Source organism: Gilliamella sp. (assembly GCF_024104075.1).
GTDB classification, from domain to species: domain Bacteria; phylum Pseudomonadota; class Gammaproteobacteria; order Enterobacterales; family Orbaceae; genus Gilliamella; species Gilliamella bombi.
In genome coordinates this window covers 1-55,415 of record NZ_JAGGHR010000015.1, presented here as the reverse complement: position 1 = coordinate 55,415, position 55,415 = coordinate 1, and the positions used below count along the sequence as shown (strand labels likewise).

At 32.8% G+C, this 55,415-nt stretch carries 64 protein-coding genes, 1 tRNA gene, 1 pseudogene and 1 CRISPR repeat array; of the genes and pseudogenes, 34 read left to right on the top strand and 32 right to left on the bottom strand.

Translation table 11 applies throughout. The features are described from left to right. Positions 1-440 precede the first annotated feature (440 nt). On the bottom strand, positions 441-1,652 hold the full coding sequence (gene fabB, locus J6569_RS06245) for a beta-ketoacyl-ACP synthase I (RefSeq protein WP_034910913.1): 1,212 nt from the start codon (positions 1,650-1,652) through the stop codon (positions 441-443). 261 nt (positions 1,653-1,913) lie between these two features. Between fabB and J6569_RS06240 the strand changes: the two genes are divergently transcribed. Next, positions 1,914-3,179: a putative DNA modification/repair radical SAM protein gene (locus J6569_RS06240; protein ID WP_174798126.1), complete on the top strand. Its 1,266-nt coding sequence runs from the start codon at positions 1,914-1,916 to the stop codon at positions 3,177-3,179. A gap of 2 nt (positions 3,180-3,181) precedes the next feature. Continuing rightward, on the top strand, positions 3,182-3,997 hold the full coding sequence (locus tag J6569_RS06235; RefSeq protein ID WP_296318053.1) for a TIGR03915 family putative DNA repair protein: 816 nt from the start codon (positions 3,182-3,184) through the stop codon (positions 3,995-3,997). 116 nt (positions 3,998-4,113) lie between these two features. On the opposite strand, the gene J6569_RS06230 is transcribed toward J6569_RS06235, so the two are convergent. Then, positions 4,114-4,872 carry an MlaA family lipoprotein gene (locus J6569_RS06230; protein ID WP_065589588.1) on the bottom strand — a complete coding sequence of 253 codons (759 nt, stop codon included), beginning with the start codon at positions 4,870-4,872 and terminating at the stop codon, positions 4,114-4,116. 125 nt (positions 4,873-4,997) lie between these two features. On the opposite strand from J6569_RS06230, the gene J6569_RS06225 reads away from it, so the two are divergent. Further along, positions 4,998-5,069: transfer RNA gene (locus tag J6569_RS06225), tRNA-Arg, on the top strand. 29 nt (positions 5,070-5,098) lie between these two features. On the opposite strand, the gene J6569_RS06220 is transcribed toward J6569_RS06225, so the two are convergent. Both J6569_RS06220 and J6569_RS06215 read right to left on the bottom strand, forming a co-directional pair. Continuing rightward, positions 5,099-5,566: an STY0301 family protein gene (locus J6569_RS06220; protein WP_065610104.1), complete on the bottom strand. Its 468-nt coding sequence runs from the start codon at positions 5,564-5,566 to the stop codon at positions 5,099-5,101. Between the two features lie 632 nt (positions 5,567-6,198). Beyond that, complete coding sequence (locus J6569_RS06215; RefSeq protein ID WP_296318052.1) at positions 6,199-6,372, bottom strand: hypothetical protein; 174 nt, start codon at positions 6,370-6,372, stop codon at positions 6,199-6,201. 374 nt (positions 6,373-6,746) lie between these two features. Between J6569_RS06215 and J6569_RS06210 the strand changes: the two genes are divergently transcribed. Continuing rightward, complete coding sequence (locus J6569_RS06210) at positions 6,747-7,289, top strand: hypothetical protein (protein ID WP_296302564.1); 543 nt, start codon at positions 6,747-6,749, stop codon at positions 7,287-7,289. 200 nt (positions 7,290-7,489) lie between these two features. Here J6569_RS06210 and J6569_RS06205 read toward each other — a convergent pair whose 3' ends face one another. After that, positions 7,490-7,705: a hypothetical protein gene (locus tag J6569_RS06205; protein WP_143422060.1), complete on the bottom strand. Its 216-nt coding sequence runs from the start codon at positions 7,703-7,705 to the stop codon at positions 7,490-7,492. A 561-nt stretch (positions 7,706-8,266) separates the two neighbouring features. On the opposite strand from J6569_RS06205, the gene J6569_RS06200 reads away from it, so the two are divergent. Both J6569_RS06200 and J6569_RS06195 read left to right on the top strand, forming a co-directional pair. After that, a complete protein-coding gene (locus J6569_RS06200) occupies positions 8,267-9,190 on the top strand; it encodes a hypothetical protein (protein WP_296318051.1) in 924 nt (307 codons plus the stop codon). Between the two features lie 325 nt (positions 9,191-9,515). After that, on the top strand, positions 9,516-9,842 hold the full coding sequence (locus J6569_RS06195; protein ID WP_034914241.1) for a Grx4 family monothiol glutaredoxin: 327 nt from the start codon (positions 9,516-9,518) through the stop codon (positions 9,840-9,842). 84 nt (positions 9,843-9,926) lie between these two features. On the opposite strand, the gene rnt is transcribed toward J6569_RS06195, so the two are convergent. Next, entirely contained in the window at positions 9,927-10,613 is a 687-nt protein-coding gene (gene rnt / locus J6569_RS06190; RefSeq protein ID WP_296318050.1) for a ribonuclease T, read from the bottom strand. Between the two features lie 221 nt (positions 10,614-10,834). Here rnt and J6569_RS06185 point away from each other — a divergent pair, with 221 nt between their 5' ends. The 7 genes from J6569_RS06185 (at position 10,835) to cysZ (ending at position 17,669) form a co-directional block, all read left to right on the top strand. After that, the gene (locus tag J6569_RS06185) at positions 10,835-11,593 is read left to right on the top strand and encodes a Nif3-like dinuclear metal center hexameric protein (RefSeq protein ID WP_296318049.1); all 759 of its coding nucleotides are present in this window, start codon (positions 10,835-10,837) and stop codon (positions 11,591-11,593) included. A 95-nt stretch (positions 11,594-11,688) separates the two neighbouring features. Continuing rightward, entirely contained in the window at positions 11,689-12,567 is an 879-nt protein-coding gene (gene dapA, locus J6569_RS06180) for a 4-hydroxy-tetrahydrodipicolinate synthase (RefSeq protein WP_296318048.1), read from the top strand. A 30-nt stretch (positions 12,568-12,597) separates the two neighbouring features. Then, complete coding sequence (bamC, locus tag J6569_RS06175; protein ID WP_174798142.1) at positions 12,598-13,365, top strand: outer membrane protein assembly factor BamC; 768 nt, start codon at positions 12,598-12,600, stop codon at positions 13,363-13,365. A gap of 65 nt (positions 13,366-13,430) precedes the next feature. Continuing rightward, entirely contained in the window at positions 13,431-14,141 is a 711-nt protein-coding gene (purC, locus tag J6569_RS06170; RefSeq protein WP_034914211.1) for a phosphoribosylaminoimidazolesuccinocarboxamide synthase, read from the top strand. Next, positions 14,141-14,596, top strand: coding sequence for a DUF441 domain-containing protein (locus J6569_RS06165; RefSeq protein WP_065560553.1), 456 nt, complete (start codon positions 14,141-14,143; stop codon positions 14,594-14,596). The genes purC and J6569_RS06165 overlap by 1 nt, the downstream gene beginning before the upstream one ends. A gap of 4 nt (positions 14,597-14,600) precedes the next feature. Continuing rightward, positions 14,601-16,634, top strand: coding sequence for a GNAT family N-acetyltransferase (locus tag J6569_RS06160; RefSeq protein ID WP_296318047.1), 2,034 nt, complete (start codon positions 14,601-14,603; stop codon positions 16,632-16,634). A gap of 204 nt (positions 16,635-16,838) precedes the next feature. Further along, positions 16,839-17,669, top strand: a complete 831-nt coding sequence (gene cysZ / locus J6569_RS06155) for a sulfate transporter CysZ (protein WP_174798144.1) — start codon at positions 16,839-16,841, stop codon at positions 17,667-17,669. A gap of 8 nt (positions 17,670-17,677) precedes the next feature. Here cysZ and J6569_RS06150 read toward each other — a convergent pair whose 3' ends face one another. The 5 genes from J6569_RS06150 to pdxS all read right to left on the bottom strand — a co-directional run bounded on the left by J6569_RS06150 (position 17,678) and on the right by pdxS (position 22,321). Continuing rightward, entirely contained in the window at positions 17,678-17,866 is a 189-nt protein-coding gene (locus tag J6569_RS06150) for a hypothetical protein (protein ID WP_296318046.1), read from the bottom strand. Positions 17,867-17,938: 72 nt separating this feature from the next. Beyond that, positions 17,939-19,078, bottom strand: coding sequence for a succinyl-diaminopimelate desuccinylase (dapE, locus tag J6569_RS06145; RefSeq protein ID WP_174798145.1), 1,140 nt, complete (start codon positions 19,076-19,078; stop codon positions 17,939-17,941). A 14-nt stretch (positions 19,079-19,092) separates the two neighbouring features. After that, the gene (locus J6569_RS06140) at positions 19,093-19,449 is read right to left on the bottom strand and encodes an ArsC family reductase (RefSeq protein WP_296318045.1); all 357 of its coding nucleotides are present in this window, start codon (positions 19,447-19,449) and stop codon (positions 19,093-19,095) included. Between the two features lie 369 nt (positions 19,450-19,818). Then, a CRISPR array of direct repeats spans positions 19,819-20,689; the repeat unit is 28 nt; unit sequence GTTTACCGCCGAGTAGGCGGTTTAGAAA. A 145-nt stretch (positions 20,690-20,834) separates the two neighbouring features. Then, on the bottom strand, positions 20,835-21,434 hold the full coding sequence (pdxT, locus tag J6569_RS06135; RefSeq protein ID WP_296318044.1) for a pyridoxal 5'-phosphate synthase glutaminase subunit PdxT: 600 nt from the start codon (positions 21,432-21,434) through the stop codon (positions 20,835-20,837). Further along, positions 21,434-22,321: a pyridoxal 5'-phosphate synthase lyase subunit PdxS gene (pdxS, locus tag J6569_RS06130; protein ID WP_065589983.1), complete on the bottom strand. Its 888-nt coding sequence runs from the start codon at positions 22,319-22,321 to the stop codon at positions 21,434-21,436. Before pdxS ends, pdxT begins: the two co-directional genes overlap by 1 nt. 201 nt (positions 22,322-22,522) lie before the next feature. Here pdxS and J6569_RS06125 point away from each other — a divergent pair, with 201 nt between their 5' ends. The 3 genes from J6569_RS06125 (at position 22,523) to J6569_RS06115 (ending at position 25,459) form a co-directional block, all read left to right on the top strand. Further along, positions 22,523-23,932, top strand: coding sequence for a PLP-dependent aminotransferase family protein (locus tag J6569_RS06125; RefSeq protein WP_296318043.1), 1,410 nt, complete (start codon positions 22,523-22,525; stop codon positions 23,930-23,932). Positions 23,933-24,423: 491 nt separating this feature from the next. Then, complete coding sequence (locus tag J6569_RS06120) at positions 24,424-24,687, top strand: SemiSWEET family transporter (protein ID WP_034914233.1); 264 nt, start codon at positions 24,424-24,426, stop codon at positions 24,685-24,687. Positions 24,688-25,105: 418 nt separating this feature from the next. Next, a complete protein-coding gene (locus J6569_RS06115; RefSeq protein ID WP_085164780.1) occupies positions 25,106-25,459 on the top strand; it encodes a DUF1161 domain-containing protein in 354 nt (117 codons plus the stop codon). A 71-nt stretch (positions 25,460-25,530) separates the two neighbouring features. Here the strand turns inward: J6569_RS06115 and asnA are convergent, their stop codons facing one another. After that, a complete protein-coding gene (gene asnA / locus J6569_RS06110) occupies positions 25,531-26,523 on the bottom strand; it encodes an aspartate--ammonia ligase (RefSeq protein ID WP_085164779.1) in 993 nt (330 codons plus the stop codon). Between the two features lie 585 nt (positions 26,524-27,108). Between asnA and J6569_RS06105 the strand changes: the two genes are divergently transcribed. Next, positions 27,109-28,599: a hypothetical protein gene (locus tag J6569_RS06105; RefSeq protein WP_296318042.1), complete on the top strand. Its 1,491-nt coding sequence runs from the start codon at positions 27,109-27,111 to the stop codon at positions 28,597-28,599. Between the two features lie 750 nt (positions 28,600-29,349). Here J6569_RS06105 and J6569_RS06100 read toward each other — a convergent pair. Both J6569_RS06100 and crcB read right to left on the bottom strand, forming a co-directional pair. Next, the gene (locus tag J6569_RS06100; protein WP_065589978.1) at positions 29,350-29,748 is read right to left on the bottom strand and encodes a SulA-like leucine-rich domain-containing protein; all 399 of its coding nucleotides are present in this window, start codon (positions 29,746-29,748) and stop codon (positions 29,350-29,352) included. Between the two features lie 106 nt (positions 29,749-29,854). Further along, positions 29,855-30,232: a fluoride efflux transporter CrcB gene (gene crcB, locus J6569_RS06095; protein WP_296318041.1), complete on the bottom strand. Its 378-nt coding sequence runs from the start codon at positions 30,230-30,232 to the stop codon at positions 29,855-29,857. A 165-nt stretch (positions 30,233-30,397) separates the two neighbouring features. Here crcB and J6569_RS06090 point away from each other — a divergent pair, with 165 nt between their 5' ends. After that, entirely contained in the window at positions 30,398-31,006 is a 609-nt protein-coding gene (locus J6569_RS06090; RefSeq protein ID WP_296302550.1) for a riboflavin synthase subunit alpha, read from the top strand. Positions 31,007-31,389: 383 nt separating this feature from the next. On the opposite strand, the gene comJ is transcribed toward J6569_RS06090, so the two are convergent. The 3 genes from comJ to J6569_RS06075 all read right to left on the bottom strand — a co-directional run bounded on the left by comJ (position 31,390) and on the right by J6569_RS06075 (position 32,955). Continuing rightward, positions 31,390-31,872: a competence protein ComJ gene (comJ, locus tag J6569_RS06085; protein ID WP_034915108.1), complete on the bottom strand. Its 483-nt coding sequence runs from the start codon at positions 31,870-31,872 to the stop codon at positions 31,390-31,392. A gap of 36 nt (positions 31,873-31,908) precedes the next feature. After that, positions 31,909-32,376: a hypothetical protein gene (locus J6569_RS06080; RefSeq protein ID WP_296318040.1), complete on the bottom strand. Its 468-nt coding sequence runs from the start codon at positions 32,374-32,376 to the stop codon at positions 31,909-31,911. Between the two features lie 78 nt (positions 32,377-32,454). Then, positions 32,455-32,955, bottom strand: a complete 501-nt coding sequence (locus tag J6569_RS06075) for a CPCC family cysteine-rich protein (RefSeq protein ID WP_065589974.1) — start codon at positions 32,953-32,955, stop codon at positions 32,455-32,457. 131 nt (positions 32,956-33,086) lie between these two features. On the opposite strand from J6569_RS06075, the gene J6569_RS06070 reads away from it, so the two are divergent. The 12 genes from J6569_RS06070 (at position 33,087) to J6569_RS06015 (ending at position 41,032) form a co-directional block, all read left to right on the top strand. Further along, complete coding sequence (locus tag J6569_RS06070; protein ID WP_296318039.1) at positions 33,087-33,539, top strand: hypothetical protein; 453 nt, start codon at positions 33,087-33,089, stop codon at positions 33,537-33,539. Positions 33,540-33,723: 184 nt separating this feature from the next. Further along, a complete protein-coding gene (locus tag J6569_RS06065) occupies positions 33,724-34,317 on the top strand; it encodes a hypothetical protein (RefSeq protein WP_296318038.1) in 594 nt (197 codons plus the stop codon). Positions 34,318-34,403: 86 nt separating this feature from the next. Next, a complete protein-coding gene (locus J6569_RS06060; protein WP_296318037.1) occupies positions 34,404-34,781 on the top strand; it encodes an Imm8 family immunity protein in 378 nt (125 codons plus the stop codon). A 199-nt stretch (positions 34,782-34,980) separates the two neighbouring features. Further along, positions 34,981-35,445 (top strand): hypothetical protein, encoded by a 465-nt coding sequence (locus tag J6569_RS06055; RefSeq protein ID WP_296301321.1) that lies wholly within the window; start codon positions 34,981-34,983, stop codon positions 35,443-35,445. Positions 35,446-35,505: 60 nt separating this feature from the next. Continuing rightward, on the top strand, positions 35,506-35,865 hold the full coding sequence (locus J6569_RS06050) for a hypothetical protein (RefSeq protein ID WP_296301320.1): 360 nt from the start codon (positions 35,506-35,508) through the stop codon (positions 35,863-35,865). Between the two features lie 147 nt (positions 35,866-36,012). Next, positions 36,013-36,498 carry a hypothetical protein gene (locus J6569_RS06045; RefSeq protein ID WP_174798159.1) on the top strand — a complete coding sequence of 162 codons (486 nt, stop codon included), beginning with the start codon at positions 36,013-36,015 and terminating at the stop codon, positions 36,496-36,498. 40 nt (positions 36,499-36,538) lie between these two features. Next, a complete protein-coding gene (locus J6569_RS06040; protein ID WP_296302544.1) occupies positions 36,539-36,850 on the top strand; it encodes a hypothetical protein in 312 nt (103 codons plus the stop codon). A gap of 126 nt (positions 36,851-36,976) precedes the next feature. Beyond that, the gene (locus J6569_RS06035) at positions 36,977-37,858 is read left to right on the top strand and encodes a hypothetical protein (protein WP_296318036.1); all 882 of its coding nucleotides are present in this window, start codon (positions 36,977-36,979) and stop codon (positions 37,856-37,858) included. 272 nt (positions 37,859-38,130) lie between these two features. After that, positions 38,131-38,523, top strand: coding sequence for a DUF2750 domain-containing protein (locus tag J6569_RS06030; protein WP_296318035.1), 393 nt, complete (start codon positions 38,131-38,133; stop codon positions 38,521-38,523). Between the two features lie 63 nt (positions 38,524-38,586). Beyond that, entirely contained in the window at positions 38,587-39,708 is a 1,122-nt protein-coding gene (locus J6569_RS06025) for a hypothetical protein (RefSeq protein WP_296318034.1), read from the top strand. A 172-nt stretch (positions 39,709-39,880) separates the two neighbouring features. Then, complete coding sequence (locus J6569_RS06020; RefSeq protein ID WP_296318033.1) at positions 39,881-40,240, top strand: hypothetical protein; 360 nt, start codon at positions 39,881-39,883, stop codon at positions 40,238-40,240. A 174-nt stretch (positions 40,241-40,414) separates the two neighbouring features. Next, positions 40,415-41,032, top strand: a complete 618-nt coding sequence (locus tag J6569_RS06015) for a hypothetical protein (protein ID WP_174795983.1) — start codon at positions 40,415-40,417, stop codon at positions 41,030-41,032. Between the two features lie 18 nt (positions 41,033-41,050). On the opposite strand, the gene J6569_RS06010 is transcribed toward J6569_RS06015, so the two are convergent. The 5 genes and pseudogenes from J6569_RS06010 to J6569_RS11265 all read right to left on the bottom strand — a co-directional run bounded on the left by J6569_RS06010 (position 41,051) and on the right by J6569_RS11265 (position 43,171). Beyond that, positions 41,051-41,383 carry a hypothetical protein gene (locus tag J6569_RS06010; RefSeq protein WP_085164743.1) on the bottom strand — a complete coding sequence of 111 codons (333 nt, stop codon included), beginning with the start codon at positions 41,381-41,383 and terminating at the stop codon, positions 41,051-41,053. 222 nt (positions 41,384-41,605) lie between these two features. Beyond that, positions 41,606-41,833 (bottom strand): hypothetical protein, encoded by a 228-nt coding sequence (locus J6569_RS06005; RefSeq protein ID WP_065589828.1) that lies wholly within the window; start codon positions 41,831-41,833, stop codon positions 41,606-41,608. Between the two features lie 15 nt (positions 41,834-41,848). Further along, entirely contained in the window at positions 41,849-42,205 is a 357-nt protein-coding gene (locus J6569_RS06000; RefSeq protein WP_065589780.1) for a hypothetical protein, read from the bottom strand. Between the two features lie 215 nt (positions 42,206-42,420). Beyond that, positions 42,421-42,588 carry a hypothetical protein gene (locus J6569_RS05995; RefSeq protein ID WP_296318032.1) on the bottom strand — a complete coding sequence of 56 codons (168 nt, stop codon included), beginning with the start codon at positions 42,586-42,588 and terminating at the stop codon, positions 42,421-42,423. 202 nt (positions 42,589-42,790) lie between these two features. Then, positions 42,791-43,171, bottom strand: a pseudogene (locus tag J6569_RS11265) (DoxX family protein). Positions 43,172-43,349: 178 nt separating this feature from the next. Between J6569_RS11265 and J6569_RS05990 the strand changes: the two are divergent. Both J6569_RS05990 and J6569_RS05985 read left to right on the top strand, forming a co-directional pair. Then, positions 43,350-44,231, top strand: coding sequence for a DUF4261 domain-containing protein (locus tag J6569_RS05990; protein ID WP_296301383.1), 882 nt, complete (start codon positions 43,350-43,352; stop codon positions 44,229-44,231). A 92-nt stretch (positions 44,232-44,323) separates the two neighbouring features. Continuing rightward, a complete protein-coding gene (locus tag J6569_RS05985) occupies positions 44,324-45,214 on the top strand; it encodes a DUF4261 domain-containing protein (RefSeq protein ID WP_085164739.1) in 891 nt (296 codons plus the stop codon). A gap of 139 nt (positions 45,215-45,353) precedes the next feature. Here J6569_RS05985 and J6569_RS05980 read toward each other — a convergent pair whose 3' ends face one another. The 6 genes from J6569_RS05980 to J6569_RS05955 all read right to left on the bottom strand — a co-directional run bounded on the left by J6569_RS05980 (position 45,354) and on the right by J6569_RS05955 (position 50,264). Continuing rightward, positions 45,354-45,638, bottom strand: coding sequence for a hypothetical protein (locus J6569_RS05980; RefSeq protein WP_065589784.1), 285 nt, complete (start codon positions 45,636-45,638; stop codon positions 45,354-45,356). 9 nt (positions 45,639-45,647) lie between these two features. Next, complete coding sequence (locus tag J6569_RS05975) at positions 45,648-46,049, bottom strand: hypothetical protein (RefSeq protein ID WP_296318031.1); 402 nt, start codon at positions 46,047-46,049, stop codon at positions 45,648-45,650. A 63-nt stretch (positions 46,050-46,112) separates the two neighbouring features. Next, entirely contained in the window at positions 46,113-46,622 is a 510-nt protein-coding gene (locus J6569_RS05970; RefSeq protein WP_296302540.1) for a hypothetical protein, read from the bottom strand. Between the two features lie 445 nt (positions 46,623-47,067). After that, positions 47,068-47,805 (bottom strand): hypothetical protein, encoded by a 738-nt coding sequence (locus J6569_RS05965; protein ID WP_296318030.1) that lies wholly within the window; start codon positions 47,803-47,805, stop codon positions 47,068-47,070. A gap of 403 nt (positions 47,806-48,208) precedes the next feature. Further along, the gene (locus J6569_RS05960; protein WP_085164731.1) at positions 48,209-49,039 is read right to left on the bottom strand and encodes a phosphoenolpyruvate hydrolase family protein; all 831 of its coding nucleotides are present in this window, start codon (positions 49,037-49,039) and stop codon (positions 48,209-48,211) included. Positions 49,040-49,055: 16 nt separating this feature from the next. Beyond that, entirely contained in the window at positions 49,056-50,264 is a 1,209-nt protein-coding gene (locus J6569_RS05955; protein WP_085164729.1) for a Tm-1-like ATP-binding domain-containing protein, read from the bottom strand. Positions 50,265-50,442: 178 nt separating this feature from the next. On the opposite strand from J6569_RS05955, the gene J6569_RS05950 reads away from it, so the two are divergent. Together J6569_RS05950 and J6569_RS05945 are read left to right on the top strand one after the other, a co-directional pair. Continuing rightward, complete coding sequence (locus J6569_RS05950) at positions 50,443-51,072, top strand: TetR/AcrR family transcriptional regulator (protein WP_065589788.1); 630 nt, start codon at positions 50,443-50,445, stop codon at positions 51,070-51,072. 129 nt (positions 51,073-51,201) lie between these two features. After that, positions 51,202-51,783, top strand: a complete 582-nt coding sequence (locus J6569_RS05945; RefSeq protein ID WP_296318029.1) for a hypothetical protein — start codon at positions 51,202-51,204, stop codon at positions 51,781-51,783. A 241-nt stretch (positions 51,784-52,024) separates the two neighbouring features. Here J6569_RS05945 and J6569_RS05940 read toward each other — a convergent pair whose 3' ends face one another. From J6569_RS05940 to J6569_RS05925, 4 genes are all read right to left on the bottom strand, one after another. Continuing rightward, complete coding sequence (locus J6569_RS05940; RefSeq protein WP_296318028.1) at positions 52,025-52,462, bottom strand: hypothetical protein; 438 nt, start codon at positions 52,460-52,462, stop codon at positions 52,025-52,027. A gap of 559 nt (positions 52,463-53,021) precedes the next feature. Beyond that, positions 53,022-53,402, bottom strand: a complete 381-nt coding sequence (locus J6569_RS05935; RefSeq protein WP_051634362.1) for a DUF805 domain-containing protein — start codon at positions 53,400-53,402, stop codon at positions 53,022-53,024. Positions 53,403-53,616: 214 nt separating this feature from the next. Beyond that, the gene (locus J6569_RS05930) at positions 53,617-54,030 is read right to left on the bottom strand and encodes a hypothetical protein (RefSeq protein WP_034915862.1); all 414 of its coding nucleotides are present in this window, start codon (positions 54,028-54,030) and stop codon (positions 53,617-53,619) included. A 580-nt stretch (positions 54,031-54,610) separates the two neighbouring features. Continuing rightward, positions 54,611-54,931, bottom strand: coding sequence for a hypothetical protein (locus J6569_RS05925; protein WP_034915866.1), 321 nt, complete (start codon positions 54,929-54,931; stop codon positions 54,611-54,613). Between the last annotated feature and the right edge of the window lie 484 nt (positions 54,932-55,415).

The following is a 55,415-nucleotide window of genomic DNA, read 5'->3' as shown; positions in this document are numbered from 1 at the left end:
ATAACGCCAGACCGAGACAATTTTAAAGTTTGCGCTTTTGTTATTAACTAGCTGTTATTAACAAGTTGTTATTAAATAGCTATTATCAAATAACAAAAGCGCCTTTCTTAAAAAGCCAAATTCAACGTAATAAACAACTAACCTATAAGTATATGATTTTATTTAAAAATAAAAAATTCAATAAAATCAATGGTCTACCTGAACAGTTTTAAAGTAAGAAAGACGTTTATAGCACCATAATTTTGATAAGTTTGCCTCATCATGGCATCAAAGCCGAAGCTTTGCTTATTGCTATTGCCGTTGTTGATTAAGATTGCTGCTGAATAAACACGGCTATTTTTAAGTAACGTATTATAAATATTTAATTTTTATTATCAACCTTACAAAAAACCGTTCAATCTAGAACGGTTTTTTTGATTGATATTAATTAAATTTACTTATCAAGCTTTATATTTTTTCATTACAATTGAGGCATTAGTACCACCAAAACCAAAGCTATTTGACATGACTGTTGTTAGTTCACGCTCGGTTGGTTCAGTAATAATGTTCATGCCGATTGCTGCTTCATCAAGTTCATCAATATTGATACTTGGTGTAATAAAGCCATGTTCTAACATTAATAATGAATAGATAAGCTCTTGCGCACCTGTTGCACTTAATGAATGACCAGTCATTGATTTGGTTGATGAAATAGCAGGGATGTTATCGCCAAATACTTGTTTGATTGCCCATAATTCTTTGACATCACCAACTGGGGTTGATGTGCCGTGGGTGTTGATGTAATCAACTGGTACATCTAAATCTTGAATAGCAAGTTGCATACAGCGCATTGCGCCTTCACCTGATGGGGCAACCATGTCATGACCGTCCGACGTTGCGCCATATCCAACCAGTTCGCCATAAATATGAGCACCACGAGCAAGCGCATGTTCTAATTCTTCAACTACAACCATACCTGCACCGCCAGCAATAACAAAACCATCACGGTTTTTATCATAAGCACGTGATGCTTTTTCTGGGTTGTCGTTATATTTGGTTGATAAAGCGCCCATGGCATCAAATTCGCAAGACATTTCCCAGCAAAGTTCTTCACCACCACCCGCAAAGACGATGTCTTGTTTGCCAAGTTGAATAAGTTCAGCAGCATGACCAATACAGTGAACTGATGTCGCACAAGCAGATGTCATTGAGTAGCTAATTCCTTTAATTTTAAATGGAGTTGCTAAGCAAGCCGAAATCGCCGATGACATTGATTTGGTTACAGCATAAGGACCTACACCTCGTAATCCCTTTTCTTTCATTCCGGCTACTACATTGTATTGTGTTTTAGTTGAGCCACCATAACCAGCAATTAAGCCAGTACGAGGGTTAGAGACTTGTTCAGGGGTTAATTTTGCGTCTTCAATAGCCTGTTGTAAAGCAAGATAACCGTAAATAGAAGCATCATTCATAAAACGAACAACTTTGCGATCAATGAGTCCAGTAGTGTCAAGTTTTACATTTCCGCATACATGGCTACGCATCCCGCTATCTTTCATTTCTTGAGAAAAGGTAATACCACTACGACCTACTTTTAGTGATTCTAAGACTTCTTTAGTATTATTCCCAATACTTGAAAGAATTCCTAACCCTGTAATTACAACTCGTTTCATTTACTATTTAGCTCCTAAGTTATCTGGCTTCATATAAAAAAGTTTGTTGATTATAGCGTACAGTTGTAAGCTGAACAATACCTTGCCATGTTTTTATTTATATCTTTTGATATTGTCTTAATTATTTATATAAAAGTAATCAAATCAATAGAATTGCCTAAGTAGCGTAGGTAACAGTGATTTTGTCGACAATATTTACTTGCTAAGCTTAATATAATTACTGTATACTGTATAAATAAACAGTTATTTTAATGGCACAATATGAACGAAAAAATGATAACTAAACTTGAGATATTAGCTGAATCGGCAAAGTATGATATTTCTTGCTCATCAAGTGGCACTTCAAGAGGTAATAAAGGTAAAGGCATTGGTAGTGCACATAAGTCTGGTATTTGTCATACATTTACTGCCGATGGGCGATGCGTTTCGTTACTTAAAATTATGCTCACTAATTATTGTATGTTTGATTGTGCTTATTGTATTAATCGTCAAAGTAATGATATTCCAAGAGCGGGTTTTACACCACGTGAGTTGGCTGATGTGACCATTGAATTTTATCGCCGTAATTATATTGAAGGTTTATTTATTAGTTCAGGCATTGTAAGAAGCCCAGATCATACTATGGAAAGAATGATTAAAGTGGTAAAGATTTTGCGAAATGAATATGGTTTTAATGGCTATATTCATATGAAAGCGATTCCTGGTGCTAGTAATGAGTTAATTAATCAAGCAGGTTTATTGGTTGATAGAATGAGTGTTAATTTAGAAATTCCAACTGAAGAAAATCTTAAATTATTAGCACCTGATAAAGATCATCAAAGTATCTATCAGCCTATGCGTCAAATACATCAAAATGTGTTAGAAAATATCGAAGATCGTAAAAAATTTCGCACTACACCCAAATTTGTACCTGCTGGGCAAAGTACTCAAGTTATTATTGGCGCAACCGATGAATCAGATAAACAGATTTTGCAATTAACCGCCAAGCTTTACAAACGCCCAAGTATGAAACGAGTTTATTACTCGGGATTTATTCCTGTTAATGGTTACGATAAGCGGTTGCCTGTTGTACAAGACGTACCAAGAGTACGAGAAAATCGTTTATATCAAGCCGATTGGTTATTGCGTTTTTATGATTTTAATGTTGATGAAATTGTTAACGATCAATATCCTGATCTTGATTTAAGCGTTGATCCTAAACTGGCTTGGGCTATCCGTAATCCGCAGTTTTTTCCCGTTGATGTTAACCGTGATAGCTATCAAAAAATTTTGCGAGTACCAGGCATTGGTGTTAAATCGGCCAAGTTAATTGTGATGGCAAGACGTCATCGTAAGCTTACTTTTGATGCGCTTAAACGTATTGGTGTTGTTTTAAAGCGAGCAAAATTTTTTGTTGTTTGTCATGAAATGAGAAAATTTAAATTGCTTGATTCTTCGGCCGAATATATCCGACTATCGTTGCAAGATCCGCCTTTGTTAGAAGATAAACAAGATAATATTTCACAGCAATTAGTCATGGAGTGGTAGACATGTTGGCGTTTTATTATGATAAAAGCTTTGAAGGATTGCTATGTGCGGTATTTGATGCTTTTAAACTCAAAAAGATGCCTGAATGCCTGTTGGCTATTGGGCAGGTTGAACCGCTATTAGTGTCTAATAGGCATAATGTTGAATTTTGTGATCTTAAATATGAGCGTGTACGTTTGGCGTTAATTAATAAGATTAGTAAAGCGGCGCTTCGTCATTTAATGTATGTTTGGTTATCAGAATTGCCTGAAAGTGATTTAATTGTTTTTCGTTATATTTGCAAGGTATTTAAATCATCTAAATCAATCGAAACGGATTTTGCCGATAAAGATGTGTTATTTGTACATGATATTGCCAAAAAAGTTAGTCGGGAGCGACATCGTATAATGCAATTTGTACGTTTTAGTGCAATTGACAATCCTATTAAAGATACGACGGTGCTTAATGAAAGGGAAGATAAGATCTATTTTTCGAATATTGCTCCTATTTATAACGTATTGCCTTTGGTTCTTAAATTTTTTAAAGATCGTTTTGCCGATCAAAAGTGGGTTATATATGATGAAAAGCGCAAATATGGTTATATCTATAATTTACACAGTATTGAACCGATCTCGCTCGTTGATAAAGATGATCTGATTATTAATAGTCAGGTGAATCAAAATTATCTATCTAAGGACGAAGTACTATTTCAGAATATGTGGTTACGCTATTGTAATGCATTAACTATAAAAGAACGAATCAATCCTAAATTACAACGCCAGCAAATGCCAAGCCGATTTTGGCAATATTTACCAGAAATGAAATCAATATCAAAATAAATATGTAAATAAAAAATGACTAAATTAGTATCATCATAAATAAAAGAACATAAAAAAACCGCCAAATAACGGCGGTTTTTAACATGATTTAATAAAAGTACATAATTTAACAAAAGTTATTGCGAATCGATATCATTAATAACATCATTAATCGATTCTTCACGTTGTTTTTGTTTATTTTCATCTACTTTACCACCCGATGCGATAAAGTCATTACGCTGGAAGTAAGCATTACGCATAAAGTTATAAGGATCATCGCTATTTTTAATCAGATCTTCATACTCGATTGCCATTGCACGTGCTTCAACGCCATCAATTACACCACGTGCCAACATCCATTGCCAATCTATCCAAACAAGTGGAGGATAAAGGGTGTCAACAATACCACCACCTTCTTCTCTCAATGTTGCTGAACCATAAAATGGCAGTACAACATAAGGACCATAAGGTACATCGTAATGACCAAGAACATCACCAAAAGTTCGTTTGCCGCCTTTTTGTAATTGTGGATCAGACATGCTAGCAACATCCATCAAACCAGCAAAACCGAAAACGGTATTTAAAAAGAATCGTGCTAAATGTGTTCCAGCTTTATGAACGTCACCTTGTAATAAGTTGTTCACCATTGAAGCGGGTTCAGAAAGGTTAGATGAAAAGTTAACTACACCTGTACGAACAGGAGACGGAACATAATCTTTCCAAGCTACTGCGGCAGGACGCAAAACATAGGGATCAAGCGCATAGTAGTTAACATCAAACATGGTTTTGTTAAAACCTGATAACGGATCACTATAGGAATTAGTTTCGGCTTGATAAGTAGCACAACTTGTGAGTGCCATTACAGAAAACATCATACCAACAATTCGTTTTTTCATAGTATCTTCGATTAAAAGTAATGAGGTTAATTATGATGCGATTGTATCATGATTACTTAAAATAGAAAATTTTTCGTTATTTAAATGGCATTATCTAATAAAATTTATTAAAATGTACAACCTATGACCTCATAGTTAAATGGATATAACAAGCCCCTCCTAAGGGCTAGTTGCAGGTTCGATTCCTGCTGGGGTCGAAATTATACCGTTCAATAAAATTCAAAACCTATTTAACTTCTTGCAATTCACTAGTACTACACTTAAGCGTGATGTGTAATCGATCGAATTGATCCATCGAATCAATTTCCCAGCAACTTTTCATGGTTGTAGCGATTTTTTTTATTAGATTTACTTCACCATAATTGTAATCACAACTGACCCAACTACCTCCTTGGTCGTAAGTGGTGTTTACGCTCCAGGTTGTTTGATGTTCTTTGCCATCAATGATACCAGCATCTGGTTTTTGCTGGATTTTTTTAGCGGGGTTGTCAGAATAGACGCCAAAGCCATCAAGCAATAATAACGCATCTTTCTTTTCAGAAACCATCCAATCGTCAGGTAGATTATCTATATCTAAATGAGCAGATTTAATTGTTATTGAGCTTGGGCAAATTATTTCGTTGGCTTGAGCCGAGGGTAAAGCACTAATCGAAGCTAAAAAGAAAATACTAAGGTTGATTATTTTATATTTCATGGATAGATCCAGATAAAGTGTTGATTGTGCAATTATGCCAATGTTATCAATTACGTCAAGTGTAAAAAAGAAGATATTACTCAGTTTTTTAAAGATATTTAGTATGTTATGGTAGATTTATAGGTGGCTCGTTTTTTAAACTAATAGTGATAAAAATCAGACAGAAAACTTATTGATTTTGTTGATTTCTTTGTTTGGCTATTTTTAGTAAATTAAGGGTTTATATAGCGAATATACCATCAATCCCTTAAGCTTAAGTGATTATTGGCATGATACTGGTTTACACTTGTTAACAATTAAACTTAGCTTGCCTAGTAATCAATTTTTGTCCGTATAAATCGATAATCACCAACAAATATAACCAACCTTCACTTATTTTAATATAAGCGATATCAGTTATTTATATTGCATTAGGCTTATAAGGTTAAATTGTCAATCTAACGTATTGGGAACGATATTATTATGGATGCTGGTATTTATGTCATGGTTGACTTCGTAATCTAAATTGTTGCAAAACATGGCTAATATGAAACTTGATAGTCTATATCTCTGGCATCATGAGGCGACTCTGCTTACTCAAACTAGCCTTATGGTGCCAATACTGCTTTTTGATATACTAGAATTTTACTGATTTAATGCGGTATTTTAGCCAGACATAATAACCTGATGTACTGACGCCAAGTAATTGACACACCTTGGTTATGAAATAGGTTATTAAATGATTTTTCATTTAGGTGAGCTTCAGCGACTTGGATTTTGGTTTTAGGGTGTTTCCAAAAAACAGGAAACTTATGTTGTTGTGACATATTTGTGCCGTAAATAATGTAAAGTAAACTAAAAAATAGTGAATAAGTATACAGTAATCGATTTAGCTAACATCTTCTTTTATTAATTTATAATAAATTAAAATAATACGTGTCACTCTTAACCAATTGGTCGTTGGTCTAAGTTCAGCAAGGACCATAATTCTAAATCAATATATCAATTAACATCTAAAATTTGTTTCCAAATTAGTAAATTTGTCAAAATAACAATAAAAAATTTATATTAAATAATAATTGAAATTAAATAGAACATAATGCATTATTCTTCAGCTTATTAAATTTAAAATAAAATTATTATTAGCATTAGTTCTGCTTAGGTTGATATAGGTTTATTTAATTAAAAGATGGTGTAGGGAATGATTGAAACAATTAAAGATTATGTAAAAGATAGGAAATTGATTAAAGAGTTATTAATTAGTTATGGGGTATTTTTGTTATTTTGCATATTTTATATGCGAGCTGATAATTGTGAACAAGCTGGTAGTGCTGGTATGGTGATGATATTGGCATTAATTTGCTATCTATTTTTTTTAATTACTATGTTTATTAAATCAGCGAAAATGATCCTATTTGGTCCTAAAGATAATAAATCAACTTCATTTAAATCGTTAACTATCAAATTGTTTTTATTTGTATTTGCCAATATATCGATTATAGGACTGAGCATATTTTTACTCCGTATCAATTATTTGACTATGGAAGATTTTGATAATGCTGCCTATTTATTTATTGATACAGATTATTTTCAAGTTGATTTCTTTGTTTTTGTTATTCTGTGGGGCTATATATTTGTACACCTTTTCGTCATTTATTTTTTTATTCTTCTTGTTTTAAAAGTGATGAAATTTTTTACTACATTCATAACACAAAAAATTAATAATAAGTCCATAAATCACTAGTGGTAATTGGTTGCGGTTATTCACTTTATATAATTAGTTGTTGGAATAATCGCATTATTACATTAAGTTAAAGAAAATAAAGTAGGTGCTTCTTTCAATTGAAAGGCATAAAATTTTGTATAATATAATTTTGCTAAAAACATAACATATGTGATAACTAGTTTGACTAGTCATTACTGTTTGTCTATATAAATCGATAATTATGGGCAAATATAACCATCTTTATCTGTTTTAATATAAGTTGTATCAGTTACCCATGTACTATTGAGTATTATTATGTCCTTTGCATTATGATGCAGACTCAATGTCTCTAAGTCTTTTGTTAATTTACCCTGCCTAGGTGTTAGTAAGTTTGCTGATAGAAAGATGAGCATCAGATAACGAATAATTTGCTGTTTGTTGTTTGAATTTGACACTCAAATTTCTGACTTTAGTATTTTCTCTTATGATTTTTATTTATATTTTTGAGGCAACTTCTGTCCAATTTGGGACGAGGAGAATATTATGGATAAAATGATTAAAGTGGAAGAAAGCATAAAAATTTACTAACTCAAACGTTATTACCAATATTAATAATCCCACAAAATCTAAATTATCATAAATATAACTTTATATTTTTATTGAAAATTTATTCCTATCTAAAGCTGAATTGTTTTCATCTTTACATTTCTTTACAAAAAATTCGCTAAAAAACTAGCCAACTATTTTTTAAATGGTTATACTTCTATTGTTATAGGAAAACATGCTTATTAAATAAGCTAATGATTATAAAAATATAAATAAAACAAATAATTACTTGACAGGTAAAATAAAATGCATTATTATTTTAGGCACAAGGCACAAGGCACAAGGACTGGCAAACCTATGCCTTAAATTTATCAAATAATTTTATCCGACGAGTTTTTGCACGAAACTCATTTATATTTTCCAAATTATCTCTCAACTCATCATCGAAGTTGTTCCGAAAAATTTTGTTGGTGTTGGGGCTGTTATTATTGCCCTATTTATGGAGTTTAGAGGCATTGGCTAGCACAAGTGGTCGAGCGAATAATTATCGTAGTGATGCCATAATATTACCATCAGAACCATTACCAGATGAACCTTTTATACCAGCTATTAGTTATGTAAGGCCAAATAAGGATTGGGGTACAGATCAATATGCAGGTCCTATTGACGCATGGAATACAAAAGAGGGATTTCCCATTCAATCAGATCCAAAATCTAATTTTCCAACCACAGGGGCTGATGGATTATTTTTTGATTTAGCGATAAAGGGAGTTGATCCAGATCAATTGACATGGACACCAGTCACGCATGATGGAATAACCGTCACCGTAAAAAGGACAATGACAAACGATAGATGGACTAAAGAAATGGTAACACGTGTTACTCTAAAGGGGCCAGAGGCTAGATTTCAATGGTATAATCCTTATCCAAGTCGAATTACTGTACCAAGGTTACCGTGGGAATTCGTATTAGTGGGGAGAGATAGAAGCGGTAATGAGATAGTAAGATATGCATTTGTATTACAAAAGTGGTTTGTTCACAGAGGAGATCAAGGAGCGTATTCTTTTCAGCAAGCTGATTGGTGTAGGGGGTTAGGATATCGTATACCACAGGTAAAGGATCTGACTAATGCTGTGTGTTTTGGTTTGAATACAGATAGGCGATGTAATGGAGCTGTCGGTGCTACGCCATCATCAACAGGTAATCATTATCAGCGCCGAATAGGGGCAGGATTTTTTACGGAATGGGGGCTGTTGGCCGGTTACCCTGGTACAAACTTCAACCGCTTCGGAGAGTACTGGACAGGTGATGATTCATTCGTTGTAAATGGAAATGGTAGCGTGATGGGTCTTTTTCCAAGTTTCTCCTCGTATGTGATTTGTACAACTCCTTAGCATTTAATTCTTAATCCTTGAGTGATAGGCTAATTAAAGAAAGCGCCTTCTGCTTAAGCAGAAGGCCACGAGTCGACAAAGAGGCTCCTTGTGCAAAGGTAAATCCAGTAAAACCCACTTATCCCAGCTAAAAAACGTCAGGGATTAGGTTGGTTTTATTATTTTCTATTTTAATTGTTTTAAAAAATAACGCCTCCATAATTTGCTCTAAAAATCCCCATTAAGTAGCTTGGTTATAAGATACCAGTAGGAACAAGCAAAATTGTACGTTAAAATAGCTCGCATTATTACAATAAATTACCAAGGAAATCGCATGACGACTGAAATGACAACACTCGACAAAATCAAAAAACAAATTGCCGATAACCCGATTATTTTATATATGAAAGGTTCGCCAAAATTGCCAAGCTGTGGCTTTTCGGCTCAGGCGGTGCAGGTTTTGTCGCAATGTGGTGAAGCGTTTGCTTACGTTGATATTTTACAAAACCCTGATATTCGTGCCGAATTACCTAAATTCGCTAATTGGCCAACGTTTCCACAATTATGGGTTGAAGGCGAATTAGTAGGTGGTTGTGATATTATGCTAGAGATGTTTCAAACAGGCGAACTGCAAACGCTTATTAAGCAAACTGCGGAAAAGTATAAATCCTAATTTAATGCAGTATGGTAAATTAAGCGCGCAAAATAGGCGCGCTTTTTTATTTTTGTAAATTAATACTGTTTACTCTTGAAATTGTTACTGTTCATATTGTTGTTTATTATCTAAATCTTTTTCGATTTTTGTATCTACATCGGAATCTGTAACAGCCAAAGGCCATCCTCCAAGTGATTTAAGTCGATTAACAATTTTACAAAAAAGTATTGCCGTTTTTTGTGTATCATATAGCGCACTGTGAGCTTGCTTATGATCGAATGTGATTTGCGCTGCTTGACAGGCTTTGGCGAGCACTGTTTGGCCAAAAACCAAACCACTGAGTGACGCAGTGTCAAAGGTAGCAAATGGGTGGAATGGGTTGCGTTTTATGCCTGTGCGTTCAGCAGCCGCCATTAAAAAACTATGATCAAAGTGTGCGTTATGAGCAACAATCACTGCTCGAGTACATTCACTAGCTTTTATGCCAGATCTAACCATTTTAAAAATTTCGTCTAAGGCGAGCTTTTCGTCAACACCGCTACGAAGTGGATTATCAGGATCAATGCCATTAAAAGCAAGGGCTGCTGGTTCTAAAATTGCACCACTAAATGGATTGACATTAAATTGTAAGGATTGATCTGGCTCTAGCCAACCATCTGGGGTCATTTTTAAGGTGATAGCGGCGATTTCTAAAATAGCGTTGAGTTTTGGATCGAATCCAGACGTTTCAATATCAATTACAACAGGATAAAACCCACGAAAGCGTTCACATAATTTGGCGTTTGGCACGTTAATTTTTCTTATCTATCAAAAAAGGTGTTATTATGCCATCTTTTAACCAGTTCGCCTAGCATTGGCTACAAGAGTTTGTATTCAATTTGTTAATCTTTGTAAAAAGCCAATACAGTAGTTTTATTCAAATTACATTAAACCAATGAGTAGGTGCGATTATTGGTTAAAGTGATTATAATCATCAATTATTATTAAATAATATTAAAATTGAGCGAATAATGCACAACTTTGAATTAGAACAGATTATTAATAACGAACTACAAATTAGTCGTTATCGTGACTATGCACCAAATGGATTGCAAGTGCAGGGGCGCAAGCAAGTGAATAAAATTGTCACAGGCGTGACCGCTTGCCAGTTATTGTTAGATAAGGCGGTTGAATTAAAAGCTGACGCAGTTCTGGTTCATCATGGTTATTTTTGGAAGAGTGAACCACAAACCATTACAGGTATTAAATATCAAAGGATTAAAACACTGTTAACTAACGATATTAATTTATATGGTTATCACTTGCCATTAGATGGTCATGCTGTTTTGGGCAACAATATTGAACTGGCTAATTTATTGGGTATTTCAGTCGATAAACGCAATGACATTACCGATCTGCTTTTTACTGGTACATTAAACAAGCCACTTACTGCTTTACAATTTAAACAACAACTTGAGCAAGTATTACACAATAACCAACAACGTGTACTATTTTGTGGAGATAATGCTCCACAAGTTATTAATCGTATTGCATGGTGTAGTGGTGGAGGGCAAGATTATATTGAACAAGCAGCATTAATGAGAGTGGATGCTTTTTTTACTGGCGAAGTGTCTGAACGCACTATCCATATTGCACGTGAATATGGTATTAATTTTTATGCCGCTGGACACCATGCTACCGAACGTTACGGTATTAAAAAATTGGGTGAATGGTTAGCGAGCTGTTACGGTGTTGAGGTTATTTTTGTCGATATTGATAATCCTGTATAACAAAAGTTGAATTTAGTCTAGAAATATCGCATACTTATCCGCAGATTTTTATTCTTTACGTTGTGTTATAAACCAATTATATGAGAGGTCATTTTATGTTTACAGGAAGTCTGGTCGCACTTGTTACTCCCATGGATACAAAAGGAAACGTTGACCACGTAAGCTTAAAAAAATTGGTCGAATATCATATTGCAAATGGAACATCGGGTATTGTTTCGGTTGGTACAACAGGCGAATCAGCAACACTTGATCACCATGAGCATATTGATGTAATTAAAAGAACAATTGACTATGCTGATGGGCGCATTGCCATTATTGCTGGCACAGGCGCAAACGCAACGAAGGAGGCTATAGAATTAACCAGTAAGGTCGAAAATATTGGCGTCGTAGGCTGTTTAACGGTTGCACCTTATTATAATAAACCGACACAAGAAGGTATGTATCAGCACTTTAAAGCTATTGCCGAAAGTACGGAGTTGCCACAGATTTTATATAATGTACCAGGCCGTACGAGTAGTGATATCAAGCCTGAAACTGTTGGACGGTTAGCTAAAATTAAAAATATTGTTGCATTAAAAGATGCAACAGGCGATCTTTCGAGAGTTTATCCTACTCGAAAATTGGTTGGGCCTGATTTTAAATTATTGAGTGGTGATGATTCAACCTTTTTAGATTTTATGATTTTAGGTGGCGATGGCGTTATTTCTGTTACAGCTAATGTTGCAGCTAAGGCGGTTGCTACAGTTTGTCAGCTTGCGGCTAATAATCAAATTAAAGAAGCCCGCAATTTAAACGATACTTTAATGGCTTTACATCACAATTTGTTCATTGAACCCAATCCAACACCAGCTAAGTGGGCTTGTGCAAGATTAGGTTTAATGCAAAATGCAACAATTAGATTACCAATGGTCTCATTGAGCAGATCGTCAATTCCTGCGGTTGAACAAGCGTTAAAAGACGCGAATTTATTGTAATATAACCTTTAATTTTAAAAGCAGATATTTATGTTAAATAGCACATTAAACAGAACATTAAACTTAACCTTATTTAAAGGTAACGTCATTAAAAAAACAGCTGTTTTAACCGTTGTGACTTCTTTATTTCTTGTTGGCTGTGGTAGTGATCAAAATTATAAGCGTGAAGTTGAAGGTAATGAAGATTACCTTAAATCACCTACGTTAAAGCCGTTAATTATTCCTGAAGGTGTTTCGGTGCCTGCGGAAAGTGGCGATTTTTATGTTGTTAAAACTGAGGTTAAAGGCGAATTAGGTAAAAAGCTTGATATCAGACCGCCAATTTTACCGATCCCAACTATTCAAGATGCATTTGCGATTTATAATAACGGTTCGGTCACTTTTAATGTGCCATTAAGCAATAATGTCTGGGATCGTATTCCTAACAGCCTAAATAAGAAAAATATCTTTATCGCTAGCCGTGATAATAACAGCATTAAAACCAATAAAGCCTTTATGGTGCGTGCAGACGAAAATCGAGCCGTTGAAGCCAGTTATTCAATGACACGAAACTTGGTAGGCGATACTGAAACAATCACCATTTCAATCACCTCATTAACCCGTGGTACTGAAGATTTAATTTCGCAACCAATTGAAGTGCAACGCTATGTTGTAAGTTTATTTAATGACATAATGGATGATGTTGCACCTGATTCAGTTCGGGCTGTACCACGAAAAGCACAAGATAAAGAGGCTGAAAAAGAAAATGCCGAAGGCAAAAAACCAGCAACAGCAGTAAGCGGTGCAAATCAAGAGTAAGTTTGGAATTTAAGGAGCGAATAGCTCCTTAATTATTTATTGGCAATTGATATAAGGTTATAAACATGAAAAAGTTGGCTGAGCTTTATCGTGGTAAAGCTAAAACAGTATATACCACCGAAAACTCCGATTTATTAATTCTTGAGTTTCGTAATGATACATCGGCATTTGATGGCTTGCGTATTGAACAGTTAGATCGTAAAGGCATGGTTAATAATAAATTTAACTATTTTATTATGAGCAAATTGCGTGAAGCTGGCATTCCAACTCAAGTTGAAGCCTTATTATCTGACAATGAAGTGCTGGTTAAAAAGTTGCAAATGGTACCTGTTGAATGTGTGGTACGTAATAGAGCAGCGGGCTCTTTAGTTAAACGTTTAGGAGTTGAAGAAGGTAAAGTTTTAAATCCTCCTACGTTTGAATTATTCCTAAAAAACGATGCATTGCATGATCCAATGGTTAATGAATCACACTGCAAGGCTTTCGGTTGGGCTAGCGATGATCAACTTGCTAGAATGAAAGAACTTAGCTTTAAAATTAACACCATCTTGACTGATTTGTTTGATAAAGCAGGACTAATATTGGTTGATTACAAACTCGAATTTGGATTATTTAAAGGCGAAATCACTTTGGGTGATGAGTTTTCTCCTGATGGTTGTCGTTTGTGGGAAAAAGAGACAATGAAAAAAATGGACAAAGATCGCTTTCGCCAAGGTTTAGGGGGTGTGATTGAAGCCTATGAAGAAGTAGCAAAACGAATTGGTGTTCCTTTGTAATGTTCGCACAGTTTGATATCTCTTTTTTTCTACTTTTGGGGTTAGCGGCGCTTTGTTATTTAACACACAATAATACCGTGACATTTGCAGTGCTATTATTGTTACTGTTTAAATTAACGCCGCTTGCCACTTATTTTCCGTTTTTAAATCAATATGGCTTAACAATTGGTATTGTTATTTTAACTGCCGCAATGATGGTGCCTTTAGCTGATGGCTCGTTAAAAATAGGCGATATTGCTAAATCATTTACCACTTGGCAATCTATATTAGCTATTTTTGTTGGAATTTTAGTATCGTGGCTAGGTACGCGAGGTATATCCCTCATTGGTGCGCACCCTACAATTATTAATGGTTTAATTATTGGTACGCTAATTGGTGTGGCTTTTTTCAAAGGTATTCCTGTTGGTCCTCTGATTGCTGCAGGTATTTTGTCGTTGTTAATTGGAAAAAGTTAACCTTATGCACAAGTATCCCAACAGCACAAGAACGCTATGGGTGTTACAGGGTGAAGCCACACAGTTATTCGAGCAACTTAGCCAGGCTATTTGTCATTACTCAGGTGATTGGTTAACGGTTACATCTCACTTTGAACTTTCTAGTTATTTACCCAACACATTAATTTCTGATGTAATACCGCCCAATCAAACTAAACAGTTATTGGGACGACAGTATCGACATGCTATTTTTGATGCAACGGTAGGATTTAATCTTGATGCCTTTGCTATGCTTGTTGGTACGTTAGTTAAAGGTAGTATATTGGTTTTATTCTTGCCTAAGAATCTGTCTACTTGGCATGATCAAGATAGCTTACGCTGGAACGAAAGCCAAATGCCCATTAATGTGCCTAATTTCGTTGCACATTTAATACAGACTTTAACTGAATTTGGTTTATCAATTTATCCTAAAATTTCATCAAAACAGGTTATATCCTCCAAGATATCCCTGCCTGAAGTTATTATTGATGACGCTTGTGATTTAGCCGAGCAACAAGCAACTTTAAAACAATTATTAAATAGCACTAAGCCTATTAACGTATTAGTCGCTAAACGTGGACGCGGTAAATCGGCACTAGCTGGATTATTTAGCCATTACCAACGTTGTATTGTGACAGCACCAAATAAATCAGCACTGACCACCTTTTTTGCTTTTGCTAAGCCCGATACCCCATTTTTTGCCCCAGATGAATTAATTGCTCAATCATGTATTACCGTTGCCGATTATTTAATTATTGATGAAGCTGCCATGATCCCACTTCCCATGCTGGAAAAATTGTTAAAACTAGCTAAAACAAATAACACTCGAGTATTATTAACAACGACTGCTGATGGGTATGAGGGCACAGGACAGGGCTTTTTGTTGAAATTGTTATCAAATAAAGCATATCAATATTTTCAGCTATTTAGCCCTATCCGCTGGCAGGCAGGCGATATGCTAGAGCAATTTAGCGATCGATTGTTACTTAATGGTTTATTAACACAGGGCGATAAGTTTGATGCATGCCCATCATTAATCCAATATTCAAAAGTTGAACGTAATAATGTTGATACATTAAGGTCAATATTTTATTTATTGAAAGTAGCTCATTACCAAACTACGTTAGTTGATTTAAGACGTCTGTTTGATGCGCAAAATTTGACAATTTGGCAAGCAACAGCTAACAATAACCAAATAGCTGCTGCACTCACTGTTGTTGAAGGTAACTTACCTGATAGTTTAATCACCGAAGTGTGGCAAGGTACGCGTCGACCAAAAGGTAATTTAGTAGCACAGTCGTTAGTCGCCCACGCAGGTGAGCCGCAGGCGGCTAAATTGCGCTCAGTTCGGATTAATCGTATTGCGGTTATTAGTGCCTATCGGCGACAAAATATAGCAAGGCAACTTGTGCAAACTATCTTTGAAGATGCCAAAGCTCAGAATATCGACTTTTTATCGGTTAGCTTTGCTTATACCCCGCCTAATTACCAATTTTGGATTGCTTGTGGGTTTGTTTTGGTGCACGTCAGTAGTCATAAACAGGCAAATAGTGGTAGTTATTCAGTTATGGCGCTAAAGCCATTAACCGGTTCAGGGCGAAATCTAACCATTAAATTAAAACAAAAATTACATCGTAATGTTTATTGGCTCAAAGATATTATTGATTTACCATTTACTGAGATGATTGAAAGTAAGGATAAGTCACAACTAACACAAGATTTAGACGCCTACGATTTTGATGAACTAAATGGATTTGCTTACTATCATCGACCGTTTGAAGCCACTTATGCCACACTGTGTCGATTAGTTCGCTATAATCAAACGCATCAACAATGGCAAAAACCACAATCACAACCACAGCAACAACTAACATTGCCTGTGTTATCAGCACTGATAAAAAGCAAAAACAATCAATCTTTGCTCATTAGTTCATATCAACTTGCAGGAAAAAATGCATTAATGCAAACCATCAAGCAAGAGATCAAAACATGGTTAGCAATTCAAATTAGTAATTCATAGTTAGCGATTCATAGTTAGTAAATAATGGCAATAATGTGCTTTTTGACGAAAAAACCAATAATAAAGATAGCTGATTATCATTGCAGGTTACCAAGGGCTATGTTTACAATAGTTACCATGTTTAAGTTCAACTTAATTTTTACCCAACTAGTTTAAACTTAACTAGTTTCAACATAATTCGTTTTAATTAAAAAGGAATCGAATGTGACGCAAAATAAATTAGAAAACCAAGCACAACATCGCCATTCAAAAAAACAAACTCAAAATCCAAACAATCAACCCACAACAGGTATTGAGTATTTTTTTAAAGGTTGGTCATTAGCGTTTAGTCCAGGCATTAAGCGATTTGTTTTTTTACCATTAATTGCCAATGTTGTGATTATGTCAGCATTATTTTATTGGTTCTTTACGGCTATCTCGGGCATGGTTGATTGGGGAGTGTCGTATATGCCAAGTTGGTTGCATTGGCTTGGTTATATTATTGTTTTTATGGTTATTTTAGCTTTAGTTATTTTGTTTTGTTATTTCTTTAGTACGGTAACCAATATTATAGCGGCTCCGTTTAATGGCTTGTTAGCTGAACAAGTTGAAGCACAATTAACGGGGATTCCCGCAGCAGATATGTCGTGGATGAGTCTTATTAAGGATCTTCCTCGTATTTTTAAACGTGAACTACAAAAACTAGTTAACTATTTATTATGGGCAATTCCGATACTGCTAACTTACTTTATTCCTGTTATTGGGCAATCAGTAACGCCAGTGGTTTGGTTTTTATTTACCGCTTGGCAAATTAATATCCAATACGCTGATTATGCCTTTGATAACCACAAAATTACTTTTCATCGTATGCGTGAATTACTCAAGCAAGATCGGGTAGATAATTTAACTTTTGGTATGATAGTCAGCTTTTTTACCATGGTGCCATTGCTTAATTTAATTGTTATGCCTATTGCGGTATGTGGCGCAACGGCAATGTGGGTTGATCGCTACCGTCATCAAGCCTTATTTGATAGTAGTAGCCAAGACTTTCGTTAAGCAGGGCGTTATTTTTTCTTCGTCGAATTTGTTGATGGCCAATCATCGTCATCATCTTGATAAGGGATAGGTTTTATCCCTTTCTTTTTTTCAAGATACGCTTTATAACTTAGTCGATTCAGCGCCTTAATAGTATTAATAAAAATCCCAATTAAAATCACCACAATTATCCACCAGTAATCTTTAAGCCATCCCATCGTACTTCCTCTTAGATAAAAATCGCTATCTCCAAGTTATAATAGCTAGGCACAATAACAATTGTGCCACAATTATGCCAACAGTAATTTTTCTAATATGCGGTTATAAATTGCAGTTAAGGTAATTATATCTTTGCAGTTGGCGTTTTCGTTGATTTTGTGAATAGTCTTATTTAATACACCTAGTTCGATCACTTGACAGCCCATTTTAGCAATAAAGCGTCCATCCGACGTACCGCCGCTGGTCGATAGCTTGGTATCAATGTTGGTAAATTCCTTAATAGCACTTGCAGCAGCATTAGTTAAATCGCCTTGTGGCGTCAAAAAAGGATGTCCTGATAATCGCCAAGATAACGTATAGTTCAAATTATGTTTTTGTAAAATTTGCTCAACGCGCGCTTTAATTATCGTATCGGTCAATTCACTACTATAGCGAAAGTTAAATTGCACACTTAGATCACCCGGCACAACGTTTTCGGCACCTGTACCACCATTAATATTGGCAATTTGCATAGTTGTTTGAGGAAAATACTGATTGCCTTCATCCCAAACAGTGCTAACTAGTTCATTTAATGCAGGAGCAAAGCGATGGACAGGGTTATCGGCAAGGTGAGGATAGGCCACATGACCTTGAATACCATGCACAACTAAATTAGCTGTTAGTGAACCACGGCGACCGTTTTTAATTTGATCGCCAAGTACAGCATCGCTTGACGGTTCGCCCACGATACAATAATCAACACGTTCTTGACGTTTCATTAGCAAATCGACAACCTTAACAGTGCCATCGGTTGCATCGGCTTCTTCGTCCGATGTAATTAAAAAAGCTACTCGCCCAGCGTGATTTGGATGTTGCTTAACAAAATCTTCAGCCGCACAAACCATGGCAGCAACGCCACTTTTCATGTCAGATGCACCACGTCCATAAAGCACGCCTTGTTCATCAATGGTTGGCGAAAATGGCGGATAAAGCCATTTGCTTTCATCACCTGCAGGTACGACATCGGTATGTCCTGCAAACATTAAGGTTTTGCTGTTAGCTTCGCCATGATAAGCCCATAAGTTTTTGGTCTTTCCAATATTAACTTCTTCAATAGTAAAACCGAGCGGTTTTAGCCGTTCAATAATCATTTTTTGACAATTTTTATCGTCAGGACTTATTGATTTTTCGGCGATGAGTGCTTGAGTCAGTGCAATAACAGGTTCAGTCATAGTGGTCTCGATTTTTATTTAGATTGCGAAATAAATTGTGAATAAAGCTCCTCTGAAAAGCCCAACAATGCACGTTTCCCATCGATAAGCAAAGGGCGTTTTAAAATAGATGGATTGGCTAACATAATCTTTTTAGCCGTTTGAGCATTATTGACCTCAGCACGAATAGATTCATCCAACTTACGCCAAGTAGTACCTCGTGTATTGAGCAAGCTTTGCCAATTAACTAATTGTAAAAAATCATCCAACAGCTCCTCTGAAAGCCCGTTGGTTTTATAATTATGAAATTGATAGCTTACATGATGATCATCAAGCCAAGTAAAAGCTTTTTTCATCGTGTTGCAGTTTTTGATACCGTAGATGATGTACATAGTAGGTGATCCAACATTGAAAATAATAATAAAGATTATACCAGTTATCGGCCTGATGCGGCAAACTAAAGGGATTTATTTGTTTTAATTCATATTAATACTCATATCTAATGTTAGTTGTTAATGCCAAATAGTCGCTAGTGAAAGCTTGAAATTTTAAATATTTTGGATGGTGAGTTAAGAAATGAATTTTTGAACAGATAATTTCACTCATTTTAAAAAGATCAAACTATTGCTAACCCTTTTTTTTAACAATAAATAAAATCAAATAAAAACAACACACTAAAAAAGCTCTAAAAAAAAGGGTTTTCAAAAGCAAAAATCCTATTTGTCTTTTGCGAAACAAGGTTTATATTATATCGGTTTCTAGTTTACCGCCGAGTAGGCGGTTTAGAAAGTACCCGGAACAATACGCCGATCGCTTTCAACGTTTACCGCCGAGTAGGCGGTTTAGAAAATTTAGATTGCGGTTAATCAAATTAGCTAACTGTTTACCGCCGAGTAGGCGGTTTAGAAAATGACCAAATCAAAATCAATATTATTTTCTTTGTTTACCGCCGAGTAGGCGGTTTAGAAAGATAACATTTACATTGACGATACACCTGCGATGTTTACCGCCGAGTAGGCGGTTTAGAAAAAAAATTATCCGCATCAAGGTACTTAGCCATTGTCGTTTACCGCCGAGTAGGCGGTTTAGAAATACCGTTAAATTTACGCAAAGCCTTTTCCGATGTTTACCGCCGAGTAGGCGGTTTAGAAAATTCGTTAACTTGACGGTAAACAGTGATCTTAGTTTACCGCCGAGTAGGCGGTTTAGAAACAAATCTATTTTAAAGTCGCCATCTTGCCCTTGTTTACCGCCGAGTAGGCGGTTTAGAAAACGCTTTCTCACTCACAACTAGCGCACTGCTTGTTTACCGCCGAGTAGGCGGTTTAGAAACTGCATGTGCCATTGCAATTGCATCAATTAATGTTTACCGCCGAGTAGGCGGTTTAGAAAAACATCCGATCAAATTGCAATTAGTAAGCAAAGTTTACCGCCGAGTAGGCGGTTTAGAAATTGCGGCAATTCGTGCATATCAGCATCTAAAAGTTTACCGCCGAGTAGGCGGTTTAGAAAATATTGCATTCGGACTGGTTTCGCATATTGTTGTTTACCGCCGAGTAGGCGGTTTAGAAAATTCCCCAATCAACGCACAAACGCTTTTTATTGTTTACCGCCGAGTAGGTGGCATATAAATCAAAAAAGCCCTCAGACGAGGGCAGTGGATGTCTACCGACAGAATAGCTGGCTATGGTTATTAGCTGTGTTCAAAAATTTTATTGAACGCTTAAGCTAGTCATTAATAATCCATTATCAACAATATAAAATAAATATTAATCAATTAATTACAACATTTCTCAACAAAGTAACTCATAATTCGATTATCGACGGTTAGTTCGGGATGAAATGAGCAAGTCAAAATGTTATCTTGCTGCGCCATTACACAATGATTATCAATAAAAGCTAGCTGATTGACTTGCTCACCAGCTTTTGCAATATATGGAGCACGAATAAATACTGCTGGAATTTGCTCACCAATAGTTGGTATATCTAACGTTGTCTCAAAGCTGTTAATTTGCCGACCAAAACCATTGCGTTCAACGCAAATATCCATCAAATCTAATAATTCGACTTCGTTATGAGTTGTCGTTTTGCCACAAAGCACTAGCCCAGCACAAGTACCTAAAATTCCTTTGCCTTGTTTAGCAAATTGTTGAATGGGCGCTAAAAGCCCATTTTGTTTAATTAATCGACTAATTGTGGTCGACTCTCCGCCGGGAATGATTAAACCATCTAAATTAGCTAATTGTTCGGGTTTCTGAACTAGTGTTGCTTGTACATTATCAATACTATTTAGCATCAAAATATGCTCACTAACTGCTCCTTGTAAGTTGAGCACACCAATGTACTTAACATTGCTTAGTTTGGATGATTTTGCCATTACCAACCTCGATCTTGCATTCTTTCTGATTGAGCAAGTGTGCTGATTTCAATGCCTTTCATGGCCTCGCCTAATCCTTTTGATAATTCGGCTAATCGTGGATAATCATCAAAATAAGTAGTTGCTTGTACAATGGCTTTGGCAAATTTTTCTGGATTTTGAGATTTAAAAATGCCCGATCCAACAAAAACACCATCAGCACCTAGTTGCATCATAAGTGCTGCATCGGCAGGGGTCGCAACGCCACCAGCGGCAAAATTCACAACTGGTAACTTACCTAGTTGTTTTACTTGTAATACAAGTTCATAAGGTGCGCCAATTTCTTTAGCAAAAGTCATTAGCTCATCTTTTGATTTTCCTGTTACCAAACGGATTTGCTCATTGACTTTACGTATATGGCGAACAGCTTCAACAATATTCCCTGTTCCTGGTTCGCCTTTGGTACGTAACATTGATGCTCCTTCACCAATTCGACGCAGTGCTTCACCCAAATCACGACAACCACAAACAAAAGGCACGGTAAATTCATCTTTAAGAAGATGGTACTGTTCATCGGCTGGGGTTAGTACTTCGCTTTCGTCAATATAATCAACCCCCATTGATTCTAAAATACGTGCTTCAACAATGTGGCCAATACGTGCTTTAGCCATAACAGGTATGCTAACAGCATTCATGACTTGTTCAACAATAGTAGGATCTGCCATTCGAGCGACACCGCCAGCTGCTCGAATATCTGATGGTACTCGCTCTAAAGCCATTACCGCAACTGCACCAGCTTGTTCGGCAATTTTAGCTTGTTCAGCATTAACAACATCCATAATTACGCCGCCTTTTTGCATTTGTGCCATACCGCGTTTAACAGTCTGTGTTCCTGTAATTTGATTCATTTTTTACTCCTAGTTGAAAATTGGCCTTGTTTGAAAAGTATTATTCAAAAAGAAACAGTTAGACGAAACAGCCAATTGGACTATAATAAAGCCATCCAATTTTAGGTTTGTTGGTGTTACTATAAAAATTGCTCAGATAGAATATTGATTTTATTTGATTTTTAATGCATTTTCTAAGAAAACAAGTGTCTAAAATAAAATATGTGGCAAAAACAAAAACTAACCCAATTTGAAGGATCACTTTTTCAACAATTGACTCACTTAATTGAACATTATATTGAGCAAGGAATTTTGATTGCTGGCGAAAAGTTACCTTCAGAAAGGGAGCTAGCTAAAATGTTACAGATTAACCGCTCAACTGTAGTACATGCACTGGAGCTGTTGACTGAACGAAGCATATTACTTCGACGTCGAGGCAGTGGCACTTATGTCAATAATAAAAAATGGGGCGTGCAAACCTATTCATCGATCAATTGGCGTTTACCAGCCCATTTTTATCGAGATAAAAAATCATTTTATCAACAAAAAGTGGCACAAGTGCGTGCGCAACAAGTGCATATTTGCGATCTGGCTAATGGTGATTTGCCAACTAATTTAATTCCCAAACTCCAGCTACCTGATACCTCGTTAAATGAATTGATTATGCATGAAAAAAACAGCGATGCATTACAATTAGGTTTACCATCGCTTAAAGCTCAAATTGCAACTTACATGCAAACTCAGTTTTCTATGCAAGTTGATATTAACGAAATTTTAATTACATCGGGCACGCAACAGTCGTTATTTCTTATTACACAGGGTTTACTTAAGCCAGGAGATGCAGTTGGAATTGAATCTCCTTCCTATTTTTACTCTTTACCTTTGTTTCAGGCTGCTGGATTACGTTTATATGGTATTGAATGTGATAATGAAGGTATTACCCTTGAAAGCCTATCAAATTGCGTACAACAACATCAAATAAAGTGGTTATTTTTGAATCCTATATTTCAAAACCCAATGGGCTTTGTTATGAGTAATAGACGAAAACAGGCAATTGTTGCATTTTGTCGTTCGCAATGTATAGGTATTGTTGAGGATGACGCCTATAGCAGTTTAGCGTTTAAACCAAATTTGCCAGTATTGCCCATAAAAAAATGGGATCAGCATAATCAAGTTATCTATTTAGGATCGCTATCGAAATATATAGGAGGAAATATTCGTATTGGGTGGATGGTGGCACCGCGTAATATTATCAAAAATCTGTCCAATATTCGGCAACACATTGATTCGGGGTTAAGTATATTGCCACAATTATTAGCTCAAGAATATCTACAACATCATCACACTGTCCATCAACAACAGCTACGGCAAACGTTACAAATCAAAGCAGAGCAGTTAATGCATTGGTTGGATTGCTATTTCGGTGGTGAGATTACTTATCAACCTCCACTAGGTGGCTTTCATTTATATGCGCATTTACCTGTAAAAACGGTAGCGCAAGAATTAGCTGTGCTTAATAAACTGTTATCAAAAGGAGTGACGGTATCGCAAGGGGCTGACTTTGGCGATAACTTAGGGACAATTAGATTAAGTTATGGGCATTTTGAACAGCAAATAATCTCAAAAATATGATAAAAACACTTGCTTTTTTAGATAAAATAAAATTGATTTTTTGGTAGTTTAATATTTAATCTTTTTAATAAATATATTAATAATCAATTGATTGCAGAGTTATCAACAGGTTTATTCAGTACTTATTAAGTCATAAAGTGAATAAATATCTTAAGCCCCTTTTTTAATTATCCGCAAATAAACCACACTCAAAAAAGCTCAATAGGCAATTGAGCAAAATATCACCTTTTAACCAATTATTGAAATTAGTTTTTCCTTGTTATTTGCTTTTGTAACGCAATGCAAACAAATGAAAAATTTTTATAACATTATGATTAAATATAAAATCACTTATAAATAACATTAGGGATTAATTAAAAATTGGCTAATTGCTTACCTTTTTTTAACTATACTTTACCATTGAACCAAATATGTTAGTTTACTGTCACTATTCTAACTCGTTATAATTACAAGCATCAGGTGAAAACCATAAACGATATTAGGAGACTATTTTGCATCTTTCATCTAAGGCTTTTCGTATTTTAGGTATTATCGCTACAGTGGCGTCATTAGGGATGTATGTTTCTTATATTCCACAAATCATCGATAATTTGCATGGATTGAAAACAAACCCAATTCAACCATTGGCCGCTTCCATTAACTGCTCGCTATGGGTCTGCTATGGGCTGCTACAAGAAAAGAAAGATTGGCCACTAGCAATTGCTAATTCGCCAGGAGTAATTTTTGGGTTAATTGCTTTTTTTACTGCTCTATAATTTACATAATATCATTATGTAACAAGTAATCAGTTGCTCTTATATTATCGCTTTTTGGGTAGCATTTTTATTGTTTGAGTTCATAGTAAATTTCAACAAGAATTGTAAAAAAAGATTTTTTTTGTTATCAAATTAACTCAAAAATTGTTCAGATTAATATTTAATCATTTAGAAAATTATTTAATAATTAAAATGTTATTGAGTTATTAACAGGTTTGTTAAATACTTATCAAATTGTACAGTGAATAAATCAAGTTAATCGATTTGCTTTAATATTACCGACAAAATGATAGATTTGTTGAAATTTGCAATTATGCTGGCAGATTATTTTTAAGTACATCTTAAAAGAAGATAGACAGACTAATAGATAGTTTTATAATGCATCCAAAAATCAAATAACCGTCAAAAGGGAAAGAAAATGAAAAAATTAATCGGTATATTTTTACTTAGTTTACCCATGTTGGCTGTAGCTTCAAATTGTGATGAAATTAGTGCTAATATTGCTGAAAAAATCAAAAACAACGGTGTTGATCCTTCACAATTTCAGTTAAAACTTGAACCATCTGATAAATCAGAACAACAAATTGAAGGTAAAATTGTTGGTTCATGCGATCGTGGTCAACAACGTATTGTTTATGTTCGTTTGGATGGTTTAGCAACGCAAACACAAACTCAGCCAGCTAATACAAAAGATGAAACTGAAAGCCGTAATGATAAAGCAGAACCATCAATAAACACCCCAACCGAATCAACACCAGTCGAAGGTAAATGACCCGTTAAAAATTAATTATGTAATTTTTGCAGAAAAATAGGGCGTAATGCCCTATATTTATATGTTTGTGACTAGAGCAAATGGCTATAATTTGCTTTAACCTCTTCGTCCCATACACTTGATTGTACTTGACCAATGTGTTTTTGTTGTAAAAGCAACATAACCAAACGCGATTGCCCAATTCCACCACCAATGGTTTGCAACAAATCGCCATTAATTAATGCTTTATGCCAAGCAAGCTCTAAACGATCTTCGTCATTTGTTAGTTTTAATTGACGTTTTAACGTTTCTGGATTGACACGAATCCCCATTGATGAAATTTCCAATGCGCTATGCAAAATTGGATTCCACACTAAAATATCGCCATTTAAGCCATTAGATCCTAAATCGTTTTCACTGCTCCAGTCATCATAATCAGGTGCACGAGCATCGTGCTTTTCATTATTTGATAATTTACCGCCAATACCAATTAAAAACACAGCTCCAAGCTCTTTAGTTATTGCGTTTTCACGCTCTTTTGGGGATAAATTTGGATAGCGTTTTAATAACTGCTCACTATCGATAAAGGTGATAGATTCGGGTAAAAATTGTGAAAGATGATACTGTTGTGAAACAATTTTTTCGGTCGCTTTAATGGCAGCATAAATATTTTCGACCGCTTGTTTTAGATAAGTTAAATTGCGATCTTCTGGACGAATTACTTTTTCCCAATCCCACTGATCAACATAAACTGAGTGAATTGGCGAAAGTTGCTCCTCGTCTGGGCGTAATGCTTTCATATTAGTGTAGATTCCTTCGCCAACTTTGAAATGGTGATCGCTCAAGATTTTACGTTTCCATTTAGCTAGTGAATGTACCACTTCATATTGTGCATTAGGTATTGCTTTTACCTTAACTTGCACTGCGTGCTCAGTACCTGAAAGGTTATCTTGAATACCATCGCCAACTTTACTTAGTAACGGAGCTTGCACTTCGATAAGTGATAAACGCTCGGCAAGTTGCTCAGCAAAAAATTGCTTAACAAAGCTAATTTGCTGTTGCTGCTCTTTAAATGATATCGTCATGTTTACGCTCTAATCATTTATTTAATTTTCAGTGTATCAGTAAAGTAAACTAGATGAGTGAATTTTGCAAGATGAAGATAGAAAGGTAAAGCATTGACTTGTTTAAATTGAATAAACGTTTGATTTTGCTAAAAAATAAAATTTAAAAACTTCAATAAAATCAATTGTCTACCTGAGCGATTTTAGAGCAAAACATACTTATAGCGCCATAAGGTTAATATGCTTGTCTTATCACAACATCAAAATGCATGATCACTAAGTTAGGTTAACACGCCAAACTGGCGGTTTTGTGTTTTGTCGGTTAGTAGTGATATTAAGTATTAAAAATAAAAAGTTAATTTATTATAAACTTAACATTATATTTTGCTAAAAAATTGACTTATTGCTAAAGCTGAATCATTTCTATCTTTACATTTCTTTACAAAAAAGTAAGCTCAAGAACTAGCCAACTATTTTTTTAACGGCTATACTTCCATCGATTTAGGAAAACAAGCTTATTTAACAAGCTAATAAATATAAAACAAAACAATAACAATAACAATAAAACAATAACAATAAAACAATGTACTTGATGGATGAATCATAATGCAATATCATTTTTGTCACAAGACTTGGCAAGCCTATGTCTTAAATTTATCGAATAATTTTATTCGGCGAGTGTTTGCTCAAAACTTATTTATATCTCTGAAATTATCTACAAAATCATTTTTAAAAATTCAATTGGTACTGGCGCCGTTGTTGTTACTGCCGTATTCATTGGAATCGCAAGCGTTATCGGCCACTACATCAAATACCATTCAAGGCACAGCCCCCTATTTAACGCTTGATGATGGTGTCACTAAAGAGACTAATATAGATAGCTTATTAGCTATTAAGTTATCTGACGGTCGAACATTTACACCACAAAATAATCCCTCATCACCGACAGCACCAATTAAGGTACCTGTAGAGTATACTTGGGGTAATATTAATATAATAGTTCCGCCATTAAGAGAGACGATCTATATGCCAGAGTTGGTGGAACAAGGTAAATTGCGTGATGATGATGGAGATCTTATAATGGCAGGTGGGGGTATCACTTTGTCTATATTGGATAAAAATGGTCAATGGATTAATTCTGATCGTAATAATGATAGTAGATTAACGATATGTGGTGCACCTTATGCAGTGAGATTAGATAGTTCAGATATCCAATTAACTACTATGTATGGTGACCCATCTTATAGTATACTCGAAGGAGGTTCGGTAACGTATTACATTAGTCCAAATACCCTCCCTCAAATCTGTTCTGTAAAGCCAAATCTCGCTGGTGGTCTGGATGGTCCAGGTGACATATGGAATTATAGGGACGGATTTTTCGTTCAATCAACTAATCCTGATTTATACAACCTAAATTTCCCGACCACGGGTGCGCACAATTTATATTTTGATTTACTCATAGGTGGAATAGATGAAAGTCAGTTGACTTGGTCGCCAGTTACACACGGGGGAATCACAGCGACAGTAACGAAAGAAGTGGTTACTAATGGGGGGGGTGCAAAAGTTGTAACGCGCGTTAAGTTGACAGGGCCAGCGGCAAGTGATAGTCAAAAAGAGTCAGATAGTCCAGGTCTAATTTCCGTGCCAAATTTACCACAGGTATTTGAATTAGAGGGTCGAGATAGTAGTGGTAATGTGGTAGTGAAATATGGATTTAAGTTAAAGCAGTGGTTTGTTGCACGAGGAAACAAGTTAGGGACATTTTCTGAGCAAGAATCTTGGTGTAATAGCATAGGTTATCGTCTGCCTCGGATAAGCGATTTAACTAATGCGAAATGTGGTATAGATGATAGTTTCCCATGTGTAGAAGACATAAATGGCGCTACTCCTTTATCAATAGGTAATTATCCTCAGAGACGAATAGGCGCTGGTTTATTTACCGAGTGGGGCGCACTGATTGATGGATATACCGATGCTGATTTCGGATACCAGCATTGGACGAGTGATATAATGGGAAGTAATCCGTTTCTTGTATACGAAGGCGTGGTTACTGGATCTTATGGGTTTTATGATGCTTCTGCTATTTGCACGTTTTAGTGGTTAGTTCAGTTTTAAAGCACAGGGATATTTATGGCGTTAATCAAGGACAATCTAGCCAAGAACTAAGCCGTTGCTCGATGGAGCATCGGCTGGCAAAACCAGTTGGCCTTAAGCTTTAATAACTTAAAACCAAAAAACGCCCCGACTAATAAGATTTAAAAATTTGCGCTTTTGTTATTAACCAGTTGTTATTAAACGACTGTTATTAAATAATAAAAGCGCTTTTCTTGAAAAATAAAGCCACAATAATAAAAAAGAATATAATCTATAACGCATTGATTTTAATTAAAAACATAGATTGGACTATGAAAGCAAATAGTCTGATTATTCTTTATTAACTACCTTATTATTAACGTATCAAACTCAAATTAAAGTAACACATCTTTGGAAAATAACCGTTTTAGGCGTAGTACAACAGAATACTTTAAAATGGCTGATTGTAGTAGCAAGGCAAAAAATTTTAATTACTAAGTAAATTCTATTTGCCAAAAAAATCGTTATTGTAGATTAATTACCCATGACGGCGATTGGAAAGGTTTCTCGAAAAAAACTGTGTCAATTGCTATTATAAATTACTATTATTAACAACTATCAAAAAAAGCTGAACATTGCTAAATGCTCAGCCCTGATTTTTTATACATCAAATACTTAACTTAATTTTTATAGTGGTATATTAGTTTATTAAACATTTTAGATTTGCTTTCTAAAATTAAAAAATATGCTTTTATTTAAATAATATGTTTGTTTTTAATGATATTGGATAGATTGTTCACTTTGCTCATCGTGTACTAAAAGTAGACAAGTATCACTTAATGATACGGCTTTTTGTAAACGTGCTTTGTCTTGTTCATTAAGGTTATTGATACAAGCAACTATATAGCTACAGGTTTTGTATTGTAAGACTTTTTCAATGGTTGATACTAGGTCTTCATTATTTAAATTTGCTAGATGAATCACTTTGTGTTTATCTAACCCAGCAGTATTAACCCATGAACGTTTTAACATTGGTCGGTCAGAAAGCCATAATTGCCATTTTTTAGCTTTATTAAGTGATTTTAATAAAGGGCGTTGTTGTTGTAATACTTGTTGAAAAGGGGACTCAAAATTAATAGCCATAAGTTGTTGTGTAGAATGTTCAATAAGCATAATAACCTCTGTACTGTTTTTCTATACAGTGTATATTAATACAGTATTTTAAGGTTGTAAACTCTATTTATGATTATTTTTTATGTGATTTATTAATTGAGTTATTTTAAGAACGCAAATATTGATACGATAAAATACCTAAATATGTCATTAAAACTGAACCAATTACATGAATCAATATTGTTGCTAAACCCCAATATATTCGACCGTCTTGTAAAAAGTTAACCACCTCGGCAGAAAAGGTTGAAAAAGTTGATAAGCCACCACAAAAACCTGTTATTACCAATAACCGCCATTCAGCAGAAAGGTTAGAGTGATTAAAAAAGGCAATTGCAAAGCCAATAATATAGCCAGCAACTAAATTAGATAGCAATGTACCTAGTGGAATAGTAAAAGCAATAACATTGAGTTTAAGTGATAAGAACCAACGCATTAATCCCCCCGCTACTGAACCGACAGAAATGGCTAAAATCAGTTTTAACATAATGATATATCCTTGACTATACTTTGAAATATGAATTTGTTATCGCTATAGATACTAAGTGATCGGAAAATATATAAAACGATCATACCAGTAGAAAATAGAAATAGGAAATCCTAATCAGATTGAGATAGAATATTCAATATTAAGAAAATTTGAGGTATATCTATGTTTACAGGCATTGTTCAAGGCGTTGGTCAGATTATTGATATTGTTGATCAAAATAAATTAAGAACATATAAAGTTAAATTACCGCATCAATTAACTAATAAAATTGAAATAGGGGCGTCGATTGCCAATGATGGATGTTGCTTAACAGTAACGGGGTTTGATAAAGATATCGTGTCGTTTGATATTATGGAAGAAACCCTTGCATTAACGACATTGGGTGATAAAAAAATCGATGATTTTGTGAATATTGAGCGTAGCGCTAAATATGGTGATGAAATTGGTGGTCATGTGATGTCTGGACATATATCTTGCACTGCAACTATTGTTGATATTCAAAAAACTGCCACAAATTGTGAGATGACATTACAATTGCCGAAAGAATTTATGAAATATGTATTATATAAGGGCTTTATTGGCATTGATGGTGCAAGCCTAACAATTGGGCAGGTAAAAGAAGATCGTTTTGCTATTCATTTAATCCCTGAAACGTTAGCTATTACCACGTTAGACGCTAAAAAAGTCGGAGATAAAGTTAATATCGAAATTGATTCCCAAACTCAAGCCATTGTTGATACAGTTGAACGGGTATTGGCAGCAAAAAATTGATAATATTTAATTTTGATTCTCGATTAATTTAAGAAAAATATTATTAGATTATTATCGAGTAACTGGTTTATTTTAATTAAGTATTTTTGTTAGTTTAACATGAAATCAATGGTCTACCTGAATGTTTTATTAAAATAGGTAATAATCTTTTATAACGTTTGGAGACCTTTGATTAGTAGTTGAGGAATATCGACAATTTAATACCAACAAAATTTAATTTTATACTTAAATACTGTTTATATTTAAATGCTTTTTTTACTTAAACATATAGTTACCTGAAGGTTTTTGACAAGATTTTTAACATTTCTACCACAGACAAAAACAATTTAGTCCTTATTGGTTTGTTTTTATGCCTTGATTAGAGTTAATTAGGTTGAAGATGGTTATACTTTACCCGATTGGAGCATTTTTCCTTTTTTGCCACCCCATTGGTCATCAATAATGTAGTGAGCTGTGATTGGTACAAGTGCAGGTATAAAGGTAAATTTATAAAAAACTTCATCACCTTCGCAGATTTCATAATACAGTGAATATAATGGTGCATCTAATTGTAGGTTAATAGTAAATTTTTCTGTGGCAGAGGCAACCTCAATCGTATTTTTGGGATGTGTGTAAAAGGGAACAACAATGCATCGTTGGGTTTGGTTATCCATTGTAAAACTATCTGATAAGGTTAAAAAAACGTTTGCACCGAAAGCATCATCAGGTAATGGGTCAAAAATGACATAATCCTTATGAATAACTGCACCTTGTGCAATATTTTGTTTACCCCATTGCGATAATTCTTCACTGTATGGTCTAGATCTGACTAAAATTTGACTATGAGATATTAATAAATCTACAACCTGTTGTTTGTTTTTCTCCATCAGAGATATTCCTTTTCATACCATAAAATCATCAAATTAAATGTAGGAAATTGCCAGATTGTTAATATCAAATTTAGTTAAAATAAGATTTATTGGGTTATTTAATTCAATCACTATTTTGAAATCGGCACTTGATTCCACTATAAGAAAGTGATTTGGCAATTCAGTTGCATTAATGAATGGGTTTGATGTTTCGAAATAGATTACCCATTTTAAATCATCTTTAGGCGTTAAGTAGGCAATAAACCCTTCTGAACCATAACTTCCTTCACCTAAAAAGCATTGATTACCATTAGTTATGGTAATTTTTTTTGTGATATCTATATTAGTGATATTATCAGGATCTTTATCCAAAAAAAGATTAAGGTTGAATTGTTTCCCTTTTTTAATTAACAATTGGGGATAAAACTGGGCTGAAAGGGATATCGATTCACCAGTAGAAAAGTAAATCCCGTCTTTTATAGGTAATGTTTGTTTATTCCATAACGCTAATATTTTTGTCATCTAAGCACTCTTTTATATGTTAATCTCCAAAAGCGTGGTTAATTTATTGCATAATCAAACCTAGATTTGATGCAAGTATTATAAATGTCTATTAGCTAATTTATACGGAATATTTGTTAACGTAGCTTTTTGTTTGTCGAATATTGCTTTATATTTGCTTAATGTTGAGTGATTAACTGCACTATAATGGTTTAGTTCATTATTTTGTGTGCCGTCATCTTCCCAATAGCATAATGGACAAACATCGTATTGTCCTTGATGAGTTAAGGTTAAATAATGGCAACAAGGGCATGCATGCAAGATATCTTCGTCCCCTATAATGGTAATAGGTTCACGGTATAAAGCACTAATATATTGTTTTAGATATTGATTAGAATAGCCTTTCAATTTAATGCCAACAAAATAGCCTAATAAAAATTGCTCAATGGCATCATCATAAATATTGTTATATGCTAAAGGTTGGCCTTCTTTATCAAGATAATTTGCAAAGAGTATATTTTCAATATCCTGTTTTGTGGATTGTGTAATCATTTCGATAGCTAACAGTGTTAAAGCAAGTTTTCGGCTGAGTGTTTTCATTGGGTTAATGTAAATAATGAAATGATAAATCGTCTAATTTATCAGATATATAGTTTTGTTACTATCTGGCTTTTTATTTTATGCTTATGATAAATGAAAAACAGGGACAATAAAAAGATAGAATGTTAAATATGGGAAAATTAAATATTGATCTTATTGATATTATTAACAATGGTGGCTTTTTGAAGTGCCTTTCTGCTTTAGCGAAAGATGCTTTTTTTCGACATTGCCGAATAGAAACAATGAAATCAGCCATTTTGTACACGGCTAAAATCGGGCTTTTTGATATAGAAATAGGTCTTGATAAAAAAGAACATAGTGGCTATGAACTCATTAATTTATCTGAAGATAACCATGAAGTTAGTGGTATCGCTATCCATGATACTTATGGAATAATGAAAACAAATTTTAATGCTTTATTATCAGCTAATATTATCCAATTATTGCCTGAGCATACAGTAAACCATATAGATAATATAGAACAAATTGAAATCCACTTCTGTAGTGGAAGCACTATAATTTATCAGCAAGCTGACTTATCGCCTGCGGTGATATCCAGTACATTAAAGGGCGTCATTTTTTGAATTGGAATAATGTGTGATTTGTTTATCGTCATCAATTACTATATGATTATTATTGATTATATAAGGAAAAAATAGAGATAACATTTCAAAAGAAGATCTCAAAATTTAATCAATTAAAATTGAGTTACATGAAAAAAAGAAATGTTGCCCTTGATCTGTTGCGATACCCAAAAGGTAATAAAAAATGAATTCTATCGATATTATAAAAAGCTATTTGGCAGGCTCGCTTTCTCCACAGGATTTTCAAAAAGAACTTTATTATAATAAGGATATTGAAGATCTTCTATCTGAAGAGAATCAAATTCCCCCCTATACCAGCAGATATAAAAACGCATTTTTATATCTTATTGAAATTGATATTTTATTGCCATCAGGTGAACTCGATAGTAAAGATTTACTTTCAAAGTTTCTCGCTAAAAGAAATATTAACTTCTCGTTAAATAATGAACATAAAAAAAAGTATGATCTATTTATGAAAATTCAGCCAAGCTGGTTAAATTTAACTGAACCATACTTTAATTTAATCATGAATAAACATCGGGATAAAGTTGGAGTTGAATTAGAAAGAGCGTTAAAATTAGAAATTAAGAAAGATTTTAAATTTTTAAAAAATAGACCTAAATGGCTTCAATCCCCAAACTGGCCAACCGTAGATAACAAACCGTTAATTTTTATAGGTCAATTAGATATAACCGAAATCAGCCACGATATTACCTATTTATATATTTTTTTAAATGAAAAGGAGAATACATATATGACTTTTGAGCAATCAACATAAACAATAACTAACTGGCAACACGGCGATATGATTTAATAATAATTCTATCGGGTTGCCATAACTAGCAAAATCTCAAGCGATATATCATGAATAAATTAAAAATTAGGCAACAAAAATTTGAAGTGAAACATTACTGGTCCCCAGATATACATGATCCTTGGCGATGGAAGCCAGAAGACAATGCAGTATTTTACTTATTAGAAATGAATATTGGTATTACAGGAAAGGATAAAACAGATATTTATTCAATTATTATTGCCACTCCAGAAGGGATAATGAATTTAAATAACGATAGAATGCAACAACCTAAATTATATAAAATGTTGTTACTATACCAATACGATTGGAATAAGGTTAGACGCACAATAGATCAGCAGCTTGCTTTGATAAATCCCACTGATGAATTACAAGCCTTGGATAAATTAGCCAGTAGTTTTTATTGGGAATATGATGGTATGAAATAACCCTAAAAAAATATGCTAATTATGAATATGTGGTGATGAGTAATTAGCACAATTTATTAAGTGATCCTTTATAGCGTTTTAAGCATAAATAGTTCGGTTGGAACTGAGCCTAATGGAGCGTGCAAACTAAAACCAGCATTCATGTGGATTGCAAAAGTGAAGTACATAAGTATTCCATAAAATGGGAGTTTTAATATTAATGCATATTCAAAGAGAAAAGATCTTATATGCACTTCAAAAAGCATATGGCGATTTAAGCAACCCAGATTTCCATTTCGTGATGGAATCCTATAACTCCCTAAAATATAAATGTCTACTAAATGATATCCATGCTTTATTTAAAGTAGAAGATAATACTGATTTAAACTATGACGTATGTATATCGCTAAAATTTAATTATCATAATAAATCAATGTATTTATATTTATCTTTAGTATCGGCCTATGCTTTTTTATTTTATGAAAATAAAGTTATTGATTGTAATGATGATATTTATCAAATATTGCCTGAACTGATTGATATATTACATGATTATCATTTTGTGTTATTAAACAAAAATGAGCTTTTATATACCGTTGATATAAATTCATCGGCTTTTGGTTTTGAGGGTAAAAAAGCATCAGTTTTAGCACTGTTGTTTTCATTCGGTCTATCGGTCAATTAAAAATAATAATTAAACTACATGATGACAGCTTGGGAATAGTCGAAATAGGAGAAAAATAAAATGCCAGAAGTAAACAATCAGGCAATTGAAACAATCTATGGAGAAATATATGGAAGAGACGCTTTAATATTAAAAGACATCATATTTGATATGTCTCCACTGGAATTAAAGGTAGTAGCTTCTTTGTGGTTACCACATTGCCAACCCAGCAGAGGATTAGAAGGCGAGGCTTTAATCTGTTTTAAATTTAAAAATATAAAAAGTTTAACTATTACGATGATTGATGAATCAAAATATCAGCTGGTACAAAAATCTTGTTTCGATAAAGTATTTGATAAGGAACAAGATGAACATTATGTTTTAAGTACTTATGATCATATTTTTGATGTGATTGGTCAATGTGAAGTAAGCTACAAATAGTTATTAACGTTTGTAATAATTTGGAAGGAAAATTGGCTGATAATATGGTTGTACATCATAAAAACCCATTATTTCGTCAATAATAAAGATTTACACAAGTATCCTAAAAGAATATCCCTTATTTGGTACTAATTAAAAGAGGTCGGTATGAATTTATTCTGCGATAATTGTAATAAAGCATTTATAGCATCAGAGGAGCAAGACCGATTCATCTTAGTTTCTCGTGAAAAAAACATGAAATTCATTATGATACAGTGCCCTTATTGTTTTATGAGTTATGCTTTTAATCCAATGCGGTTAACTAACCTAGACAATAAACAAATCCCTGTTGTTAATGGGTTAAGATGCCCTAAAGAAACATGTACGGGTATAGTATCTTATATTGAAGATATCCCTCCATTTTTTGGGTGTGGTGAATGTGGTAACGTCTGGTTAAAAAAAGAAAATTTGTATGATGATATTAAAAATATAATATCTAAGTATCCTTATAGAAAACATGCATATAATATAATAAACGGCGAATATTTACCTGTTCTAGATAAAGAAATTCCACCATGCTATGATGAGCAAGTCAGTTTAGAGTGGAATAATGAAATAAATAAAGACGATGGTTGTGATGATGGCAGAAAATAGCCAGATACAATTTATTGTAAATAATAATTGGAGATTATGAATGAAAACTATAAGAGGAATTGATAATTTGTTCCGTATTTATAAAAATTTGAATGAACCTTGGTCTTTTTTTGTAGAACCTGAATTTATAAATGAGATCAATTGCATTAAAAATGCCAATTATTACATTGCAGAGACGGAAGATGAATTTGATGAAATGGATGATTCACCTGATAAATATGATGCATGGTTAGAATATCCGACATTTCAAGCCATTATCGATAATAAACTTGAACATCATCCTAATGCTACAAAAAAAGATTTATTAGATGCTATTATTTATTACCTTGAAAATGATGATTTTTTGGATTAATCCAAAATGGGAAGGTCAAAAAAGGTCTTTCCGTTTTTAAGCAAAAATCTGTAGTAGTAAAATTTACCGTTGTTAACCGCATTAATGCAGTCTATTTAAAACAGTTTTTATCGCTAAAGAGAAATTATGAAAAAATTTTTAGAATTACTAAATAAACAAGGTATAAAATACCTCATTGAAGACAATAAGATCACAGTTGATGGTAATTTAAATCTAAGAAATAAAGGAATTAAAGCATTACCTGAAAACTTGTTTGTTAACGGGAATTTGATTTTAACTTATACAAGAATTGAAGCACTACCTAAAAATTTTTCTGTTAGTGGTGATTTAGATTTAACAAATACAGAAATCAAAAAATTACCTGAAAATATACTTATTGGTGGCTATTTATATTTAACAAATACGGAAATCAAAGCATTACCTAAGAATTTTTCGATTAGTGGTAGTCTAAATTTAGCAAAAACAAACATAACAGCACTACCAGAAAACCTATCTGTCCAAGGTGATCTCAATTTAACAGTGACAAACATCAAAATGCTACCCGAAAACTTATCAGTTGGTGGGAATTTATACTTAGGATTTACTGAAATAGAAGCATTACCAGAACACTTTTCTATTAAAGGTGATTTGGATTTGAAATTTACCAAAATGACTAGGTTACCTGAATACTTATCCGTTGATGGTCACTTAAACATCGAATCGACAGAAATTCAAGAATTACCCGAAACTTTATCTGTTGGTCGTGGCATATATTTGGATATAGATCAAATACAGAATATAGCTTATCGTAAAACTAGCGAAGATAACTCGCAAATTATTTTTGCTTGTTGGGTTAATGGCGCATTTGCAATCCAAGCAATGGAATTTTTTGGTACACTTGCCGATTTTGAAAAAATGGTTGATGAAAACTATTCTGAAGAAAATGCGATAAAATACAAAAAAATGGCGAATGAATGTATCAAAGAGCTGAGTACAAAGCTTAATAAACCGTTACCGATAGTAAATTAAGATAAAAAACAATCTACCTTGATTAGTCCAATAAGATCGGCAAAATGACTACAATGCCGAATATTACTAAATAATGTGAACTGTCCTCATTTTAGTGGACAGTCATTTCAAATTACGCTTTCATTTTATTTTAAAATTTAACAGGTTATAAAAAAGCACGGATATCAATATACTGTATTTCAATACTCTAATTTATACAAATTTTCAACATTGACATGATAATTATTATTATCTATGCTTGCCAAACGTAGCAAAAAATATGAGGACTAATTATGAAAGTATCAGCCAAAGAAATCGAAGCTATGTCAAATAAAGGTAGCAAAGAGAGATACATTTATTCTATAAAAAGAATTGTTGATAACGAAAAAGCTTGGGTTTTGGATTATGATGGTTTTGCCTTGAGTGGCATAAATGGTGACAATAGTGAAGTTCTTATATTATGGCCAGCTCGTGAATATGCTGCAAATTGTGCTATAGATGGTTGGGAAAATTACAAACCAAAAGCATTATCTCTTGATTATATAATGGATGAATTGCTGCCTAAATTATCATCAAAAGGGACTCAAGTAGGTATTTTCTCAGTTCCGGGGCTATCTAATACTCCAGTTGTTGATGCTGAAAGTTTACTGCTTGATTTAGAACACGAATGTAGTAATTATATGTAATTTTATATTGATATCAGGATAAAAATAAAATTATCACAACCTTTATTATTTATGCGAGATATAATGGAAAAGTTTTTGGAGTTATTAAACAAAAAAGGCGTAAAATACTGTATTAACGATAATAAAATCATAGTTAATAATAATTTAAATTTAACAAAAAAAGGAATTTGTGTATTACCCGATAATTTATTGATTAACGGCGATTTGGTTTTAGCTTATACAAAAATTGCAGCACTACCTAAAAATTTTTCTGTTAGTGGTGATTTAGATTTAACAGATTCAGCAATTCAACTATTACCCGACAATTTATCTGTTGGTGGCAGTTTATATTTATCGTTTACACATATCAAAGAACTGCCTAACAATCTATCTATTGGTGGTGATTTATATCTAGGAAATACAGACATTCAATCATTACCAGAAAATTTATCAATTGGTGGCGATTTAGATCTTGTCTTTTCTGAGCTCAAAGAATTACCTGATAACCTATCTATTGGTGGTAATTTAAATCTAGAAAATTCAGAAATTGAAATACTACCAAGAAATTTATCAGTTGGTGGGGATTTATATTTAATCAATAGTCAGATCAACAAATTATCTGAAAACTTATTTGTTGGTGGCGATCTAGATTTAGCCTATACAAATATTCAATCATTACCTGAAGGCTTAACAGTCGGTGGTGATTTAGATTTAAGAAATACAAACATCAAACAACTACCCGAAAAATTTTCTGTTAGTGGTTATTTAAATTTAAGAAATACAAAAATCCAAACATTACCAGAACATTTATCTGTAGGCGGGTATTTAAGTCTAGCGAATACAGAAATTCAAGCATTGCCTAAAAATTTATTTGTTGGTGAACATTTAAATATACAGTCAACCAAAATCACATCATTACCCGAAAACTTATCTGTTGGTCGTGGCATACATTTGGATATAGCTCAAATACAGAATATAGCTTATCGTAAAACTGGCGAAGATGACTCACAAACTATTTTTGCTTGTTGGGCTAATGGAGCATTTGCAATTCAAGCAACGAACTTTTTTGGTACACTTGCAGATTTTGAAAAAATGGTGGATGAAAACTATTCTGAAGAAAATGCGATACAATATAAAAAAATGGCGAATGAATGTATCAAAGAGTTAACTATAAAGCTTAATAAACCGTCACTGAGAGTAAATTAAGATAAGTTAAAAAAGCAAATCTTCTTAATTGACTCAATGATATCGCCAGATAAAGTAATATTATACCAATCACATTCTTCTATATGATTAGGTAATAAGCGCTTTAGATATTTACGATAATATTGTTGATTTAAAGCAATCTATTGTTTAAAACAAACTAAGCTGCTAAAAAATGAATATACAACATATAGAAACAGCTGATTGCAATATCTTGGATACTAAAATATTTTCTCATAAAATTAAGATATATTTTGCATCAGTTTACCAATTAGAGACAAAACAACACATAACTAATGTTTGTTTATCGATTTTTAATTGGTCATTTTTTGAAGCAAATGTTTTTATCGTTAATCATTTGAATAATCGCTTTGAACAGAAAACGTTATTCAAACATGAATTAGAGTTTTTTGAATATATTCAGAAAATATCGCTTGAAGAGAATAATTTTATATTACAAGGATACAGTAAAAAATCTGGCAACTGGCTAGAGTATCGTTTCATAGATAGTGATTTTTGCTTGACCATGTTTTAACAAAAATATAGCTGCGCATGTAATAACTATGCAACCGTTTTTGTAATGCTATAAGCATTGATAAAAAAATAAATTAATTGTCTGACAAAAAGCTTAAGTGATCTATGGAATATAGGCTGTTATTTCTAGTGTCATAACACGTTTATTTGGGTATCAATGTAAAGGTACATAATCATGAAATCAAAAGATCAGCGCTTCCTATTCTTAATTGAAAATAAAACCGCCCCTTGGGGCGACTGGGGCGATATACTTTGGACAGGGTTAACACCTTGGGATGAAAATAAGCAGTCTATTGCTATCGAACGTACCGGACCTTTTACTCCAAAAGCTTATTTTTCAAGTAATAACTTTATTTTTACAAAAGAAATAAAGGAACTAATCGAAAATTCCTCATTAAAAGGCATTAAATTTTTGTATGAAATAGAAAAAAAGAAAATTATTAATCTTGATTGGACAAAATGGGATGTGAATAAAGATATAACTGATTATTTAGATGATCTATATGAACCAGTGGATTTAATTTTTGATGGCATTAATGATGTAAAATTAAATCAGGATATGCCAGATTATTACTTGTCTAGTATAGAAAGCCAAATTCATTTAAACAAAAATAAACTTATCGATATGCAAAACCCTTCGGAATATATTACTTTTGTTGGCAACGAACTTGATGATTCTGATTTTTTTATGGGAATTGAAATACTAGGCTGTTTTATTAGTGCAAGAGCCAAAAATTGGCTAGAAAAATATTGCCCTAACTGTTTTGACTACTATTTAATTAAACCTGATTAATAGTGGAAATATTCTAACTTAATTGCTTAATCTAAATAAAAGATAATCATATAATTTTTCTGCTAAAAAATTAGCATGCTCACTTTTTACGATTAAATTAAAAAAATAGTATTGGTTATACGAATCTTCAATTATAGGATCGGAAAGCATACAAAATTCGATGTAAGCTAAATATAATTTTTTTATATCATCAGAAATTTCTTCTAAAGAGATATGATAATTGCTTATATCATAAAAGATATTAGTGAATTTATGATTAATAATACTTAACTCTATAAAAGGAGCTTTATTTTTCTCACAAAATTCCCAATGAAGCGATTTTGTTTTATCATTTCTATAAATAAATTTCATTAAGGATCCCATCCTAGATTTTGTGAATTTGTTATTTAAAGGGTAAGGTTGATTCTGTCTCCGAATTCTAATAAACCGATTCATAGAAAATATTTCTTTATTTAAATCAGAAGAAGAATAGCTTATTACATTTACATACGCACTTGTATCATTTTATGCAATGTGGGTGATTTGATGTAAATACTTATATCTTGATAATTGCTACATCTATTCTTTTTGATGTTAGTATACAGCCAAATCAGAATGACAAAAACCTGTTACAAAATCCATTAATTCTAAAATAATATCTTCACTATTAGGATATGTTAAGTTTTGCAAGCACACATACATACAATTTTTGGACATGCCTTTGTTTTTAAAATAAACAAGTGATTTTCTAATGTCTAACAGGTCTTGTTTTTCAGATATTTTTTGTGTGATACAAGCTATAAATTCTTGTTGATAAAGCATGTTATTTTTCTTCTTTTATACATTAATAATTACAGTTGCTGAACTATCTGAGAAAATATCGTTAATATATTTAATTAACAACGTGTTATCTAGTTCATTAAATTCAATAATAATTTTTTTAGCCTGTATTTGCTCGGTTTTATGTTTATTTATCTCTATGGTAAGTGTATTTTTTTTCAAAACGATACTTTTAACTGCTTTAGCTACTTCGATTTCGGTTAGATGAGTTTGAATACCTATTGATTCATCTACATCACCTTCATCTTCATCAAATCTAGATAATATTAAGTAATTGTTGGGAAATATTAGATCGTTGCTGATACCAATAATTAATACTTGATCTTCGGTATAACAGTTAATATTTGTTGCCAAGAATTTTATTTCATTATTTATCATATTATTAATATTCTGATTTTCTTAAATATCATTTTTCTTGGTAAGATTTATGTCAATTATAGTATTTATAAAATTTTGCTATTACTAATAAAGTGAGTTTAAACAAACCTAACAATTTAATATAACTTTATCTAATACCTTCTTGGTAATGATAGTGCTCAAGCATTTGTGCATTATTTTGTATACACCAATCATAACCACCAATCATAACCACCAATATCTATCGGCATTTTAGTCAAAACGCCTGTTAATTTGTTAAGCTTTACCCAGTTATCTGCTTTTTCAAGGGACGAAAATACCGCAGATACCATTGAAATATTGTCTCTCTTAAAAACCCAAACCCAACTATATTCTTTCATACTATTTCACCTGTAATTCTTCTTTGTATTTTTCATGCTAATAATAAAAATGTTATAAACAATAATTTATGGGAACTGCTTGTATTGTTTATAATATTTTCTCAAATTACTGTAAACAATACGAGAAATTTCTATATTTTTTATTTGTACTGGAAGTTATTGTTTAGAGAGTTCAATTCAATAGAAGGATCATATTATTTTGTTAATGAATGATATCTTTGAGGTAATACGCTAATTTTACAGTCCCCAATAATACAAGACTAAATGCACTCAAAGCCATAAAAGCAGGATATTCCCAACCTCCACCTGTATTGCTAAATGATCAACCATTTGTTGAATGAATAAAACTTATAACAATCATCTGAATAACAGTGAGTAAGCTGATTATACGAGTTAGAATTCCTAAAAGTAATAAAGCGCCACCAGCAATTTCAAAAGCAATTGTTAAATAACCAACAAATCCTGGAAATCAAATAGATTCAAAGTATTGAGCTGTATCAGAGGGGATTAAAACAAGAATTTTAGTTAACCCATGCGCCAAAAACATAATACCTAATGCTATACGTAATAAAAGTGATGCAATGTTGTTTAATCGATGTTTTAGTCGATGAGCTTAAAAATCATCCAAGATATGTTTGTTAAAAAATTGATCGTTTGGTATTTTAAATACTCTACAATATAAATATAATGTATACAAAACAGTACCTAATTAGGCTTGTGCTATTTAGGTAATAGAAGATGAATTTAATAAGGAATATAAAATGGGGTTATTTGCTCGCTTGTTTAGGCGTGGTGATAATGAAATCCAGCAATCAGATGACATCTTTGTGCCAAATTCTTCTATTGAAAATCCTTTATCTTTGATCGTTCTATTCAATGGCAAACTCTCTTTTAATCAACATAAATTATTAAAAACATTACGCAAAATTGATTCATCAATGAAAAATATTCGTTTGCAATCATCAATTGAGCAAATAGCTGATGGAGCTGATATACATGCAGTCTTTGGTAAGCACATTATTAAAATCGTTGGCTTTAATTCTCCTTGTTCTGCCGAAATTTTAGAACCTTGTATTGAAAGTAGTCAAAAAAGGCAAGATTTTAGACAACAAGTTTATCATCATCAAAGCCATATAATGTTGTACTATGTTGGCTTTGAAGAGGATTTAGTTGAACAATATGTTGCTCTAACACAGTTTGCTGTTGGATTTGAACATAGTGATATGTGCGCTCTTATTAATGCAAAATCTCATCAAATTTTAGCAACTCATGTTGCCAGTGCACTGGCAACCGAACAAAAAGGCGTGTATTTGTTACGTAATTGTTTACCTTTATTTTTTATTGGATTTGAGGAATTTAATGTTGACCATTTTGATGGCATATGGATGCGTACTTATGGTGCCGATGCTTTTGGTTTTCCTGATTTTGCTATATTAGCTAATAGTTATGAAGATGGAGAAAAATATATGAACATGTTCAATAATTTATTGCTTTCTTTGCGGGATAGTGGGGCAATGATACGTGCAGGTCATACTACTGAAGATACTGAGGGCAAAAAAATGTTATTGCGTAATCCATTGGTACAAGAATCTTTTTTACAAAATGGTGGAACGGTATTGGTGATGGAATACTTTGTTGAGTAATCTTTAGTATAAATCAGATTTATTAATATAATGGTTAGTATCCTTATTGATAATAATAGATTTTAGAAAAACTTAATATTAAGGAATAGTAAATGAATATTTTTTCACGCCTATTTGGCAAAAAAACACAGCAACAACAAGCAAGCGGGAATCTGGTTGAAAATCCAGAGATTAAAGAACCGTTAGCATTAGGAGTCGTTTTTAAAGGACAATTTTGTTTTGATGAAAATAATTTATTAAATAAATTACGTAATATAGATTCTTCTATGAAAGATATCCAATGCCAACAGCCATTGGGGCAGTTAGATGATGGATGCTATATCTTAGTTGGTTGGGGAAAACACGTGATTAAGCTATTCGGTATCAATGCTCCATATCCTGCAGAGGTATTAGAAACTTGTATTGCACCTGCACATTATAATCAGGATATCAAAGCGCAAATTCGCAATAATGATAGCCATTTAATTTTATATTATGTTGGGTATGAGCAAGATGTACTTGAGCAATACCTTGCTTTAACCCGTTTAGCAGCTGGTTTGGAGGAGTTTAATGCTTTAGCTGTGATTAACGGAAATGGACATACTTCGCTACCGATAAATACTATTCGCAAATTGGTTACAGATAAAGATGGAATTGATAGTTTACGCTATTGCTTACCCTCGTTCTTTTGTGGATTTGTGAAATATGAGGTAGAGGGTGTTAAAGGGGTATGGATGCGTACTTATGGTGCGGATATTTTTGGCTTGCCTGATTTTGCTGTATTAGCCAATAGCCATGATGAGGGGGAATATTATTTTGAAATGTTTGGCAATATCCTACAGTATTTGCGTGATAGCGGTGCAACAATGAGGCCAGGCGATACCATGGAGGTGGGTGATGATAAAATGATGTCATTACGCGCTCCACAAGATGATGAATACTTTTTGAAAGATCAAGGTCATGTTTTGGTGGTTGAAATAAATAGCAATAATGCAACTGCATAAATACTTAACTTGCCAGCAAAATTAATCTAATAAAATAAACGTCTATTTTTAAATAGTGCGTTTATTTTTTTATATTCATTTTATCACTTAATTTATTGCTTAATTTACTTATTGATAGTGCTAACCCATTAGCAAAAATTTATTTTTTCATTGTGAGTACAATATCGCCAGAATTCAGCCTTACCTTTTCGCCATTATATTGGTACTCAGACCACAGTGAAGGGTTATCCGATTCACAGTCATTAATGATTCGATATTCACTATAACCTGTATTACAGCCCAAGATAGGTATAATCTCACCAACAGTTCTGTCAATATCATGTTCAGACAAGTAGGTAATTAATTTTTTGACTAATTCTAGTTTGTGTTTTAACTCTGAATTATCTTTATATGATGATTCAATAAAATCAATAATATCTAACATTTATAACCTTTATAAAAATGTAAAACCAAAAAAATGATTTGGGTCAAAAAGTAAATTACCGCAGTCTTGACCATTGACGTAACTTATACTCATTGAGGAGAAGGGTATTGATGAGTATGTTATATCGGTGATAATTACAGCCTGCTCAGTTTTGAATAATTGTGAATAAATTGACATCAATGAAAAATGGTCATCATCATCTAAAGTAAACCATGCTTTAATTTCTGTTAATTCATTATATTGTATAATACCTGCTTCACTGAGATATAACTCAAAAATAACTTCATCAATAATAAAATATAATCTGTCATAAAATGGGTGAAAAATCGGTAGGGTAGCATAATCAATATAGCCAGCGATCATTACATCCTTTAGTTCACCAAGCATTAATCTATCAAAAAAAACCTGCATGATTAATCCTTTTATTACTTTGTACAATTAACTTAAAAAATGATTTTAACGATTCTGTTGTAATCAGCATATCAAGCTACTTCGAGCATCATCCAAAAGGCATCTATTATTTGATAAATAAAACTCACCGATTTCTTGCACATCTTTATCGTCACTTTGTAAAGCTAAAATAGCCAATTTTTTTGATAACTTCTGGCTAAATGAATTGAATAAATACATCAATATACCAAATGTTTCATAATTCTGTTGCCCTAAAATAGGTATAATATAATTCCAAAGATGTTTTTCTAGCCACTGTGTATTGATACTTAAAATAATTTCTTGGCATAATTTTGTATTGCCATCTAAATATTGCATAATGTTGATAATTTCAGGTAATAAGCTTATTTTGATTGCTTCTGGAAATTGTTTGATCAAGTGTAATAACAAGGGATCAAACTTTTGGGTTAAATGTGTTTTAATTAATTCAACGGCTTTAGGCTGATTAGCTAATAAATAGAGTTTATTTAATAAATTATCCTGTAGATTAATGCAGTCGATTAAAAGTTGATTTATATCATTGAATGAGTGCATATTTTGGGTTACCTGTTTTATCTATAATGCTGCTTAAGGTTTTATTTGGCAAAACCATATCCAATTATCATGATGAAAATAAAATGCAATATTGTTATCAGGGCAGATAAGTAGGCTATCATCATGAATATTATCTAGACAATGGGTTGATATTTCCATCCCATTGGTATAGGCATCATAATAATATCCTGATTTAATGGTATAGTGTTTTATAATTTGAGCAAATTTTTCAAAAGCATTGTTATCGATTCTTACACAATGGTGATTCAAATGTTTATCAAGATATTTGATATTATTGGCAAATTTCTGCCACTTTCCATTAATGAGAAAGTGATATCGTTGTTTTTTATCTTTCTTTATAAAGTTGTTTATAAAAAAATTTAGATGATTCATAGTATATTGAATATCAAGTTATGATTTGACCTTTATATATTGCCATTTTATCTTAAAAAATACCTTTTAATTGCTTTTTTGATATTTTGATCTGTTTAGCGATGATTTCTACGTAGAATGAATCACTTTGAATAATGTAATGCCAATAGTCACCGCGATCATATTGTTGCCAATTAGGGAAATGAGTTTGTCGTTCATTGACTAATTGCTCAAGCCATGATGATTCAGGAACAACCCAATAACAAGAATTAACATCATCGCTATCACAATGACTGTAATAAGCACACTGTTTGTTTCGCTCAAAACGCATTGCCCAAACATTAGAAAACTGAAATATACCCGTAAATTTAGAATACTTGGCAGGTTTATACCATATTTTACAATAGGCGGTTAAAGCATCGCCTTTGGATTTTATGACAATGTCATCGTTGGGCGCTTGCCAAAAAGGAAGTTCAATGGGATAGGCATGATCTTTGGTTTGTGAGTGTTGATAGATAATACTATGATTGGTTAAGGTTGTTTGAATATGCTTTTCAACGTGGTAATTAGGAGATTTATCCTCTGTAATCATGAATGTAAGAATATAAGATGGATTAAGGACGATGTCAAAAGTACGATCAATTTTGTCATGAATTATTATAGTAAAATCATCTAACTTAGCTTTAGCAATACCACTATCATTTTTATAAGTAAATGTACAGTTAAAGGCTTTCGTAAGTTTGGCTAATAGTCGTTCAAATGAGCAATTCTCATCAATTAACAACCTTAACCATTTTGGGGGAGTGTTCATCTGTTCCTGCTTAGTACTATTACTTTGCGATTAATTTAAGCCTAAACTGGTAAAAATATTTGCCAGTTTATCAATAATATTTATCAATTTTAATCTTTTTGAGAAGGAATTGTTAGACTAATCTCATTTTTTATTATCTAAATAGTATTATTAAACAATTATTTCAAATCGAAGATAATTTTGAAAGTGGTTGGTGGTTTTGCTATTTACTTATTTGTTAAAGCTTTTATGCATATTTTTACATGGGATTAGGGTTTCTGTTAAATTTAAATTGCCATATAACAAATATGCGTAGATATTAATAATATAATGTTTCAATCAGAATAAAGTTTAACGAATTTCACTTCTCTTAAAAAAATAACAGCGCGATACATTAGTTGCGCTGTTATTGCTTATATTATTGTTAGTGTCGTTGAATTGATTTAAATCTTTCTGTCGTTTGTTTTAGTGCAATTTCTGTTGGTAAACGTTCCATTGAACTTGCTCCATAAAATCCATTACATTCAGGGCAATTTTTTAAAATATATTCAGCATCTTCAGGGGTAGCAATAGGACCACCATGACATAAAATAATAATGTCTGGGCGAATTGCTTTAGCCGCTTTTGCCCATTGATTGATTAGTAGCACACAGTCAGCTAGTTTTAATGCTGTTTCTGCACCAATACTCCCCCCCGTCGTTAGTCCCATATGAGGTACTAAAATATCTGCACCCGCTTTAGCCATATCGATCGCATTTTGTTCACTAAATACATAAGGTGTTGTAAGTAGATCTTTTTCATGTGCTTTGCGAATCATTTCGACTTCTAAAGCGTATCCCATTCCTGTTTCTTCTAGGTTTGCTCTGAAGTTGCCATCAATGAGTCCAACAGTTGGAAAGTTTTGCACGCCAGCAAATCCCGTTTCTTTTAATTTATCTAAAAATTGGTCAAATTGACAAAATGGATCTGTGCCATTTACACCCGCTAGTACTGGCGTATTTTTAACTACTGGTAATACTTCTTTAGCCATATCCATTACAATTTCGTTAGCATTGCCATAAGCAAGTAATCCTGCTAATGAACCTCTACCTGCCATACGGTAACGCCCTGAATTATAGATAACAATAAGATCGATACCACCAGCTTCTTCACATTTTGCTGATAATCCTGTACCAGCTCCACCACCAATAATTGGTTGACCTTTAGCTATCATGTCGTGGAATTTTTTTAACAATTGAGTGCGTTGACTACCCATAATATTCTCCAAATATTTATTTCATTATTTTTGTAAATTCATTGATGATAAGATCACAAAACTGCGGTGAGTTTATATGATAAGGGGTTTTTATTAACTTTCTTTTTTGAGTTTGGATAAAGGTTTTTTCAAATTCATCAATAAATGCTTGATTTGCTTTTGGTGACCAAAAAGCACCACCTTCAATATCTAAAGCAGAAAAACCACCTTCAGGAATAATAAAAGTGACATAACCTTGGCATTGATTAAGTTTATTTGCTATCCAATTAGCCATTTTTTGATTTTCTTCTGGCGTTGTTCGCATTAATGTCACTTGTGGATTATGTGGATAAAATAGGCGATCTTGATATTTTTGAGGAATAGTATCAGGGCTTGCAAAATTTACCATATCAAGTGCACCACACGATCCAATATAAGGTACTTGGCTTCTTGCAATGGCACCAAAACGATCTTCATCGCAGGCTAAAACACCGCCAAATAAATAATCACATACTTCCGTTGTTGTAATATCAAGCACACCGTGCAATAAATGGCTATCAGCTAGTTTTTCCATTGCTTTGCCACCACTGCCTGTTGCATGAAAAACCAAACAATCATATTGCCCGTTTAATTTAGTTGATACAGATTGAACACATTTAGTTGTGACACCAAACATAGTTAAACCAATTGCAGGCTTATCTTCAATCGTATCTTGGGTTTTAAATAGAATTGAGCCAGCAATAAAATTAGCTGCATTGGTTAAAACTTTCCTAGATATGACATTAATTCCAGCAATATCAGTAACTGAATACATCATTGCAATATCACTTGCACCGATATAACCAGAAATATCACCAGATGCCATTGTTGATACCATTAGTTTAGGAATTCCTACAGCTAATGATTGCATGGCTGGAGTAATTAATGCAGTTCCTCCCGAACCACCTAAACCTAGTATGGCTTCTACATCGTTTTGAGTCATCAGAAACAATTTGAAAGCTTCGGCCATTGCAACAATTGCTTTACCTCTATCGCCACAAAAAACAGCCTGTTTACCATCTGGATGGTAACTAGCGACGGTTTCTGCTGTGATAGTTGCTAAATGATTAAATTGATGAGATTGTGTAGAAACATCAATAATTTTGCAGTTGAGATTTTTTAAATCAAGAATATTTTTAATATAAACGATTTCTTGCCCTTTGGTGTCTAATGTAGTAACCAAATAAATTGTACTAGTTGATGCCATTTATTACTCCTAAATGAGTTAATTAGGTAAATATTTGTAACAAAAGGGTGATTAATTGTCATACATTATATATCAGAAATGAGATTTAAGTCTCATTTTTTAGGAAATGATAAATTTTAACTAATTTATTAAAATGCAGTATCATATTTAAAATTACGATAAATTAAATATATTCCTAATGACTCAGAAAACTTTAGTATCGCACCCAACATATGTTGGCGTAAAAAAACGGACTTATGAGCGTTTAATTAATATTGCATTAGAAGCATTAGAACAAGGCTGTGAGCTTACCATAACTGAACTTGCTGATAAATCGGGTATATCTAGAGCAACAGCATACCGCTATTTTCCAACACAAAGTGCTCTAATTACAGCTGTGGTAGAAAGTTCATTAGAACCTATTTTTAGTTGGCAATCAAAAAAACAAAATGCAGAAGAACGTATTAATGATTTTTTAGCTTTTGCTTTTCCTCAAATGCTAAAGCATGAAGGGGCGCTACGTGCAGCATTAAGGGTTTCATTACAACAGTGGGCAACAGAACGGTCATCATTATCACCACAAACCGAAAAATTGGTACGAGGTAATCGTAAAGAAACTCTTACAACAATATTATCCCCACTCAAAGCTGAACTACCAAATGAGCTTTATGATAAAGTAGTTTATGCTATTTCAATTATTTACGGTTCTGAAATATTTATGGTACTCAAGGATATCTGGGGACTTGATGATCAAAATGTAATATCACTATCGCAATGGATAGCTAAAGCCATCATTCATCAAGCCAAACAAGAAGCATCGAAAATTTGATTGGAGCTCAAAAAGTCTATTCTTTAATTTTACTTATTCTTGTATATTAAAAAAATCAATAAGTTTACAGAAAATGGGATAACATAAAATAATGATTCATCCTTATCTAAATATTTGAAGTAGGACCTAATGAAAAAACTTGTTTTTATCTTTATTTTTTGTCTTTGTGGTTGTGCAAATAAGCAAACGCAAATTTTGCCTAGTAATGACACAATTATAAAATTAAAAGTTGAAAAAAGTGTAGGGATTATTGCTGAATCAAAGGAATACTCATATCAATTTACTAGTCCCGAAGCCATACTAGAACTTAAAAGCTACCATGATTTTTTAGCTGAAAATAAAGATGATATTGAAAGTGTATCAATTACATTTTGTCAAGAAAATTTAAGTGATGAAATTGTTGCTCAATATAGTAATTTTATTCCTGAGCTAAAAGCCTTAAACAATAAAAAATTATTAGCGAAATATAAATCAAAATCGATTTTGAGAGATGGTTATTATCAAGTTCTATTTAAAACCAAAGGAAACTTCTATAAGCAATCCAATACATTATCTGATCAATATTTATTACCAGAATCAATTACTGTATTTGTTAAATCAAATCATGAAAAAGAATCAGATATTGACATCCAGGGCGATATGATTGGTTTGATTATATTTCCAATTTTTATTCCTATGGCGATGGTTGGTTGCTTAATTGGTCCTTGCTAAAAAGTCTGTAGAAAAACATCGGCAAGTTTACTCTCCATGGTTGAAATGATCCTTTAAAATATTATTAGGCGTTTTCCCCAAAATCGATCTATGGGATTACCTGTATTATAAATATTAATAAATCCCTTAACTTGTCGGCATTAATCATAGACACCAATTTCTTCTGCTTTGTCTATTAACTCATCTTTGCAATTGTAACTATTCCCTTAAATAGTACAGTCAAAAAGTAGAAAATCCCCTTTTACTTTTTGAATGTTTTGAATTTTGATAGCCAATAATTGCCTTTATCATATACACAACCAATTAAAACATTTCCTTCGGTTTTGATTGTTAATTCGCGACTATAACAATATTGTTTTTCAAAAGACCAATTTATATCAGCAATATCAAGATATTTCATAATAAGTTCAAAACTTGTTTCAGAATATATGATTATATTATTCAATAAAGTAACTGGATGACGAGCTAAATCAAATCCTATTGAATATATCTTGGAATTAACAACCATTATTTCCAGTGAATCGTAAAAATAAGAAAAACCTTCACTTTTTTTAAATTTATCAAAATAATATTTTTTACCCAAATCTTTTTTTTGAAAAATAGAATATATTTCTTTCTCTGGTAATTCTACTTTTAATCCCAAATATATCCCAGTCCTAAGAAAATAAGTTAAATCCATTTATTTTCTCCAGTATTTTTAAAAATTTAACCAATTCAATTAATTAGATTCTCACCAAAATATTAGACAGAGCCCACCTTGATGATGTATATAATTATAATAGATTTCAATATATTCAAATAGTGCTTTGTTAGTCAGCTTCCTGTTTTTATAGTAACAATCATGAATAATATGGGGGTGAGTATATGAAAAAGTTTTCAACAACCGCATTATCAAAGCAGCTTCATCTTCGACTCATACTTTGCCTTAGTCCATATTGTAACAATCACTGTTTGAAACCGGCACTGTAATATTGGTTTTCTAAGTCACTGTGACTGGGCTCATTTTTAGGAAGATGTATTAAATATGGCATTTATTGAATATAAAACACGAAAATAAACAATATCATTATCTACGTTAGTTTTGTACTAAAAATAGGATATTTATAATCATTAAAATGTTAGTTGAAAGTTATGTTAAAACTGAGAATAAGAGGGGGTAGATAAAATAGTTAAGAACAAAGAGCTGAATATAGGGAAAACTGTACTCCCTTCACCATGCGGAGTGAAGGAGTATTTTACTAATTTGACAATATTCTTGGGTTAGGTCCGTATTGGTTTTCTCCTGAAGTTGGTTTTATTATTAAAGATGCACCTATTATAGCTCCTGGACAGAGAAGATAAACAAAACACCACAGACCGCTTGTACCTATATCATGTAATCGTCTAACATTGTAAGACAATATTGTAAGAAAAGTAACGATAAAAATTAACATTACACAAATTCCTAATATAGTACTTGGTAATATTTTGTCCATACTGAATAGCAGTACAAAAGAGAACCATACTAATATACATTGAATAAGAATAAAAAATCCAAACTCACTACGAGTTGAACGGCCTTTATAACGAAACATTTTTCTATAGCCATCAAGCCATGAATTAATTGCTTTACTCAACACTTAATACTCCTTATTTATTAAAATATTTGTAAATATATAATAAATTAAACGTTATCTCAAATATTTTATATTGATAATGTAATAGAAATAGCTAGAATAATTTAATAAAATTGATTTTCATCAATTAAATGCCTGCCACTATTATTTTTTGGTTTTGATAATATTGTTATTTATAATTAGTTTGTATTACTTATAGGTATTATCAATTTATTTATCAATAAGGTATATGTGTTTCATTAATTGGAACAAAATCACTTAATCCTATTCTCCACCGTTGTTCAACATATTCTAATAACTCATCGAAATTAGAAAAAACATATTGTTCAAATGAAGTTATTGATTGATTGAATGCACTATTATTATCCGTTAATGTGGGGTCTGCATAATATGTACGCAGCTTATATAAAAAAAACACTTCTTTCTCATCTATTATTGGTCTTATAAGTTGATCTATATAAAGTGAATACAAGGAAAATTCCCATTCGTCATCTTCTTCCTCAGGTTTCTCATATTCAATAGAATAAATCTCAATAAAACGAGTTTTATTTTCTTCCAATCTTTCAAAGAATTGACCTTTCATTTCATAGGGAAATGGATGGTAAGGATTATTGTATTTTCTCTTATTCATAATTAATAAAATATCCTAATAATTTCACCGCCATAGGATCGCTATAAGTATAAATCTGCAAATGCATGCCATTAGAATTCTGAGCTCCAATTTTCGCATTCCAACTAAAATCATCCTAATGATACGTTCCTTTGTACCTGTTTTATTTTGTACAGTTACAAGAGCCTTTTTGCATTTAGTTCACTGCATATTTTACTTCTAATTATCTATGATTTATTACAATTCCCCAACAATAGACCAAGACCTAATTAAAATTCATTAGGTGCACACAGATTCAAGCCAGCTAATAATCTAATCAGGTTTGCCAGAATAAAGCGTTCTATTTCCAGATCATTGTATCTGAAATTATTGTAATGTAAGCCAGTTTATTTGTCTAAATATTGTCCCTAATATCTGAGGTGTTGCTCTATGGATTCGTGTCCAATTTCCTTAATGTGCTTACTTCAAAGCTGATAGCTACATTCTGACAGTATTTCTCTATTAGCATCGGTCAGTTTTTCTGGACAGTTGTTTTAGTTGGAATAAGAGTAGTAATGTAAATTACTAAATTATGATGTAACTTTTTGATATTTTATAATTTTTAAATTAATGATTGTATTCTTGGTTTCCAGCCATTATTCCATTTGCTTTCAATTTCAGAAGAATAGTTTTTTATAGTATAATAATCATCCTTATCATGGTGAGAAATGAAACATTGGTCTACACATTGACAAATCCAAATTAAAAGGTTTTTTATATCAATATCATTTTTAACTAGATATAGATATTCTTCTGCATTTTTTATTGTAATTTCAATTAGATTGGCATGAAAAAAACCTATCTCAAATAATAAATAGCAAAAAGTATCTTTAATTGAATCATCTTTATTTTGTAACATTTTATTTTTTATATGTAAGTTCATTTCAACAATTCGGGTTCTTTCTTTTTGCTACTGTGGATTTTTTTATTATTCATTAAGTGTACCATCAAAATTGAATATATCTTAGATTTTTCTAAAGATAAAATGTCCCATAATTATCCTTGTAAATCAATTACTATCAGTCGCGCTATTGTGGTATTAAGTCGTTGTACTTACTATTATCCAACTAAATTATTGGATGATTCAATGATTATTTTGATATTAAGTGATATAGCTGAAAAACATTTACGCTGGGGGGCCGAAATTTTTTATTGTATCGGAAAGCTCGCTATAAATAGAGTTGCAAACGTGTTTATTGGGTGTATTGTGAGTTAAAACTTAATTTTCAAATAAAGCGTAAAAAGCGTACTCCACCTCGAACTGGATCGGCTACACTAATTCATACAACTTTTTTAAGGGGTAAGGTAAACTTATCACAACTAAAAAAGGAACAAATATGAATAAGATTAAACGCAAAAGACGAACA

Coding starts and splice junctions, on each gene's coding strand:
- pdxS (WP_065589983.1), bottom strand. CDS start 22,321: ATGAATCAAATTACAGGAACACAGACTGTTAAACGCGGTATGGCACAA.
- J6569_RS06035 (WP_296318036.1), top strand. CDS start 36,977: ATGAAAAAATTTTTAGAATTACTAAATAAACAAGGTATAAAATACCTC.
- J6569_RS06210 (WP_296302564.1), top strand. CDS start 6,747: ATGATTGAAACAATTAAAGATTATGTAAAAGATAGGAAATTGATTAAA.
- J6569_RS06195 (WP_034914241.1), top strand. CDS start 9,516: ATGACAACACTCGACAAAATCAAAAAACAAATTGCCGATAACCCGATT.
- J6569_RS06015 (WP_174795983.1), top strand. CDS start 40,415: ATGAAATCAAAAGATCAGCGCTTCCTATTCTTAATTGAAAATAAAACC.
- pdxT (WP_296318044.1), bottom strand. CDS start 21,434: ATGGCAAAATCATCCAAACTAAGCAATGTTAAGTACATTGGTGTGCTC.
- J6569_RS05985 (WP_085164739.1), top strand. CDS start 44,324: ATGAATATTTTTTCACGCCTATTTGGCAAAAAAACACAGCAACAACAA.
- crcB (WP_296318041.1), bottom strand. CDS start 30,232: ATGTTAAAACTGATTTTAGCCATTTCTGTCGGTTCAGTAGCGGGGGGA.
- J6569_RS06005 (WP_065589828.1), bottom strand. CDS start 41,833: ATGCTTTATCAACAAGAATTTATAGCTTGTATCACACAAAAAATATCT.
- J6569_RS05930 (WP_034915862.1), bottom strand. CDS start 54,030: ATGAATAAGAGAAAATACAATAATCCTTACCATCCATTTCCCTATGAA.
- J6569_RS05950 (WP_065589788.1), top strand. CDS start 50,443: ATGACTCAGAAAACTTTAGTATCGCACCCAACATATGTTGGCGTAAAA.
- J6569_RS05925 (WP_034915866.1), bottom strand. CDS start 54,931: ATGAACTTACATATAAAAAATAAAATGTTACAAAATAAAGATGATTCA.
- J6569_RS05990 (WP_296301383.1), top strand. CDS start 43,350: ATGGGGTTATTTGCTCGCTTGTTTAGGCGTGGTGATAATGAAATCCAG.
- J6569_RS05970 (WP_296302540.1), bottom strand. CDS start 46,622: ATGCACTCATTCAATGATATAAATCAACTTTTAATCGACTGCATTAAT.
- J6569_RS06025 (WP_296318034.1), top strand. CDS start 38,587: ATGGAAAAGTTTTTGGAGTTATTAAACAAAAAAGGCGTAAAATACTGT.
- J6569_RS06060 (WP_296318037.1), top strand. CDS start 34,404: ATGAATAAATTAAAAATTAGGCAACAAAAATTTGAAGTGAAACATTAC.
- J6569_RS05980 (WP_065589784.1), bottom strand. CDS start 45,638: ATGTTAGATATTATTGATTTTATTGAATCATCATATAAAGATAATTCA.
- J6569_RS06070 (WP_296318039.1), top strand. CDS start 33,087: ATGGGAAAATTAAATATTGATCTTATTGATATTATTAACAATGGTGGC.
- J6569_RS06055 (WP_296301321.1), top strand. CDS start 34,981: ATGCATATTCAAAGAGAAAAGATCTTATATGCACTTCAAAAAGCATAT.
- J6569_RS06100 (WP_065589978.1), bottom strand. CDS start 29,748: ATGCTTATTGAACATTCTACACAACAACTTATGGCTATTAATTTTGAG.
- asnA (WP_085164779.1), bottom strand. CDS start 26,523: ATGACGATATCATTTAAAGAGCAGCAACAGCAAATTAGCTTTGTTAAG.
- J6569_RS06080 (WP_296318040.1), bottom strand. CDS start 32,376: ATGACAAAAATATTAGCGTTATGGAATAAACAAACATTACCTATAAAA.
- J6569_RS06020 (WP_296318033.1), top strand. CDS start 39,881: ATGAATATACAACATATAGAAACAGCTGATTGCAATATCTTGGATACT.
- J6569_RS05940 (WP_296318028.1), bottom strand. CDS start 52,462: ATGGATTTAACTTATTTTCTTAGGACTGGGATATATTTGGGATTAAAA.
- purC (WP_034914211.1), top strand. CDS start 13,431: ATGAAAAAGTTGGCTGAGCTTTATCGTGGTAAAGCTAAAACAGTATAT.
- J6569_RS05995 (WP_296318032.1), bottom strand. CDS start 42,588: ATGAAAGAATATAGTTGGGTTTGGGTTTTTAAGAGAGACAATATTTCA.
- J6569_RS06160 (WP_296318047.1), top strand. CDS start 14,601: ATGCACAAGTATCCCAACAGCACAAGAACGCTATGGGTGTTACAGGGT.
- dapE (WP_174798145.1), bottom strand. CDS start 19,078: ATGACTGAACCTGTTATTGCACTGACTCAAGCACTCATCGCCGAAAAA.
- J6569_RS05955 (WP_085164729.1), bottom strand. CDS start 50,264: ATGGCATCAACTAGTACAATTTATTTGGTTACTACATTAGACACCAAA.
- J6569_RS06215 (WP_296318052.1), bottom strand. CDS start 6,372: ATGTCACAACAACATAAGTTTCCTGTTTTTTGGAAACACCCTAAAACC.
- J6569_RS05975 (WP_296318031.1), bottom strand. CDS start 46,049: ATGCAGGTTTTTTTTGATAGATTAATGCTTGGTGAACTAAAGGATGTA.
- J6569_RS06065 (WP_296318038.1), top strand. CDS start 33,724: ATGAATTCTATCGATATTATAAAAAGCTATTTGGCAGGCTCGCTTTCT.
- J6569_RS05965 (WP_296318030.1), bottom strand. CDS start 47,805: ATGAACACTCCCCCAAAATGGTTAAGGTTGTTAATTGATGAGAATTGC.
- J6569_RS06220 (WP_065610104.1), bottom strand. CDS start 5,566: ATGAAATATAAAATAATCAACCTTAGTATTTTCTTTTTAGCTTCGATT.
- J6569_RS06125 (WP_296318043.1), top strand. CDS start 22,523: ATGTGGCAAAAACAAAAACTAACCCAATTTGAAGGATCACTTTTTCAA.
- J6569_RS06115 (WP_085164780.1), top strand. CDS start 25,106: ATGAAAAAATTAATCGGTATATTTTTACTTAGTTTACCCATGTTGGCT.
- J6569_RS06230 (WP_065589588.1), bottom strand. CDS start 4,872: ATGAAAAAACGAATTGTTGGTATGATGTTTTCTGTAATGGCACTCACA.
- J6569_RS06140 (WP_296318045.1), bottom strand. CDS start 19,449: ATGTACATCATCTACGGTATCAAAAACTGCAACACGATGAAAAAAGCT.
- J6569_RS06235 (WP_296318053.1), top strand. CDS start 3,182: ATGTTGGCGTTTTATTATGATAAAAGCTTTGAAGGATTGCTATGTGCG.
- comJ (WP_034915108.1), bottom strand. CDS start 31,872: ATGGAGAAAAACAAACAACAGGTTGTAGATTTATTAATATCTCATAGT.
- J6569_RS06185 (WP_296318049.1), top strand. CDS start 10,835: ATGCACAACTTTGAATTAGAACAGATTATTAATAACGAACTACAAATT.
- J6569_RS06045 (WP_174798159.1), top strand. CDS start 36,013: ATGAATTTATTCTGCGATAATTGTAATAAAGCATTTATAGCATCAGAG.
- J6569_RS05945 (WP_296318029.1), top strand. CDS start 51,202: ATGAAAAAACTTGTTTTTATCTTTATTTTTTGTCTTTGTGGTTGTGCA.
- dapA (WP_296318048.1), top strand. CDS start 11,689: ATGTTTACAGGAAGTCTGGTCGCACTTGTTACTCCCATGGATACAAAA.
- J6569_RS06030 (WP_296318035.1), top strand. CDS start 38,131: ATGAAAGTATCAGCCAAAGAAATCGAAGCTATGTCAAATAAAGGTAGC.
- J6569_RS06090 (WP_296302550.1), top strand. CDS start 30,398: ATGTTTACAGGCATTGTTCAAGGCGTTGGTCAGATTATTGATATTGTT.
- J6569_RS06165 (WP_065560553.1), top strand. CDS start 14,141: ATGTTCGCACAGTTTGATATCTCTTTTTTTCTACTTTTGGGGTTAGCG.
- J6569_RS06040 (WP_296302544.1), top strand. CDS start 36,539: ATGAAAACTATAAGAGGAATTGATAATTTGTTCCGTATTTATAAAAAT.
- J6569_RS06105 (WP_296318042.1), top strand. CDS start 27,109: ATGCAATATCATTTTTGTCACAAGACTTGGCAAGCCTATGTCTTAAAT.
- bamC (WP_174798142.1), top strand. CDS start 12,598: ATGTTAAATAGCACATTAAACAGAACATTAAACTTAACCTTATTTAAA.
- J6569_RS06010 (WP_085164743.1), bottom strand. CDS start 41,383: ATGAAATTTATTTATAGAAATGATAAAACAAAATCGCTTCATTGGGAA.
- fabB (WP_034910913.1), bottom strand. CDS start 1,652: ATGAAACGAGTTGTAATTACAGGGTTAGGAATTCTTTCAAGTATTGGG.
- J6569_RS06150 (WP_296318046.1), bottom strand. CDS start 17,866: ATGGGATGGCTTAAAGATTACTGGTGGATAATTGTGGTGATTTTAATT.
- J6569_RS06075 (WP_065589974.1), bottom strand. CDS start 32,955: ATGAAAACACTCAGCCGAAAACTTGCTTTAACACTGTTAGCTATCGAA.
- J6569_RS05960 (WP_085164731.1), bottom strand. CDS start 49,039: ATGGGTAGTCAACGCACTCAATTGTTAAAAAAATTCCACGACATGATA.
- J6569_RS06050 (WP_296301320.1), top strand. CDS start 35,506: ATGCCAGAAGTAAACAATCAGGCAATTGAAACAATCTATGGAGAAATA.
- J6569_RS06240 (WP_174798126.1), top strand. CDS start 1,914: ATGAACGAAAAAATGATAACTAAACTTGAGATATTAGCTGAATCGGCA.